Source organism: Halococcus sp. AFM35, assembly GCF_051195015.1.
Classification (GTDB): Archaea; Halobacteriota; Halobacteria; order Halobacteriales; family Halococcaceae; genus Halococcus.
In genome coordinates this window covers 1-54464 of the sequence record NZ_JBNTJU010000004.1, presented here as the reverse complement: position 1 = coordinate 54464, position 54464 = coordinate 1, and the positions used below count along the sequence as shown (strand labels likewise).

The 54464-nt window shown below is 65.5% G+C and carries 56 protein-coding genes and 2 tRNA genes; 30 read left to right on the top strand and 28 right to left on the bottom strand.

What is annotated here, in order from left to right:
• Nucleotides 1-287 precede the first annotated feature (287 nt).
• Genes ACQUQO_RS04465 through ACQUQO_RS04450 form a run of 4 tightly spaced genes read right to left on the bottom strand, consistent with a single transcriptional unit; the run spans nucleotide 288 to nucleotide 2045 of the window.
• Entirely contained in the window at nucleotides 288-1109 is an 822-nt protein-coding gene (locus tag ACQUQO_RS04465; protein WP_435076754.1) for a carbon-nitrogen family hydrolase, read from the bottom strand.
• Complete coding sequence (locus ACQUQO_RS04460) at nucleotides 1110-1538, bottom strand: CoxG family protein (RefSeq protein ID WP_435076753.1); 429 nt, start codon at nucleotides 1536-1538, stop codon at nucleotides 1110-1112. It abuts the gene before it with no gap.
• A 48-nt stretch (nucleotides 1539-1586) separates the two neighbouring features.
• Nucleotides 1587-1811, bottom strand: a complete 225-nt coding sequence (locus ACQUQO_RS04455; protein ID WP_435076752.1) for a DUF7123 family protein — start codon at nucleotides 1809-1811, stop codon at nucleotides 1587-1589.
• A 45-nt stretch (nucleotides 1812-1856) separates the two neighbouring features.
• On the bottom strand, nucleotides 1857-2045 hold the full coding sequence (locus ACQUQO_RS04450; protein ID WP_435076751.1) for a DUF7525 family protein: 189 nt from the start codon (nucleotides 2043-2045) through the stop codon (nucleotides 1857-1859).
• A gap of 179 nt (nucleotides 2046-2224) precedes the next feature.
• Here ACQUQO_RS04450 and ACQUQO_RS04445 point away from each other — a divergent pair, with 179 nt between their 5' ends.
• From ACQUQO_RS04445 to ACQUQO_RS04390, 12 genes are all read left to right on the top strand, one after another.
• Complete coding sequence (locus tag ACQUQO_RS04445; RefSeq protein WP_435076750.1) at nucleotides 2225-3193, top strand: LEA type 2 family protein; 969 nt, start codon at nucleotides 2225-2227, stop codon at nucleotides 3191-3193.
• Nucleotides 3194-3264: 71 nt separating this feature from the next.
• A complete protein-coding gene (gene thyX, locus ACQUQO_RS04440) occupies nucleotides 3265-4008 on the top strand; it encodes an FAD-dependent thymidylate synthase (protein ID WP_435076749.1) in 744 nt (247 codons plus the stop codon).
• A 57-nt stretch (nucleotides 4009-4065) separates the two neighbouring features.
• Entirely contained in the window at nucleotides 4066-5199 is a 1134-nt protein-coding gene (locus ACQUQO_RS04435) for a helix-turn-helix transcriptional regulator (protein WP_435076748.1), read from the top strand.
• A 53-nt stretch (nucleotides 5200-5252) separates the two neighbouring features.
• A tRNA-Glu gene (locus ACQUQO_RS04430) sits at nucleotides 5253-5327 on the top strand.
• A 79-nt stretch (nucleotides 5328-5406) separates the two neighbouring features.
• A complete protein-coding gene (gene msrB / locus ACQUQO_RS04425) occupies nucleotides 5407-5826 on the top strand; it encodes a peptide-methionine (R)-S-oxide reductase MsrB (protein WP_435076747.1) in 420 nt (139 codons plus the stop codon).
• A 74-nt stretch (nucleotides 5827-5900) separates the two neighbouring features.
• On the top strand, nucleotides 5901-6989 hold the full coding sequence (locus tag ACQUQO_RS04420; protein ID WP_435076746.1) for a PstS family phosphate ABC transporter substrate-binding protein: 1089 nt from the start codon (nucleotides 5901-5903) through the stop codon (nucleotides 6987-6989).
• Complete coding sequence (gene pstC / locus ACQUQO_RS04415) at nucleotides 6986-8038, top strand: phosphate ABC transporter permease subunit PstC (RefSeq protein WP_435076745.1); 1053 nt, start codon at nucleotides 6986-6988, stop codon at nucleotides 8036-8038. Before ACQUQO_RS04420 ends, pstC begins: the two co-directional genes overlap by 4 nt.
• Nucleotides 8035-9672 carry a phosphate ABC transporter permease PstA gene (gene pstA / locus ACQUQO_RS04410; RefSeq protein WP_435076744.1) on the top strand — a complete coding sequence of 546 codons (1638 nt, stop codon included), beginning with the start codon at nucleotides 8035-8037 and terminating at the stop codon, nucleotides 9670-9672. The genes pstC and pstA overlap by 4 nt, the downstream gene beginning before the upstream one ends.
• Nucleotides 9669-10550: a phosphate ABC transporter ATP-binding protein PstB gene (gene pstB, locus ACQUQO_RS04405; protein WP_435076743.1), complete on the top strand. Its 882-nt coding sequence runs from the start codon at nucleotides 9669-9671 to the stop codon at nucleotides 10548-10550. Before pstA ends, pstB begins: the two co-directional genes overlap by 4 nt.
• Nucleotides 10551-10607: 57 nt before the next feature.
• On the top strand, nucleotides 10608-12578 hold the full coding sequence (locus ACQUQO_RS04400) for a molybdopterin oxidoreductase family protein (protein ID WP_435076742.1): 1971 nt from the start codon (nucleotides 10608-10610) through the stop codon (nucleotides 12576-12578).
• Nucleotides 12579-12647: 69 nt separating this feature from the next.
• Nucleotides 12648-13937 carry an L-lactate MFS transporter gene (locus ACQUQO_RS04395; RefSeq protein ID WP_435076741.1) on the top strand — a complete coding sequence of 430 codons (1290 nt, stop codon included), beginning with the start codon at nucleotides 12648-12650 and terminating at the stop codon, nucleotides 13935-13937.
• Nucleotides 13938-13988: 51 nt separating this feature from the next.
• Entirely contained in the window at nucleotides 13989-14624 is a 636-nt protein-coding gene (locus tag ACQUQO_RS04390; RefSeq protein ID WP_435076887.1) for a molybdenum cofactor guanylyltransferase, read from the top strand.
• 21 nt (nucleotides 14625-14645) lie between these two features.
• On the opposite strand, the gene moaA is transcribed toward ACQUQO_RS04390, so the two are convergent.
• The 4 genes from moaA to ACQUQO_RS04370 all read right to left on the bottom strand — a co-directional run bounded on the left by moaA (nucleotide 14646) and on the right by ACQUQO_RS04370 (nucleotide 19450).
• Nucleotides 14646-15605, bottom strand: coding sequence for a GTP 3',8-cyclase MoaA (moaA, locus tag ACQUQO_RS04385; RefSeq protein ID WP_435076740.1), 960 nt, complete (start codon nucleotides 15603-15605; stop codon nucleotides 14646-14648).
• A gap of 115 nt (nucleotides 15606-15720) precedes the next feature.
• Nucleotides 15721-16758: a glycosyl hydrolase gene (locus ACQUQO_RS04380; protein ID WP_435076739.1), complete on the bottom strand. Its 1038-nt coding sequence runs from the start codon at nucleotides 16756-16758 to the stop codon at nucleotides 15721-15723.
• 41 nt (nucleotides 16759-16799) lie between these two features.
• The gene (locus ACQUQO_RS04375) at nucleotides 16800-18014 is read right to left on the bottom strand and encodes an NAD(P)/FAD-dependent oxidoreductase (RefSeq protein WP_435076738.1); all 1215 of its coding nucleotides are present in this window, start codon (nucleotides 18012-18014) and stop codon (nucleotides 16800-16802) included.
• A gap of 116 nt (nucleotides 18015-18130) precedes the next feature.
• A complete protein-coding gene (locus tag ACQUQO_RS04370) occupies nucleotides 18131-19450 on the bottom strand; it encodes a dicarboxylate/amino acid:cation symporter (RefSeq protein WP_435076886.1) in 1320 nt (439 codons plus the stop codon).
• A 119-nt stretch (nucleotides 19451-19569) separates the two neighbouring features.
• Between ACQUQO_RS04370 and ACQUQO_RS04365 the strand changes: the two genes are divergently transcribed.
• From ACQUQO_RS04365 to ACQUQO_RS04355, 3 genes are read left to right on the top strand one after another with little or no spacing between them, the layout of a single operon-like run.
• Complete coding sequence (locus ACQUQO_RS04365) at nucleotides 19570-19956, top strand: PaaI family thioesterase (protein WP_435076737.1); 387 nt, start codon at nucleotides 19570-19572, stop codon at nucleotides 19954-19956.
• Nucleotides 19957-20010: 54 nt separating this feature from the next.
• Nucleotides 20011-20394, top strand: a complete 384-nt coding sequence (locus ACQUQO_RS04360; RefSeq protein ID WP_435076736.1) for a PaaI family thioesterase — start codon at nucleotides 20011-20013, stop codon at nucleotides 20392-20394.
• 51 nt (nucleotides 20395-20445) lie between these two features.
• The gene (locus tag ACQUQO_RS04355) at nucleotides 20446-20910 is read left to right on the top strand and encodes a nucleoside deaminase (protein ID WP_435076735.1); all 465 of its coding nucleotides are present in this window, start codon (nucleotides 20446-20448) and stop codon (nucleotides 20908-20910) included.
• An 18-nt stretch (nucleotides 20911-20928) separates the two neighbouring features.
• On the opposite strand, the gene ACQUQO_RS04350 is transcribed toward ACQUQO_RS04355, so the two are convergent.
• Complete coding sequence (locus ACQUQO_RS04350; RefSeq protein WP_435076734.1) at nucleotides 20929-21525, bottom strand: hypothetical protein; 597 nt, start codon at nucleotides 21523-21525, stop codon at nucleotides 20929-20931.
• A gap of 119 nt (nucleotides 21526-21644) precedes the next feature.
• Here ACQUQO_RS04350 and ACQUQO_RS04345 point away from each other — a divergent pair, with 119 nt between their 5' ends.
• Nucleotides 21645-23477, top strand: coding sequence for a glycoside hydrolase family 15 protein (locus tag ACQUQO_RS04345; protein WP_435076733.1), 1833 nt, complete (start codon nucleotides 21645-21647; stop codon nucleotides 23475-23477).
• On the opposite strand, the gene ACQUQO_RS04340 is transcribed toward ACQUQO_RS04345, so the two are convergent.
• The 3 genes from ACQUQO_RS04340 to ACQUQO_RS04330 all read right to left on the bottom strand — a co-directional run bounded on the left by ACQUQO_RS04340 (nucleotide 23474) and on the right by ACQUQO_RS04330 (nucleotide 26460).
• Nucleotides 23474-24241, bottom strand: a complete 768-nt coding sequence (locus tag ACQUQO_RS04340; protein ID WP_435076732.1) for a hypothetical protein — start codon at nucleotides 24239-24241, stop codon at nucleotides 23474-23476. The two genes, ACQUQO_RS04345 and ACQUQO_RS04340, sit on opposite strands and share 4 nt — an antisense overlap.
• Before the next feature lie 104 nt (nucleotides 24242-24345).
• Nucleotides 24346-25707 (bottom strand): NAD-dependent succinate-semialdehyde dehydrogenase, encoded by a 1362-nt coding sequence (locus ACQUQO_RS04335; RefSeq protein ID WP_435076731.1) that lies wholly within the window; start codon nucleotides 25705-25707, stop codon nucleotides 24346-24348.
• Nucleotides 25708-25809: 102 nt separating this feature from the next.
• Nucleotides 25810-26460 carry a hypothetical protein gene (locus ACQUQO_RS04330; protein ID WP_435076730.1) on the bottom strand — a complete coding sequence of 217 codons (651 nt, stop codon included), beginning with the start codon at nucleotides 26458-26460 and terminating at the stop codon, nucleotides 25810-25812.
• A 128-nt stretch (nucleotides 26461-26588) separates the two neighbouring features.
• Between ACQUQO_RS04330 and ACQUQO_RS04325 the strand changes: the two genes are divergently transcribed.
• Nucleotides 26589-27929, top strand: a complete 1341-nt coding sequence (locus ACQUQO_RS04325; RefSeq protein WP_435076729.1) for an aminotransferase class III-fold pyridoxal phosphate-dependent enzyme — start codon at nucleotides 26589-26591, stop codon at nucleotides 27927-27929.
• 8 nt (nucleotides 27930-27937) lie between these two features.
• Here the strand turns inward: ACQUQO_RS04325 and ilvA are convergent, their stop codons facing one another.
• Both ilvA and ACQUQO_RS04315 read right to left on the bottom strand, forming a co-directional pair.
• The gene (ilvA, locus tag ACQUQO_RS04320; RefSeq protein ID WP_435076728.1) at nucleotides 27938-29191 is read right to left on the bottom strand and encodes a threonine ammonia-lyase; all 1254 of its coding nucleotides are present in this window, start codon (nucleotides 29189-29191) and stop codon (nucleotides 27938-27940) included.
• A complete protein-coding gene (locus tag ACQUQO_RS04315) occupies nucleotides 29178-30458 on the bottom strand; it encodes an amidohydrolase (RefSeq protein WP_435076727.1) in 1281 nt (426 codons plus the stop codon). Before ACQUQO_RS04315 ends, ilvA begins: the two co-directional genes overlap by 14 nt.
• Nucleotides 30459-30552: 94 nt before the next feature.
• Here ACQUQO_RS04315 and ACQUQO_RS04310 point away from each other — a divergent pair, with 94 nt between their 5' ends.
• Together ACQUQO_RS04310 and ACQUQO_RS04305 are read left to right on the top strand one after the other, a co-directional pair.
• Complete coding sequence (locus ACQUQO_RS04310; RefSeq protein ID WP_435076726.1) at nucleotides 30553-31515, top strand: D-2-hydroxyacid dehydrogenase; 963 nt, start codon at nucleotides 30553-30555, stop codon at nucleotides 31513-31515.
• Between the two features lie 146 nt (nucleotides 31516-31661).
• On the top strand, nucleotides 31662-32645 hold the full coding sequence (locus tag ACQUQO_RS04305; RefSeq protein ID WP_435076725.1) for an asparaginase: 984 nt from the start codon (nucleotides 31662-31664) through the stop codon (nucleotides 32643-32645).
• A gap of 80 nt (nucleotides 32646-32725) precedes the next feature.
• Here the strand turns inward: ACQUQO_RS04305 and ACQUQO_RS04300 are convergent, their stop codons facing one another.
• Nucleotides 32726-33295, bottom strand: coding sequence for an NUDIX hydrolase (locus tag ACQUQO_RS04300; RefSeq protein WP_435076724.1), 570 nt, complete (start codon nucleotides 33293-33295; stop codon nucleotides 32726-32728).
• Between the two features lie 59 nt (nucleotides 33296-33354).
• Nucleotides 33355-33768: an Lrp/AsnC family transcriptional regulator gene (locus ACQUQO_RS04295; RefSeq protein WP_435076723.1), complete on the bottom strand. Its 414-nt coding sequence runs from the start codon at nucleotides 33766-33768 to the stop codon at nucleotides 33355-33357.
• Between the two features lie 97 nt (nucleotides 33769-33865).
• Between ACQUQO_RS04295 and carA the strand changes: the two genes are divergently transcribed.
• Nucleotides 33866-34927, top strand: a complete 1062-nt coding sequence (carA, locus tag ACQUQO_RS04290; protein WP_435076722.1) for a glutamine-hydrolyzing carbamoyl-phosphate synthase small subunit — start codon at nucleotides 33866-33868, stop codon at nucleotides 34925-34927.
• Nucleotides 34928-35122: 195 nt separating this feature from the next.
• On the opposite strand, the gene carB is transcribed toward carA, so the two are convergent.
• The 6 genes from carB to ACQUQO_RS04260 all read right to left on the bottom strand — a co-directional run bounded on the left by carB (nucleotide 35123) and on the right by ACQUQO_RS04260 (nucleotide 42136).
• Nucleotides 35123-38317 carry a carbamoyl-phosphate synthase large subunit gene (gene carB / locus ACQUQO_RS04285; RefSeq protein WP_435076721.1) on the bottom strand — a complete coding sequence of 1065 codons (3195 nt, stop codon included), beginning with the start codon at nucleotides 38315-38317 and terminating at the stop codon, nucleotides 35123-35125.
• 291 nt (nucleotides 38318-38608) lie between these two features.
• The gene (locus ACQUQO_RS04280) at nucleotides 38609-38836 is read right to left on the bottom strand and encodes a hypothetical protein (RefSeq protein ID WP_435076720.1); all 228 of its coding nucleotides are present in this window, start codon (nucleotides 38834-38836) and stop codon (nucleotides 38609-38611) included.
• Nucleotides 38837-38937: 101 nt separating this feature from the next.
• On the bottom strand, nucleotides 38938-39468 hold the full coding sequence (locus ACQUQO_RS04275; protein WP_435076719.1) for a DUF5815 family protein: 531 nt from the start codon (nucleotides 39466-39468) through the stop codon (nucleotides 38938-38940).
• 57 nt (nucleotides 39469-39525) lie between these two features.
• Nucleotides 39526-40392 (bottom strand): hypothetical protein, encoded by an 867-nt coding sequence (locus ACQUQO_RS04270; protein WP_435076718.1) that lies wholly within the window; start codon nucleotides 40390-40392, stop codon nucleotides 39526-39528.
• Nucleotides 40393-40438: 46 nt separating this feature from the next.
• Nucleotides 40439-40852, bottom strand: a complete 414-nt coding sequence (locus ACQUQO_RS04265; RefSeq protein ID WP_435076717.1) for a DUF7124 domain-containing protein — start codon at nucleotides 40850-40852, stop codon at nucleotides 40439-40441.
• 42 nt (nucleotides 40853-40894) lie between these two features.
• Complete coding sequence (locus ACQUQO_RS04260) at nucleotides 40895-42136, bottom strand: NAD(P)/FAD-dependent oxidoreductase (protein ID WP_435076716.1); 1242 nt, start codon at nucleotides 42134-42136, stop codon at nucleotides 40895-40897.
• Between the two features lie 87 nt (nucleotides 42137-42223).
• Between ACQUQO_RS04260 and ACQUQO_RS04255 the strand changes: the two genes are divergently transcribed.
• The gene (locus ACQUQO_RS04255; RefSeq protein WP_435076715.1) at nucleotides 42224-42811 is read left to right on the top strand and encodes a DUF6149 family protein; all 588 of its coding nucleotides are present in this window, start codon (nucleotides 42224-42226) and stop codon (nucleotides 42809-42811) included.
• Here the strand turns inward: ACQUQO_RS04255 and ACQUQO_RS04250 are convergent.
• Nucleotides 42808-43191: a hypothetical protein gene (locus ACQUQO_RS04250; RefSeq protein WP_435076714.1), complete on the bottom strand. Its 384-nt coding sequence runs from the start codon at nucleotides 43189-43191 to the stop codon at nucleotides 42808-42810. The two genes, ACQUQO_RS04255 and ACQUQO_RS04250, sit on opposite strands and share 4 nt — an antisense overlap.
• Before the next feature lie 107 nt (nucleotides 43192-43298).
• Between ACQUQO_RS04250 and ACQUQO_RS04245 the strand changes: the two genes are divergently transcribed.
• The 4 genes from ACQUQO_RS04245 (at nucleotide 43299) to ACQUQO_RS04230 (ending at nucleotide 46540) form a co-directional block, all read left to right on the top strand.
• Entirely contained in the window at nucleotides 43299-43937 is a 639-nt protein-coding gene (locus tag ACQUQO_RS04245) for an adenylate kinase (protein ID WP_435076713.1), read from the top strand.
• A gap of 74 nt (nucleotides 43938-44011) precedes the next feature.
• Nucleotides 44012-44941: a DUF106 domain-containing protein gene (locus tag ACQUQO_RS04240; RefSeq protein WP_435076712.1), complete on the top strand. Its 930-nt coding sequence runs from the start codon at nucleotides 44012-44014 to the stop codon at nucleotides 44939-44941.
• 151 nt (nucleotides 44942-45092) lie between these two features.
• Nucleotides 45093-45668 (top strand): (d)CMP kinase, encoded by a 576-nt coding sequence (cmk, locus tag ACQUQO_RS04235; protein ID WP_435076711.1) that lies wholly within the window; start codon nucleotides 45093-45095, stop codon nucleotides 45666-45668.
• Nucleotides 45668-46540: an RNA-guided pseudouridylation complex pseudouridine synthase subunit Cbf5 gene (locus ACQUQO_RS04230; RefSeq protein ID WP_435076710.1), complete on the top strand. Its 873-nt coding sequence runs from the start codon at nucleotides 45668-45670 to the stop codon at nucleotides 46538-46540. The genes cmk and ACQUQO_RS04230 overlap by 1 nt, the downstream gene beginning before the upstream one ends.
• Here the strand turns inward: ACQUQO_RS04230 and ACQUQO_RS04225 are convergent.
• Complete coding sequence (locus tag ACQUQO_RS04225) at nucleotides 46537-47454, bottom strand: mechanosensitive ion channel family protein (protein WP_435076709.1); 918 nt, start codon at nucleotides 47452-47454, stop codon at nucleotides 46537-46539. The genes ACQUQO_RS04230 and ACQUQO_RS04225 overlap by 4 nt on opposite strands.
• A gap of 113 nt (nucleotides 47455-47567) precedes the next feature.
• Between ACQUQO_RS04225 and ACQUQO_RS04220 the strand changes: the two genes are divergently transcribed.
• A tRNA-Pro gene (locus ACQUQO_RS04220) sits at nucleotides 47568-47640 on the top strand.
• 295 nt (nucleotides 47641-47935) lie between these two features.
• Here ACQUQO_RS04220 and ACQUQO_RS04215 read toward each other — a convergent pair.
• The 3 genes from ACQUQO_RS04215 to ilvD all read right to left on the bottom strand — a co-directional run bounded on the left by ACQUQO_RS04215 (nucleotide 47936) and on the right by ilvD (nucleotide 50427).
• On the bottom strand, nucleotides 47936-48274 hold the full coding sequence (locus tag ACQUQO_RS04215) for a DUF5615 family PIN-like protein (protein WP_435076708.1): 339 nt from the start codon (nucleotides 48272-48274) through the stop codon (nucleotides 47936-47938).
• The gene (locus ACQUQO_RS04210; protein WP_435076707.1) at nucleotides 48271-48546 is read right to left on the bottom strand and encodes a DUF433 domain-containing protein; all 276 of its coding nucleotides are present in this window, start codon (nucleotides 48544-48546) and stop codon (nucleotides 48271-48273) included. The genes ACQUQO_RS04215 and ACQUQO_RS04210 overlap by 4 nt, the downstream gene beginning before the upstream one ends.
• A 147-nt stretch (nucleotides 48547-48693) precedes the next feature.
• Nucleotides 48694-50427 (bottom strand): dihydroxy-acid dehydratase, encoded by a 1734-nt coding sequence (gene ilvD / locus ACQUQO_RS04205; protein ID WP_435076706.1) that lies wholly within the window; start codon nucleotides 50425-50427, stop codon nucleotides 48694-48696.
• Between the two features lie 94 nt (nucleotides 50428-50521).
• On the opposite strand from ilvD, the gene ACQUQO_RS04200 reads away from it, so the two are divergent.
• Genes ACQUQO_RS04200 through ACQUQO_RS04185 form a run of 4 tightly spaced genes read left to right on the top strand, consistent with a single transcriptional unit; the run spans nucleotide 50522 to nucleotide 53447 of the window.
• Nucleotides 50522-51556: a glycosyltransferase gene (locus tag ACQUQO_RS04200; RefSeq protein WP_435076705.1), complete on the top strand. Its 1035-nt coding sequence runs from the start codon at nucleotides 50522-50524 to the stop codon at nucleotides 51554-51556.
• Between the two features lie 34 nt (nucleotides 51557-51590).
• Entirely contained in the window at nucleotides 51591-52568 is a 978-nt protein-coding gene (locus tag ACQUQO_RS04195; RefSeq protein WP_435076704.1) for a beta-ribofuranosylaminobenzene 5'-phosphate synthase family protein, read from the top strand.
• A gap of 36 nt (nucleotides 52569-52604) precedes the next feature.
• Complete coding sequence (locus ACQUQO_RS04190) at nucleotides 52605-52925, top strand: transcription factor S (RefSeq protein ID WP_435076703.1); 321 nt, start codon at nucleotides 52605-52607, stop codon at nucleotides 52923-52925.
• A gap of 51 nt (nucleotides 52926-52976) precedes the next feature.
• Nucleotides 52977-53447, top strand: a complete 471-nt coding sequence (locus ACQUQO_RS04185) for a hypothetical protein (protein ID WP_435076702.1) — start codon at nucleotides 52977-52979, stop codon at nucleotides 53445-53447.
• 159 nt (nucleotides 53448-53606) lie between these two features.
• Here ACQUQO_RS04185 and ACQUQO_RS04180 read toward each other — a convergent pair.
• On the bottom strand, nucleotides 53607-54464 hold an 858-nt coding region (locus ACQUQO_RS04180), incomplete at its 5' end, for an ISH3 family transposase (protein WP_435076701.1).

The following is a 54464-nucleotide window of genomic DNA, read 5'->3' as shown; positions in this document are numbered from 1 at the left end:
GCGCTGGCGTTCATCATCGATACGTATCACACCCCGGCAGCCGGATAAAGGAGTTGTCCTTTTTCGTTTGCCCACAGAGATAACGGTTCATTGCTCGTCCCGGAGTCACGGCTGGCGGTGCGATGACGAGGAGCGAAAGAGGTGTGGGACCGCCGAGGACGAATCCGGGTTCGAGTGGGGGTGTGGGTGCGCGGCGCGACGGGTGCTGTGTTGCCGGTTGCGACGAGAAAAGCGTCACGTCCCGGCAGTTCGAACGACGCACGCACCCCACATAACTCCCCCGCTTTCTATCGCCGGTCGCCGAGCGCCGGGAACTCCTCGCGCACGCTCGCCACGCGCTCGGGGTCGATGTCGGCGGTGACGACGGCCGGTTCGTCGGCAGCGCGTTCGTCGGAACCCGCTTCGGCCAGCACCTCGCCCCACGGGTCGTATATCGCCGAGCGCCCACAGAGTTCGGTCTCGACGAACGTCCCGGAACCGTTACACGTCGCCACGAACAGCTGGTTCTCGACGGCGCGCGCCCGCGGGAGGAGTTGCCAGTGGTCGACGCGCGGATACGGCCACGCGCTCGGCACGAGGACGAGAGTCGCGCCCGCATCCGCAAGCTCGCGGTAGAGTTCGGGAAAGCGCAGGTCGTAGCAGGTCGTCATCCCGAGGGTGAACCCGTCGAATTCCGCCAGTCCGAGCGACTTACCCGGAACGAGCAACTCGGCTTCGCGCGATTCGTAGCCGAAGAGGTGGTGTTTGCGATAGACCGCCCGGCGCTCGCCGTCGCGGTCGAAAAACACCGACGTGTTCGCCAGTCCCCGCTCGGCGGGCACATCGAACCCGTCTCCCGCGCTCGCCGCGAGGTCCTCGACGATGGAGCCGGCGAGCACGCCGACACCGTACTCGCGCGCCGCGTCGGCGACCCGCGAGAGCGTCGGCCCGGCAAGCGACTGTGCACCCTGCTCGTAGTCGTCGAACGCGAAGTAGCCGACGTTGAATATTTCGGGCAGACAGACGAGGTCCGCGCCCCCGCTTGCGGCCTCGGCGATGGCCGCGAGTGCCCGCTCGACGTTCTCGGCGCTCGCGGCCTCGATTCCGTGTTGACAGCACGCGAGGCGCATCTACGCCTCGATTTCGGCGTCCTCGTTGATGGCGCGTTCGAGGTTGTCGAGTTCGCCGTCGAGGTTGCGTTTGAAAAACCGCTCGACGCCGGGCATCTTCCCCTCGACGGTGAAGCGGTTGTGCAGACGGGTTCCTCCGTCCACGGCTTCGAGGTCGTGTTCGCCGACGACCCGGAGCACGCGCGAGCGGCCGACGAACTCCACGTGGGATGGGGGGTCGCGTTCGGTGTCCTCGGTCTCGACGGCGATGGTCTGGTTCACGAACGGAATCGGCAGCGAGACGTGCCACGTGGCGTGGGTCTCGTCGTGAACCTCGAACGATTCGACGACGCTGATGGGCTGGGCGCGCTTGCCCGGATCGGCGATGAACTCCCAGACTTCTTCGGGCGAGGCGTCGAGTTCGAAGGTGCGTTCGACCCGGACAGTCATGGCTTCGATAGGAGGTCAGTCGGTAAAAATCCGCCGAAGCCTCACCGTTCAGCCGGGCGTGACGCGCCACGTGGTCGATTTCGCGCGGCTCCATTTCTCGATGTCGATGTCTTCTGACTCCTCGTCCAGCCGCGGCAGCCGGACGCCGACCTGTTTGGCGCTCAGCCCGAGCTGGTCGGCGATGTTCTTCGAGCGGAAGTAGCGCTCCCCACGCGCAACGCTGTCGTGGAGGTACGCGAGAATCCGCCGGTCCTCGTCGGTGAAGTCGCTCATTGTGGATACTACGGTCGTGAGGCTCTTAACGCTTTGTGGCAAGGGTTAGCCCGAGAGGTGTATCGCGGCGACGGCAATCGCACCCGCAAGCGAGGCGACGGCGAAGCCCCACGCCGCGGTGAGTTGGGTTTCGAGCAGCCCACCGACGAGCGCGGCGAACGCGCCGATGAGCCCGAGTATCACGAACAACACGGCGAAGCCGACGCCGCGGTCGGTCCCGACTGCTGTGGACATGGCGGCGCTATCACCGGCGGGGACTTATACTGTCGGTTGGAAGCCCGTCCTCCGCGCGGAGCAATCGAGTGGCAGCGAAACGACCGGTGAACGAACAGTAACCACCCAACCGACAGTATCGTTCCATCATGGCGGGCAACCGACAGCCTGTTTCCCGTGACCATGGAAACGACCATCCGATGAACCGCACGCGCGCCGCCGTGCTCGTCCTCGTCACCCTCGCCGCGGTCGGTGGCGTGGCCGCCCTCACTGTCGAGCGCCCGACGGTCGAGCGTACCGAAAGCCGGATTTCCGGCGTGAACGACTCGACGACGCTCGTCACGACCGAGCTACTCGTCGAGAACCCGAACCCGGTCGGGGTCAGACTCGGGAACGCGACGGTCAACCACTCGGTGCGGATGAACGGCATCGTGATGGGGAACGGGAGCCGGGAGGGGCTTCGCATCACGGAAGACGGGACGAGGGTGAACTTCACGACCGCCATCGACAATCGGAAGATTCCGGCGTGGTGGGCGAGCCACGTCGAGCGCGGCGAGCGAACGCGACTCGCCACGAGCGCGAGCGTCGACGTGCCGGTGTTCGGCACCGAGCGGGTGAGCGAGAACCGGACGGTGACGACCGACATCACCGGCGCGTTGAACACGAGCGAGCCACGGCCGATAAACGCGAGTCTTCCACTACTCGACGACCCCGTACTCGTCGTCGACCGCACGACCGCGACGTGGGGGAACGCGACGCCCGAGACGACGCCGCTCGACATCGCTCTCAGGGTGAGAAATCCGACCGAGATTCCGATTCCGGTCAGCCGCATCGACTACACCGTCACGATGAACGGGATTCCCGTCGCCAACGGAACCACGGGCCGGGGCGACGTGATTCCGCCCGGCGACGAGCAGACGGTTCGGACGAGAGTGGCCATCCGCAACCGCAAGCTCGACGAGTGGTGGGTCAGCCACATCGAGCGCAACCAGCACACCGACCTGCGGGTGTCGCTCACCGCCGTCCTCGACCTCCCCGGCGACACCACTGTGCGAGTTCCGCTCGACGGTCTCGGCTACAGCACCGACATCGATACCGACGTGTTCGGCACGAAGAACGGCTCGGCCGCCAGAGCAGGGACGGCTCGAAGCCTCTCCATCGGAGCATAGCCGAGACTGGGCATGTGAAGCGGTTGGCCGCTGACCGACAGGATATTACATCGGGCTGTGTCGCTTTCGGTATGGACGTCCGCCTGCTCGAAGCGACCGAGGACCCCGAGAGAGTGGTCTGTACCGCCGCACGCTGCGACTATTCGTCCGGCTTCGTCGGCGACCAGTCGTTCGCGGAGATGATGGACACCGTCGAGGGCGACACCATCGAGGAGAAGAAGGAGACGCTCATCGGTCACCTGCTCGACCACGGCCACTTCGGTCCGTTCGAGCATCCCCAAGCCACCTTCGCCGTCGAGGGCATCAGCCGCTCGTGCATGGCCCAACTCACCCGCCATCGCCACGTCTCCTTCGACGTGCAGTCGATGCGCTACGTGGCCTTCGACGACGTCGACCCCGCCGACGTTCGCGAGGGCGCGATGGTCGTCACGCCGCCGTCGGCGACCGACCCCGACTGGGTGGGCCGCAACCAAAGCGGTGGCGCGGTCGACGGAGAGACCATCGAGCGCCGCGAGCAAATCTTCCGAGAGTCGGTCACCGAATCGGTCGAGTCGTATCAGGAACTGCTCGAAACGGGAATGGCCCCGGAAGACGCCCGATTCGTCCTGCCCATCGGGACGGAAGTGAACATGGTGTTCTCGATGAACGTCCGCATGCTGATGCACATCGCGGACATGCGCGCCGCCGCCGACAGCCAGTGGGAGATTCGAGAGCTGACCGAGGCGGTGCTCGACCACGCCGCCGAGTGGTGTCCGCTCACCTTCGCCCACTACGACGAGCACATGAAGGGCCGAAAGAACCGATTGGCACCCTGATTCACGCGAAGGGCGGGTCACAGCGTTTTTATATGATGGTCCGGTCATCTACGATGGATGACGCGGGTGTGGCTGCTCGGTCTCGTCGCCGCGGTAGCGCTGGGAGCGTTGTTCCTCCCCGCCGTAGCGGTCGGCGACGCACAGTCGACTACCCCGCCGAACGGTTCGAGCACCACGGGCTTCGACGAGGCGCGCTTCGTGGTCACGGTCTACGAGAACGGTTCCGCCCGCTGGACCCAACGGTACAACCAACCGCTCGCAAACGAGAGTGAGATCAGCCGCTTCCGTGCCTACGCAGACCGCTTCGAGAGCGAGGAGACGCCCGTCTATACCGATTTCAAGGAGCGAGCGATGTCACTCACGGCGGAAGGCTCGAACGCGACCGGGCGCACGATGAACGCACGGGCGTTCAGTCGGGACGCACGGGTCAGCTCACAGCCGGATGCAACGGGCGTCGTCGAGATGTCGTTCATGTGGACGAACTTCACGACCGCCGAAAGCGGCTATCTCGTCGGCGATAGCTTCGACAGCGGGCTGTATCTCTCCCGGGGGACTTCTATCGAGTTTCGGGCCGGACCGGGCCTCGAAATCGACTGGGACGAGGTCGCGCCCACGGCCGATGCATCGACCAACGGCTCGGCGAACACGACCGACTCGCTCACCTACTTCGGCCCGGCGCAGTTCGCGGGCGGCCATCCACGGGTCGCCTTCACCGAGGAGTCGGCGCTCTCGGCCGGCGGTGACTCGCTGTCGAACGTGCCGCTCGCGTGGGTCGTTGCGGCGCTCGCCGTCGTCGCCGTCCTCGGTGCGGTGGCCGTCGGGCGCTCGGACGCGTCGCTACCCTTTGGCGATACCGCCGACGGTGACGAACCGGCGGACGCGACCGCCACCGATGCCGAAAGCGAACGCACAGCCGACGAGCCGGACACACCGCAGGAGCCGGCCGTGAGTCCCGCGGACCTCAGAAGCGACGCCGACCGTATCGAGGAGCTGCTCGAAGCCAACGGCGGACGGATGCAGCAGGCCGACATCGTCGACGCAACCGACTGGTCGAAATCGAAGGTGAGCACGCTCCTTTCCGAGATGGCCGAGGAGGGTCGCGTGAGCAAGCTCCGCGTCGGCCGCGAGAACATCGTGAGCCTCGCGGGCCACGAACCCGACGTCGCCGGCTCGCCGTTCGAGGACGGCTGAACGCAAAGCGCAACCGTTAAACGCAATTGCTCGCTACGGAGGGATGTCGACGCGCTCTGGTGGTGTAGTCCGGCCAATCATATCACCCTCTCACGGTGATGACCAGGGTTCGAATCCCTGCCGGAGCATTCTGTGAATGCGACTCACCCAGCGGCCGCTCCATCGCATGCCACAACAGCCAAAAGCGTGCGCCACCTTTGAACTGGTATGTCGAACGAACCGGCGACGACCGGCGAGAGCCTGCCCGAGACCGAGGAGGAATGGCGCGACGTGCTGACCGACGAGGAGTACGAAATCCTGCGCGAGCAGGGTACCGAACCCAAGTTCAGCGGCGAGTTGCTCGACGAGGACGACGACGGCACGTTTGTCTGTGCCGGCTGCGGAACGGAACTGTTCTCCTCGGACACGAAGTTCGACTCCAAGACGGGGTGGCCGAGCTTTTCGGACGTCGCCGACGGGGCGAACGTCGAACTCCGGCGGGACACCAGCCACGGGATGGAGCGCACCGAAGTCGTCTGTGCGACCTGCGGCGGCCATCTCGGCCACGTCTTCGACGACGGGCCAGAACCGACGGGCAAGCGCTACTGCATCAACTCGGCGGCGCTCGGCTTCGACGAGGACTCGTAACGCCCGTGCGAACCCGTACCGCTATATAGATTTCATAGTAGGGTATTTATCCTCCCTGCGGCTACCGTCGGACGATGCAGGAAACGCCTGTGAGTCGGCGCGCAGTGCTGGCGGGCGGAGCCGGGCTGTGCGCGGGGCTTGCCGGCTGTATCAGCACGAGCGCGACGCCACCGAACAGCGCCAGCGAGAACGACTCCGGTGGAGGGAGTACGGGTGACGTGCCAACCCTCCAGGCGGGCGGCTCTTCGACGGTGTATCCAATCGTCAACCGGGCCGCTTCCTTCTGGGGGACGAATGCTACCCCGCCTGACGGGAAATTCTGGAAGCCGAGCAAGTACGGTATCCAGACGGACAAACGCCTCGCCGATTACTGGGCCGGGCTGTACGGCTTCGACGCAACCGAGAGCGATTCGCCGCCGATTGCGGTGAGCGTGAGTCTCAGCCACTCGGGAACCGGTCTCGAAAAGCTGCGCAATGGGCGTCTCGACATCGGCAATTCGAGCGCACCGGTGAAGGCGGAGTTCCCCGACCTCGCACAGCAAAAACTTGCGAAGTACGTCGACCACGTCGTCGGGGTCGATGCCCAGCCAATCGTCGTCAGTGAGGCAATCAAGGAGGCCGGCGTCACTGGAATTACGGCGAAGACGCTGAAAGCCATCTACAAGGGCAAAATCACGAACTGGAGGGGTGTTCCGGGCTACACCGGCCCGTCGAAGCAGATTCAGGTCGTCGGGCGCGCCGAGGGGTCGGGCACCGACACCGCCTTCCGGAACAACCTCTTCGGGAACCCGAACGCGGCGATTCCGGGCGTCGACATCCGCAAGGGCGAAAACCAGCAGGTCAAGCAGATCGTCAAAAACACCGACAACGCCATCGCGTACATGGCGCTGGCGTTCGTCGACGACTCGGTGCCGGCCATCTCGCTCACCTTCGACGGGACGAAATACGTCCCCGGGAAGAACCTCGCCGAGAGCGGTTACCCGCTCGCACGGGACCTCCACTGCTACACCTACGGGGGCACCTCGAAGAAGGAGGCCGCACTGTTGCGGATGCTCGTCAGCGAGTACGGCCAGCAGACGTTCGTGAAGGCGGTCGGCTATTCGGCACTGCCACCGAAACGCCGGAAAGAACAGCGGCAAAAACTCCCCGACACCCAGCAATGAGCGTCGAACGCGGGCTGGACAGGTTTGGAGGGGTTTCGACCCCGACGCCGGTCGGCGCGCTGCTCGGCGTCACGCTGCTGGCCGTCGCGGTGACGTTCTTCCTCGCGCCCGGACTGGTGGTCTACCCGCTCGCGGCGTTCGCGCTCGTCGTCGTCTATGGAGTTCTCAGGGAACAGGCGGCGACAGCACGCGCGCTCGCGCTCGCGGCGACGGTCGTGACGGTGCTCGTGCTCGGTCTCATCACCATCTATCTGGTCGTCCAATCGATACCGGCCTTCCGCATTATGGGTCTCGACATTTTGACGAAGACCAGTGGAGCGCTCTGGAATCCGAGCGCGGCCATCTACTCGCTCGTACCGATGATGTGGGGCACGCTCGTGACGACGCTCATCGCCACCGCCGTCGCCGCCCCGCTCGGCATTGCCGGCGCGGTGTTCATCGCCGAGATGGCCCCTGACTGGGCGCGCAACCTGCTCAAACCAGCCGTCGAGGCGCTCGCGGGCATCCCCTCCATCGTCTACGGCTTCATCGGATTTCAAGTCCTCAACCAGTTCATGGCCGACGAGTTCGCGCTCCCGACCTACGGCAGTCTGTTCGTCGTCGGCGTCGTCATCGGCGCGATGGCGCTCCCCACAGTCGTGTCGGTCGCCGAGGATGCCATTTCGAGCGTGCCCGGCCCGATGAAGGACGGCTCGCTCGCGCTCGGGACGACCGACTGGCAGACGACGACCGCCGTGACGCTCCCGGCGGCGTTTTCGGGCGTGTCGGCGGCCGTTCTGTTGGGTATCGGTCGCGCCGTGGGTGAAACGATGGCTGCGACGGTGATTCTCGGCCACGTGCAGGCGCTGCCCGACCCGCTCTATGACGTGTTCGGTAACACCGAGACGCTCACCAGCCTCATTGCGAGCCAGTACGGCATCGCCAGCGGCTCGCAGATGAGCGCGCTGTTCGCCGCCGGCGTCGTTCTCTTCATTACTGTACTCGGTCTGAGCATCGGCTCGCAGTACATCGAGCGGCGGATGGAGCGCACGCTCGGGGGTGAGGGATGAGCACGGACACGCGCGTGGCGAGCGCGCTCGACCGAGGCAGTACCGGCCCGCTACGGTACGCTGGCGGGGCAGTCGTCGTCACCGGTGCCATCGTGCTCGTCGCGAGCCTGCTCGCGTTCGCACAGGTCGTCCCCGCCACCGTCATGGGCGTGTCGCTGTTCGACGTGCTCGCGGTCGCGCTCGTCGCGGCGGCGGGCTGTCTGATCGCGGTCGTCGTCACCGCCAGGTTCGGCATGCTCGATGTCGCGCCGGACCACACCGCCGGCACGTCGCTTGCGGCCGTTTTCGCACTCATCGGCGTGGTGACTGGGGGTCTCGTGACCGCACAGACGCTTGGGTTCGGCACTCTCTGGCCGGTCGGCGCGCTCGTCGGCGGGGCGCTCGGGGTCGTGCTAGCGGTCGTCCCCCGTGAGGACAGCGCGCTCGCGGCGACCGGCGGCGGGTTCGCGCTCGTGGTGGGCGGACTCGTCCTGACCGACGTCATCGGACCCGGCTGGCGATGGCAGCCGGAGGGCCTGTCGGCGGCGTTCACCGCAGCGACGACCCTGCCGATACTGCTGGGCGTCGCCGGGCTGTTGCTCGCGTGGGTCGGCGCGCAGGCGGCCGCCGGGTTCGGCACGCAGGGGAGGGCGCGCGGCGCGTCGCTGCTCGTGAGCGCGAACGCGGCAGGGATGATCGCGCTGCTGGTCGTTCTCGTCTCCTTCATCGCCGTGCGGGGCTGGGGACCGATGACAGAGGGCATTCGCTTCGGGCTGTTCTGGGAACCGGTGACGTGGTTCCAGCCGCCCGGTTGGGACGAATATGTCGTCATCAGCTCCCCCCTCGTCTGGTTTCACTGGCCGTTCGTAATGGAGGGCTTTGCGATAACCAACACCATCAACGGCGTCGCGCCGGCCATCGTCGGCACCGTCTGGCTGGTCGTCGGCTCGGTGACGGTCGCCGTCCCGCTCGGCGTCGGCACCGCCGTCTTTCTGACCGAATACGCCGAACAGGGCAGATTGACGGCGCTCGTGGAGGTCGCCACCAATGGTCTCTGGAGCACGCCGAGCATCGTCTACGGGCTGTTCGGGCTTGCCTTCCTCGTGCCGCGCATCTCCAACGGAAGCAGCCTGCTGTCGGGCATGCTGGTGCTCAGTTTCATGCTGCTTCCCCTCGTGATCATCACGAGCCGCGAGGCGCTGCTCAACGTGCCCGACGAGTACCGCGATGCGAGCGCGGCGCTCGGCGTGAGCCGCTGGCAGACCATCAAGAGTGTCGTCCTGCCGGCGGCGATGCCCGGCGTCGTGACCGGTGCCATCCTCGGCGTGGGCCGCATCGCCGGCGAGACCGCGCCGATTCTCCTCGTCCTGACCGGCGAGCCGTTCCCCGAGACCGGACCCGATGTGCTCGACTTCGGGGCCGGATTCACCTCGTCGTTCCCGTTCGTCGAGCTATCGGTGTTCAGCACCGAAGCATTGCTCCAGCCGGCGACCGCGCTGCCCTACCAGCTGTACGCGACCATCACCGCCGGCGTCGGCAACGTGAGCAACGGGTTCGCGTGGGCCACGGCGCTCGTTCTCCTGCTGGTGGTCTTCGCCTTCTATGCGGTCGGCATCGTCTCGCGGCGCTACTTCGATACCAAACTCCAATCATGAGCACGATACAACGGGACCGAGACCGGACCATCGGCGAGAGCGACGAACGCATCGAACCGGAATGGACCGACTACGACTTCGACAACGGGACGAAGTTCGCCGTCGATGACCTCGACGTCTTCTACGGCGACGAGCAGGCACTCGAAGGCATCAGCCTCGACATCCCCGAAGAGAGCGTCACGGCGCTCATCGGTCCTTCGGGCTGTGGAAAGTCGACGTTTCTCCGGTGTCTGAATCGAATGAACGACCGCATCAAGGCCGCGAACGTCGAGGGAAGCGTCGCGCTCGATGGCCAGGAGATCTACGGGGACGGCACGGACCTCGTCGAGCTCAGAAAGCGCGTCGGGATGGTGTTCCAGCAGCCCAACCCGTTCCCCAAATCCATCCGGAAGAACGTCTCCTACGGTCCCAGAAAGCACGGCGACGTCGAAACCGGGCTGCTCGCGCGGCTGTTCGGCCGCGAGGACGGCGAGGGCGAGGACGCACTCGTCGAGCGCTCGCTCCGGCGGGCCGCCCTCTGGGAGGAGGTCGACGACCGCCTCGACGACAACGCGCTCGGACTGTCAGGGGGACAGCAGCAACGCCTCTGTATCGCGCGCTGTCTCGCAGTCGATCCCGAGGTCATCCTCATGGACGAACCAGCAAGCGCGCTCGACCCCATTGCGACCGCGAAGATCGAAGACCTCATCGAGGACCTCGCCGAGGACTATACTGTGGTGGTGGTCACCCACAACATGCAGCAGGCGGCCCGGATTTCGGACCAGACCGCCGTCTTCCTCACCGGCGGCGAACTCGTCGAGTACGGCGACACCAACGAAATCTTCGAGAACCCCGAGAGTCAGCGTGTCGAGGACTACATCACCGGGAAGTTCGGATAACCACCCGGCAGCTGAACCCTTTTGGGTCCGTCGCTCCAAGCGAGTGTAGTCACTGGAATGAGCGAGCCACGCGAGGACACGAAAAGCGTCTGTCCGCTCTGTGCGGTCGGCTGTAGCGTCCGTTATGACGATACCAGCGGGCGGGCGCGCGGCTGGCCAGGTGCACCCGTCAACGCCGATGGCGAACTCTGTCCGAAGGGCATCGCGGCCTTCGACGTGTTCGACGACGAGAAGCGACTCACCCAGCCGCTGGTGCGACGCGACGGCGACCTCGAAGCCGTGTCGTGGACGGACGCCTACGACCGCATCGAACGCGAGTTCTGGCGAATCGTCGAAGAGCGCGGCCCGGACGCGCTGGCATTTCTCGGCGCACCCCACTGTACGAACGAGGAGAACTATCTCTTTCAAAAACTCGCGCGGAGCCTCGGGACGAACAACGTCGACAACCGCGCGCGACTCTGTCACGATTCGACCGTGTCGGCGATGGAAGGCCGTCTCGGCTCCGGCGGAATGACGAACTCGCTCGCCGACCTCGCCGAGACCGGGGCGTTTCTGATAATCGGGTCGAACCCGGCCGACCAGCAGCCGGTCGCGTTCAACTCCTATATGAGGCCCGCGGTCAACGACGACGCGCACCTCATCCACATCGACCCGCGCGCGAACGCGACGACCCGCCTCGCCGACACCCACATCGCACCGCGACCGGGCACCGACGAACTCGTGGTCGCGCTGTTCGTCAAAACGATTCTCGACGAGGGGCTGGTCGACGAGGGGTTCGTCGCCGACCGAACGGAGGGATTCGAAGCGTTCGCCGCATCGGTGAGAGAGGTGGAGTTCGCGGACCTCGCCGCGCGCGCCGACGTCGATGCCGAAGCCGTGCGAGCGGCCGCGCGCGCGTTCGGCGGAGCCGAGCGGGCGGCCGTCGTCACGGGTACCGGTATCGAGGGCGACGGTCCCGACGACACCGCCACCGCGGATGCACTCCTGAACCTGCTGCTGCTCACCGGGAATTTGGGGAAGCGCGGCGCGGGGATGAACCTCTTTCGCGGTCTCAACAACGAACAGGGTGCCTGCGACGCCGGCGCGCTCCCCCACCGACTGCCGGGCGGCCGTCCCGTCACCGAGAGGGCGGCGCGCGAGCAGGTGGCCGATGTCTGGGGCATCGAACCGCCCTCGGAACCGGGACCGACGGAACTCGACCTCGTTCGTGCCTTCGGTAGGGAAATTCGGGGTGCGTTCGTCCTCGGCGAGAACCCCGCGGTGACGAAACTCGACAGGCAGACCGTCGCGCGCGGTCTCGATACGCTCGATTTCCTGCTCGTGCAGGACGTCACCTCCACCGAGACGACCGCCCACGCCGATGTCGTGCTGCCGGCGGGCATCTGGTCGGAAAAGTCAGGCACCGTGACGAACCTCGACAGACAGGTCCAGCGAATGCGCGCGCTCGAATCGCCGCCGGGTGCGGCGCGGGGCGATTTCGAGATTCTGTGTGCGCTCGGCGAGCGCCTCGCCGGTGATGGATTCGAGTACGATAGTCCCGAGGAGGTGTTCGCGGAACTCACCGCCGTGAACCCGCAGTACGCGGGCATGAACTACGAGGCCATCGGCACGGAGAGCCAGCGCTGGCCGTTTCCCGACGGCGCGAACGAGGGAACCGACGTCCTTCATCGAGGGGAGTTCATGACCGGCGAGCGCCGTGCGCCGTTCGTGCCGATTCCCACCGCCGAGCCTGCCGACGAGGGGACTGGAGAGCTGGTGTTGCTTACCGGCTCGCGCAGTGGCGACGTCGCCACGACGACGATGGGGAGCGAGGTGGGAACGGCCGACGACACCCTCGCCATCCACCCCACGGACGCCGACGCCCGAGGCGTGGCAGACGGCGAGCGCGTCGTCGTCGAGAGCGCGGACGGGCACATCGAGGTCATCGCCCAGCGGAGCCGCAGCGTTCGGCAGGGTACCGTCTTCGTCCACGCGGGCGTCGCCGACCCGCTGCTCGGTGCCGGGCGGACACGTATCCGAATCGCATAATCGCAGTAGCAAGACGACGATTTTGCCGTCAGCCAAACCCAATACTTGCCACGGTTCGACCGTGAGTGTGTGTCTACCAAAGGCGCGAACAAGAACCGGTGGCTGATCGCGGCGTCGGCCGTCGCGATCCACCTCTCCATCGGGAGCATCTACGCGTACAGCATCTACCAGATACCGCTGAACGAGGCACAGGGGTGGAGTACGGGAAGCGTGACGACCGCCTTTTCCATCGCCATCTTCGTCCTCGGCATCACGGCCGCCTTCCTCGGGAGCTACGTCGAGAAGTACGGGCCACGGAAATCCGGACTGGCCGCAGCAGTTCTATACGGTCTCGGGATGGTCGGCTCCGGCGTAAGTGTACTCCTCGGAAGCCTGCCGCTCTTTCTCGCTACCTTCGGGGTGGTCGGCGGGATGGGTCTCGGTCTCGGCTATATCTCCCCCATCGGGACGCTCGTCGAGTGGTTCCCGGACCGCCGCGGAATGGCCACCGGGCTTGCGGTGATGGGCTTCGGTGCGGGCGCGCTGCTCACCGGTCCACTTGGAAACTTCCTGATTCAGGGCTACGGCGTCGCAACGACGTTTTTCGCCCTCGGCATCCTGTATTTCGTTTTGATGTCGGCGGGCGCGAGCTATCTCGCCAAACCGCCGGACGGCTGGCTGCCGGCGGGGATGGAAGACACGCCGGAAAATCAGGAGGAGGCCAGAAGCGCGCTGTCGGGACTCCCCAACCTCACCGCGAAGGAGGCGCGCACGTCGGCGCGCTTCTGGATGGTGTGGCTCATCATCTTCATCAACGTCTCGGCTGGCATCATGCTGCTCGCCTTTGCCTCGCCGATGCTCCAGCAGATCACCGGCGCGAGCGCGACGACCGCCGCGTTCATCACCGGCTACATCGGTATCTTCAACGGTGGCGGCCGCATCGCGTGGGCCACCCTGTCGGACTACATCGGCCGGACGACGACCTACGCGGCGTTTTTCCTCATCCAGATCGCCGCCTTCTTCGTGATGCCACAGGTCACCGGCGTCTGGCTCCTCGCAGGAATCATCTTCCTCGTCATCACGTGCTACGGCGGCGGATTCTCCTGCCTGCCGGCGTACCTCAGCGACCTCTTCGGCACGCAGGAGGTCAGTGCCATCCACGGCTACGCGCTCACGGCGTGGGGCTTCGCCGGCGTGGCCGGCCCGCAGCTCGCCTCGACGATTCTCGAATCGACCGGCAACTACACGAGCGCGCTGTACATCATGAACGGTGCGCTCGTCGTCGGACTCATCACCGTTGGCGTCCTCCGCTGGCGAATCGGCAAGCTGCAGGATGGAAGCCGTACCCCCGGAACCGCCGCCGAGGCAACGACCGACTGACCAACTACTGGTGCGTCGAAACACCGAAGCGGCTGCGGTCGAAGACGCCATATCACCCCCGACAGCCAGACCACACGGCGCGGTTGCGTCATCGTCGCCGGCGGTCGCTCGACGCGCTTCGGCGAACAGGACAAGGTCCTTGCCGACCTCGCGGGCGTGCCGATGGTTCGCCGGGTCGCCGAGCGACTATCGGGACTCGACGAACTCGTCGTTAGCTGTCGGGCCGACCAGACGGCCGCCATCGAGCGGGCGCTTGCGGGGATGGATGGCAGGTGTGTCGAAGACCCCGAACCCGATGGCGGGCCGATGGTCGGCGTTCACACCGGTCTTCAGGCACTCGATACCGACTACGCCGCCGTCGTGGCCGCCGATATGCCCTTCGTCGATGCCGCGTTCGTCTCGCAACTGTTTGAGCGTGCAGCAGGCCACGACGCGGCCGTGCCGCGTCATAAGGGCTGGCTGCAACCCACGCAGGCGGTCTATCGCACCGACGCGATGGCTGACGCCTGCGCGTCGGCGCTTTCGCGTGGCGACCGCGAGCTCCGTGCGGCGCTTGCGGCGCTCGACTGTGCCGTCGTGACGGCGGATGAAATACGGGAATATGCCGATCCACGGACGTTCACGAACCTGAACACCCGGGAAGAGTTCGCCGCCGCCGAGCGCGCGCTCGATGCCGAGGAGCGATAACCTCGACATCCGCGTCGCCGGCTATGCGCCGACGTACTCCTCGTTGACTTTCCAGCCGCCGTCGCCGTCGCGAATCATGTACTCGCCGTAGTACGGGACTCGGTTGGCGACGACCTCGCGGAACGCCTCGCGGATTTCTTCCCGACTCATTGCGCCCATCGGCCGGAGGTCGTCGTTGCGATTCAGACAGCCCTTGAGATAGCCCTCGTGGGTCACTCTGATGCGATGGCAGTTCGCACAGAACGTCTCGTTTTCGACAGGGTCGACGATTTCGACCATCCCCCCATCAATCCAGTAGCGCCGTCGGTCGTGCATCTCTCGATGTTCGACGCGGTCGGCTCGGTCGGAAAGCCACTCGTGGACGCGCTCGATGTCGATGGCCCACTCGGGATGGCCGGCGATTTCGGGCATGTACTCGATGAGCTGGAGCTGAAGGCCCGAGTTCGCACCCACATGGTCGACCATCTCGGGGATGAACTCGGCTGTGCCCTCGAAAACCACCATGTTGAGTTTTACCGGGTCGAGACCCGCAGCCAGCGCGGCCTCCACACCCTCCAAGACCTTGTCGTACGCGCCGGCGTTCGTGATTTCGGCGAACGCCTCCCGGTCGAGGGCGTCCTGTGAGACGTTGACCCTATCGAGACCCACTCCCCGGAGGTCCTCGGCGCGGCCCGGCAGAAAAGTACCATTGGTGGTGAGCGAAGTTTCCATCCCGTCGGGCGTGCGCCGGATGATCTCCTCTAAATCCTCGCGGAGCATCGGCTCGCCGCCGGTGAACTTCACCTTCTCGACGCCGAACTCGGAGACGACCTCCAGAAACCGCACCACTTCGTCAGTGCCCATCTCGTCGTCGGCCGGCTCCATCGGCCCGCGCGTGTCGCCAAGCCCCTCGTTGTGGCAGTACACACAGTCGAAATTACAGCGGTCGGTCAGCGAGACACGCACCCCCGAGACCTCGCGGCCGAACCCGTCGACGAGCATGGACTCACTTCCCCGTGCGAACGGTTAAACCTGCGCGCCGCACGCCGCGCGACGTAACCGAATTCGATTACATCAGCCCGCGAGCGAAACGTGACGAGCGGTCACGGATGGGACGCTACTCGTCGAGGGCTGTGAGCGACCGAACCGCCGCGGGCACGTGGCCGAGCGTCGTCCAGCCGTCGCTCTCGCGGGCGAGCAGCCGTCCGTCGTCGGTGCCGGCGAACACTCGGCCATCGTGGGCCGCCCATGCGAGGACGAACTCCTCGGGCGCGCCCGGATACGGCACGGTCTCGAAGGATTCGCCGCCATCCATCGATTCGAACAGCGCCGCATCAGCGCCGCGTGACCCTTGCCACGTTCCCGGCGGGCCGCGTGCCGCGGCGGTGTATAACTGTCCATCCGCCGCGAACGCCTCCCGAAAATACCGATGGTCGAGGTCACCATCGAGTCGCGTCCACGACCGGCCGGCGTCGCGGGTTCGATAGAGTCCGCCACCGCAGGACGCCACGTACTCGTCGGCACCCAGCACCAGCACGTGATGGACGTCGTCGTGAACACCGTCACTTCGCTTCGTCTGCTCACGGCTTCGCCGTTCGCATGGTTCGCGGGACCTCCGGTCCCGTGCTACTCGTGACGAGCCCGCACTCGCTTCGCTCGCGCGGACGCCCGCCCGCCGCTCGACCCACGTCTCGCCCTCGTCATCGCTGACGTGGACGCCGCCGACCTCGATGCCGGCGACCACTCGGTCCGGGGCGTCGGGATGGGTTCCGAGACTGCGGACGTGGGCCTCGTCGCGGTGGCGCGGCGTGTGCCACTCCGGGCGCGAGGGAAGGTCCTGGAATCCATCCAGTTCGCGCCACGTCTCCCCGTCATCGGTCGAGACGTACAGGTGGGCGGGATGGGTTCCCGCATAGAGACGTTCGCCGTCGGGACTCGTGACGACCGAAAACACCTCCTCGTGCGGCACGTCGAGGTTCGTCCACGACAGTCCATCCGCCGAGCGGTACAGCCCACTTCTCGTTGCGGCGAAGGCCACGCCGTCGAGCGTCCGAACGCGGAGCGTGTCCCCCGCATCGAGCACCTGTTCGGTGGTTGCGAGCGCTCCGTCGGGCGAGCGGAAGACACCATCGCGCGTACCGATGAGCAGCGCCATGACGGGAATAGATGCTCCGCGATAGTAAACCGAGCGGCCGGCTACATGTCACTCCACGACCGCGCCGCACGCTGTACCGAGGTGATGGACTCTATCCAGCGCGCCGAAATCCCCTTCTTGACGATGCGCGCGCCGGGACCGCCGAAGGTGTTGATTGGGATGCCGATGACGTCGTGGGCGACGGCCGCGTCGCCAATCGATACCACTGTTCCCTTGTTCATGTACGCCCAGTGCTCGCGCTCGTCGCCAGCGATGGCACGGGCGACGTTCTCGCCGATGTGTTCGCCCTCCTCCCATGCGGCTTCGGCGGTCGGCGGCGGCACGTCCGCGAGGTCGTCGTCGACGATGGTCTCCCAGACGGCCTCCTCGGTGAGCGGTTCCTCTTCTTTGTCCTGATGGACCAGCGCCGAGTCACCCAGTGCGAACACGCGCTCGTCGCTGGTCTCGAAGGTCGCGTCGGTGTACGCGCGGTTGTGGTCCTTATCAATATCTGCACTTTCGAGGGCGTCCTGACCGGTGACGCCGCCGGCCCAGACCAGCACGTCGTAGCCCATCGAGTCGCGCTCGTCGAAGCTGATTTCGTCGTCTTCGACGCCGGTCATCGCCGCGTTGGTGTCGATTTCGACACCGTGGGCTTCGAGCTGGTTGCGAATCGCGCCCTGGAACTCGTGGTCGTGGCCGGGGAAGACGTCCGCCGAGCGCTCGACGAGGTGGACGTCCATCTGCGCGCCGTGCTCGTCGGCCCACGCGGCCACCTCGCCGGCGGCCTGAATCCCCGTGAGACCGCCGCCACCGATGACCACCTGTGCCGGGTCGCTTCGGGAACCCTCGCGGGTAGCCTCCGTGAGGTGTTCGTTGATGGCGAGCGCGTCGCCGAGGCTCTTGAGCGTCAGTGCATGTGTTTCGAGACCGTCGATGCCGTAGAAGGCGGTCTGACTCCCGAGACCGACGACCGCGTAGTCGTAGTCGACGTTCTCGCGGTCTGCGAGTTCCACCGTACGAGAGTCGGTGTCGAGACCGGTCACAGTCGCCTGCACGAACTCGGTGTCCGCCGATTTGATGTCCTCGACCGGAATCGTGACCGACTCGCGCGCGTCGGGCGTGCGGATGCACCGATGTGTCTCATGGAGCAGGAGGTGATAGTCCTCTGCGGAAATCCAGACGAGTTCGGCGTCGTCGCCGAGTTCGTCTTCGAGACTGCGGACCGCCGCACAGCCGCCGTAGCCCGCGCCGAGGACGACGATGCGGTCGGTCATCGCTCCGCGAGGACCCACGAGTCGTTCGCTGCGCTGCTCGTCGCCTGTGGTGTGTCGCTAGCCATGTCCGAATCGTTTCCCGCGGTGCAGTAAACAGTACGGCTTGAATCGGCAGGTCAGTCGTCGACCGCGGGCGCTCCCGACGGGGCGGTCTCGCCGCTCGCCCAGACGCCGCCATCGAGGTCGATGGCGTCGTTCCATTTCGCCGCGAGCGTCGAGACCGCGAGGTCGCCAGTGACGTTGTTGAGGGTCGCCACCCGCCCGAGAACCGGGTCGACGGCCGCGACGAAGCCGACGATAGTGAGGGGAAGACCGGCCTGCTGGAGCACCACGGTGAGCATGATGAGTCCCGCACCGGGGACGCCAGCGGTGCCGATGCTGATCAGGACGGTGACGAGCAAAATCGTGACCTGCTCGCCGAGACCGAGCGACTGGCCGACGACGTTCGCGGCAAATACGACGGTGACGGCCTGTCGAATCGCCGCGCCGTCCATGTTGGCCGTCGAACCCAACGGGAGCGAGAACCCGTAGATGCTCTCGTCGATTCTCAAATTTTCCTCGGCGTCGCTCATCGTCACCGGTAATGTCGCGCTCGACGAGCGGATGGTGAACGCCGTCACCATCGCGTTCCGGGCACCCTGCAGGAACGAGCCGGGGGATTCGCCGACCAATCCACCGACGATGACGACGAGATAGGTGAACGCGATATGGATGGCGACCGCGAGCGTGACGACCGCGACGAGCGAGCCGAGCGCGACGATTGCGCCGACATCCCTGCCGGCGAGTTCGGCCGCGACGAGCGCGAAGACGCCGAGCACGCCGAATTCCATGACGCCCCACACGATGGTGAACATCGCCTCCATGCCGGCCTCGGCCAGTGCGAAGAAGGACTCCACGCCCTCGCGCACCGTCTCGTCGTCGGTGCGGTCGCGGACGAGCGCGAGCGCGATGGCGAAGACGATGACGAAGAAGATGATGGCGAGCAGGTCGCCGTTGGCCAGCGCGCTCACCGGGTTCTTCGGGACGATGCCGAGGACGACCTCGCGCAATCCTGGCGGCTGGGCGGACTCGCTGCTGCCGCCGGTAAGCGTCGTGCCCGTACCGGGGTCGAGCAGGTTCGCCACCGCCAGCCCGATGATTCCGGCGATGGTCGTCGTTATCGCATAGAGTCCGACGACGATGCCGCCGACCCGGCCCATCCGTGCCGGCGAGAGCCGACGGACGCCCGACAGCAGGCTGAAGGCGACGATTGGGACGACGATCATCCCCAAAAGGCGCAGGAAGAGGTCGCCAATCGGTGCGAGCGCCGCCGCTGGCGGGCCGACCGTGAAGGCGACGGCGACACCGAGGACGAACGCGGCGGCGAGGCGATAGACGATTGGTACGGACCGATAGCGCTGCCACAGGCGGACGACCGAACTCCCAGTTCCTGACATCGACAGGTCTTGTGCATCGAGAAGGCTATGGCTGTCGGGTGCTGGCGCGATGAGCGCATCATCGCCAACGCCGGCAGCCATACCGACGGTCTATTGTCGCCATCGAGTGAGTCATGGGCATGGACGACGCTCGCGAGGCGATAGCGAACGACCCCTACTGCGCCCGCCTCGGCATCGACCTCGAAACGCTCGATGCGGGGCGCGCAGTCACCTCGCTCGAACTCGACGAGTCGCTGTGCAACTTCCACGGGACGCCACACGGCGGGGCGGTCTACTCGCTGGCGGATGCGGCCTTCGCCGCCGCCTCGAATGCACAGGGGAAGACCGCGCTCGCACTCGAAACCAACATCTCATACCTTGCGCCGGCCGCGGTCGGCGAGACGATAACCGCCGTCGCCGAGGAGACCCACGCCGCCGGGCGCACCGCCGAATACGACGTGCGCGTCAGCGACGAGAGCGATGACCCGATTGCGACGTTCCGCGGGCGCGTCTACCGTCCGGACTGATGCGGTCATGGGGCGCGCCGGTGTGTTTTAGTGGACGGTGAGAGTGGGTCGGCTATGGACATCGAGAGCTTCTTCGAGGAGATGCCGTTCGCCGACCTGCTCGGCGTCGAGGTGACCGAAGCCAGCGATGGGCATGCCGAAGGGCACATCGAGATGCGCGAGGAGCTGTCGTGGAACGCCGACCGGATGATGGCTCACGGTGGCGTGACCTTCACGCTTGCCGATACGGTCGGCGGCGCGGCGCTCGTCTCGCTAACCGACCAGCCCGTGCCGACGGTCGACATGCGCATCGACTACCTCGAAGCCGGCACCGGCGACCTCCACGCCACCGCCGACATCGTGCGCGAGGGTGGGAGCATCGGCGTCGTCGATGTCGAGGTGTTCACCGGCGACGGGACGCCAATCGCCGACGTGCGCGGCGTCTATAAGACCGAGTAGGGACTCGCTCGAAATCCCGTGAATTATTGCCGTGCTCGGTGAGGAGTAGACATGCCAACGGAAGACGACCGCGAGGCGTACATGGGGCGAGCGTTCGAACTCGCCCGTGAGGCCGGCGAGCGCGGCGACGGCCCGTATGGGTCGGTGCTCGTCCTCGACGGCGAAGTCGTTATGGAGGAACGCAACCGAGAGGTGACCGACGACGACATCGCCGCTCATCCCGAACTGACCCTCGCCCGGCGCGGGGCGCGCGAACTCACATCCGAGGAGTGCGGAGAGGCCACCATGTACACGAGCACCGAACCCTGTCCGATGTGTGCTGGCGGCATCGCCATCGCCAGTCTCGGCGGCGTCGTCTACAGCGTCGGCGCGGCCCGCGCTGCCGAGGCGTTCGGCGATTCGTCCCTGATACCCTGTGGCGAGGTCTTCGAGCGCTTCGGTCACGACGCCGAAGTCGTCCGCGACGTCCGCGCGGACGACGGACTGACCATTCACCGGGAGTACCGGGCGGTCTGAGTCCGTCGCGACTGCCGGTCAGGAATCGATGCTCGAATCGCGGAGGTTGTCGGCGTTTTCGGGAAGGCGGACGCGCGCGTTCGGGTGCTGGTCGGCGTCCTCGACGAGTTCGCCCCGTTCGCGCAGGTCTTCGAGTCTCGACTTCACCGTCTCGGGGTCGGTTCGTCCGACGATGCCGGCGGCGTCGAGCAGTACCTGTTCGGGAACGCCGCGGCCGACACCCCCGAGGTCCGCCCCGCTCTCACCCTCGGGGTCGATGGCAGCGAGAAATCGAACGAACTCCCGGAGGTCGGTCTCGCCGCCGAGCGCGTCGTGCCAGTCGCGCGGATAGGCGCTGATGCGGTCGTCGTCGAGGCGATAGAACGCATCGGCCGTATACGCGCTGTCGCCGTCGACGAGCCGGTCGTCGACCGTTTCGAGGAAGCCGTCCATGTCGTGTGTGTGGCCGAAATCCGTCCCCTCCATCGCCTCGACGTACGTTTCGAGGGTCTCCCACGCGATGCCGGGGCGGTCGTGGGGATGGTACTGCTCGATGAGCGTGAGGAACTCGTCGACGAGCAGCGACCCGCCGCGGTCGTCGGCCTCGGCGACGATTCGCTCGTTGATATCGGCCATGGTGCGGGTTCGAGACACACGCTGTTAGGGCTATCGTTAGCCTGCGGGCGACAGACCGATATATCGCCTCGCACAACACCCCTCGGAATGATTGTGAACGAGACGACGGACGCGAAGCGATGAGCGGGTACAAGCCGCTTGCCGACTACGGCATCATCGGCAACCTCGAAACGTGTGCGCTCGTCGGCCGGGACGGGGCGATAGACTGGTGTTGCCTGCCGCGACTCAACTCCTCAAGCGTCTTCGCCGCCCTCCTCGACACCGACGACGGCGGCCGCTTCGCCATCCATCCCACGGGCGAGTACGAGGCCGAACAGGAGTACATGGAGCGGACGAACGTGCTCCAGACGACCTTCCACACCGAGTCGGGCACCGCGCGCGTGACGGACTTCATGCCGCTGTCGCCGAACAACGACGGCAACCAGCCGAAGGTGCGCGCGCTCTACCGGGAGGTGACCTGCACCGAGGGCACCGTCGACCTCGCCATCGAGTTCGCCCCCCGCTTCGACTACGCCCGTGCGGACTCGCGCGTCGAGTCCATCGAGGGCGGCGTCGTGGCGACCGGCGACGCCAGACGCATCTCCCTGTCGAGTCCCACATCCCTCGACTGCGGCGACGGCGCGGCCGACGGGACCCTTTCGGTCGACGAATACGACAGCGAGTGGTTCGTCCTCGAATACGGGACGCGCGCGCCGACCGACCCCGACTCGTGTGAGTACCTGCTCGATGACACCGTCGAGTTCTGGCGCGACTGGGCACACTCCTGTCCCGACGACGGCGACTGCCCGTTTGCCGACTACGGCCACGACATGGTGGTCCGGTCGGACCTCGCGCTCAAGCTGCTCACCTATCAGGGCACGGGAGGGATTACCGCCGCGCCGACCACCTCGCTCCCGGAGGTGGTCGGCGGGGTGCGCAACTGGGACTACCGGTACAACTGGATACGCGACGGGGCCTTTACCGTGCGGGCGTTCGGCAACCTCGGCGATACCGAGGAGGCGGTGAGCTACCTCGACCGGTTCCTCGAACTCAGCCACTCGGTCGAGCCGTCCGACCTCCAGCCCATCTACGGTCTCCAGCACGGCTCGACCTACGAGGAGCAGGAACTCGACCATCTCGAAGGCTATCGGAACTCCTCGCCCGTGCGCATCGGCAACGGGGCGGCCGACCAGCTTCAACTCGGCATCTACGGCGAGCTCGTCCTCGCTATCCACCAGCTCTCGTGGACCGATAGGGAAATCGCCGACGAGGACTGGGCGGCCGTCCGCGACATCGTCGAGTACGTCCGCGAGGTCTGGGACCGGCCCGATGCGGGCATCTGGGAGATGCGCAGCGGTCCCAAACAGTTCGTCCACTCGAAGGCGATGTGCTGGGTCGCCCTCGACCGCGGCATCGAGATGGCCGAGGAGAACGGCCACGACGCCCCCATCGGGGAGTGGCGCGACGAGCGCGAGCGCATCAAGGAGGCCGTCATCGAACGCGGCTTCGACGAGGAGAAAAACAGTTTCACGCAGGCGTTCGACGACGACCAGCTCGACGCGAGCCTCCTCCTGCTTCCGCTGTCGGGCCTTCTGCCGTTCGACGACCCGCGCATCGAGGGCACCATCGACGCCGTTATCGACCGACTGGCCACCGACGAGGGGTTCGTCTATCGCTACGAACACGACGACCTGCCGGGCGACGAAGGGACGTTCGTCCTCTGTTCGTTCTGGCTCGTGAACTGCCTCGCGCGCATGGGCCGCACCGAGCGCGCCCGCGAACTCTTCGAGAACCTCAGAGAGCAGTTCAGCCCGCTCGGTCTCGTCTCGGAACAGCTCGACGCCGAGACGGGGACACTGCTGGGGAACTTCCCGCAGGCGTTCAGCCACATCGGCTTCATCAACAGCGCGCTGTTCCTCCACGAAGCAGAAGAGGGGACCGAGGTCCAGCCGTTCGGCCCCGAATCCGCCTAATCCCGTTCGGCGGAATCGGAAACGGCCGGTTCGTCCCAGCGCTCGTCGGGGGCGACCGGCGCGAGCGCGTGGTCCAGTTCGGCGTCGCTGTAGGTTCGCTCGGCGAGGTCGAGGCTCCGGCGTCGCCATCGCTCGCCGACGGCCGATTCACCCGTCGGCCCGACGCGCGCGCCGTGGACGGTGAAGTAGCGCCCGTCCCGGCCCATCCGCTTCCCGTCGTAGGTGTGCTGGTCAAATATTACGTCGTGTCTCCCGCCGGGTTCGAGGTCGCCGACCGGGAAATCATACTCCGGCTCGCGGCCCTCCTCGCGGGCGGCGGCGCGCTCCTCGGCGACGCGCTCGAAGTAGCCGTCCGCGTAGGTGGCCTCTCGCGTCGAGGTGGCCCGTGCCGCCGCGAGCGCCGCGTGAATCCCACAGAGACGGCCCTCCCAGCTATCGCCCTCCCAGCGCTCGGTCGCCAGTCGCTCGTAGCGCTCGATGAGGAGCGCGATGTCCGCACCCGCACGCAGGTCCTCGACGACGTAGAGCGCGAGGCGGTCCCAGAGGTTCCACGCGTAGCCCGACCGCGTGAGTTCCCACGCCGCCCACGCCGCACACTCCTCGTCCGAGCGTCGCACCGCCTTCTGGAGCAGGCTGGAGACGTCATACCGGTTGTAGCCGCCCTTGGTCGCGTTCTCGTCGAGTTCCTCACCGAAGTCGTCAGTCATCGGTTCGTCTTCCTCGACTTCGCCGCCACCGAGAGTCACCTGTCTGTCCTCGCTCATGGAGAGAGAACTCCGTGCGGATACATGTGACTAGCCATCTTCAGATGAGAGACGGCTGTCGTGTGGGTCGACCGGTGGACAACGAACGTTCCGCTCGTCGGTTGCTATTCGACCCAGACGGTCTTGCGGTTGACGAACTCCTTGATGCCGGCCTCGGAGAGTTCGCGCCCGTAGCCCGAATTCTTCACACCACCGAAGGGGACTCTGGGGTCGGATTTCGTGAGCTGGTTGATGTACGTGCAGCCGGCATCGATGCGACGGGCGACGCGCTGGCCGCGCTCGCGGTCCTCGGTCCAGATGCTCGCGCCGAGACCGAACTCGGTGTCGTTCGCCTTTGCGATGGCTGCGTCCTCGTCCCCGACTGCGTACACCGATGCGACCGGCCCGAACAGCTCCTCGCCGTCGGCCGGACAGCCCTCGGGCACGTCGGTGAGGACGGTCGGCGGGTAGAAGGGACCGTCCCTGTCGAGCGGTTCGCCGCCGGTGGCGACGGTCGCGCCGGCCTCGACGCTCTTTTCGACCTGTTCGTGGAGTTCCTCCATCAGATGGGTTTGGGCCTGCGGGCCGATGTCGGTCTGTTCCTCAGTGGGGTCGCCGACGGTGAGCGCCTCGCACTCCTCGACGAACCGGTCGAGGAATTCGTCGTATACAGCTTCGTGGACGATGAACCGTTTGGCGGCGATGCAGGACTGGCCCCCGTTCTGGTTGCGTGCCCACGCGCCGGTCTCGGCCGCCGCGTCGATATCCGCATCGTCGAGGACGACGAACGGGTCGCTGCCGCCGAGTTCTAATACTGTTTTCTTCAGGTTCTCACCGGCGGTGGAGGCGACGGCACGGCCGGCCGGCCCGCTTCCAGTGAGCGTCGCCGCGCGCACGCGCTCGTCGGCGAGCACGTCGTCGATCTTCTCCGACCCCACGAGCAACGTCTGAAAGGCTCCTTCAGGGAACCCGGCCTCCTCGAAGACCTCCTCGATGGCGAGCGCACTCCCCGGAACGTTCGAGGCGTGCTTCAGGAGCCCCACATTTCCCGCGGCGAGATAGGGTATCGCAAACCGCATCGCCTGCCAGAACGGGAAGTTCCACGGCATCACCGCGAGCACGGGTCCCATCGGGTCGTAGATAGTTTTGACGGTAGTGCCAGGCGGACTGGGGTGGGTCTCGGCTTCGAGGTACTCGCTCGTGTGCTGGGCGTAGTGGTCACAGAGCCACTGGCACTTCTGGACCTCGCCGAGCGCCTGCGAGATGGGTTTGCCCATCTCCTCGGTCATCAGTTCGGCGTACTCGCGTTCGTTTTCCCGGAGCACGTCGCCGGCAGCCTCGATGAGCTGCTCACGCTCGCGGATGGGCACCTCGCGCCACTCCACGAAGGTGTCCTCGGCACGGGCGAGCGCGCTGTCGACATCGCTCGCGCTGTCTTCCTCGTACGAGTCGACGACTTCGCCGGTCGCCGGGTTGACCGTCTCCATGCCGTAACCACTATTCGTGTACGTCATTAACGTTATGGTCGGTTTCACGCCCGATTCGACGTGAGCAGCGTCCCGAACCGGCGCGGTTCGCGTCGAGAGGCGTCAGTCGCCGAGTTCCTCGACGCGCTGGTCGTACTGGTCGGTGGCCTCGTTCACTTCCTCGATGAATTCGAGCATCTGCTCTTTCATCCCATCCCGCAGTTCGCTCGCGGAGAACTCCTCGGAGTCGGTGAGCAGGCGCATGAACGCACGAAGCTCCTCGTCGGTGATGTCGTCGACCGCACCTGCATCGAGCTTGTCGATGACCGCGTCGACGTCGATGTGGCCCACCGGCTCGACGCTGAACTCGACGTTGACCATTCGATACTCGGACCCCGAAAGTGCCTGTTCGGCGCGGCTGACGCCCTGGCTGAGCATGTCCTTGAACGGGACGTGATAGCCCATCGTCCCCAGATGCAGGAAGCCAAGCAAATCAGTGATGCCTTGCGTGTAGGCTTCGCGTGCCTCGTCGTCGGGGTCGAAGACGGTCTCGCGGTCGCGCTCTTCTAAGTGCTCGAACAGGATGGTGAAATCGAGCAGTGCGTTGCGCAGGCGGCGACGGATGCGGTTTCGTTTCTGCTTTTTCGAGTGCTCCGTGTAGTCGGTCTTCCGTCCGAGGAGGAACTCCCGGTCGCTCGGCGTGAGGATGCCGCGCCCGCGGTCGGCCGAGTAGGCACGCCCCTCGGGTGCGTCGGTCTCGTCGCCGTCGTCCATACACAAATAGTGTGTATTCGCGCCATTAAGCGTTCCGAACGGTGAAAAATCGTGACTGCCCGGCCACCCTCACGAGTCACCCACACGACCGCAACGATTTTAGACTATGACGTACACGTATTTTGTATATGGAACGGGACAGCGCGGAACCGGACGCGACGGCGATTCCGGGAGCGGCGGCGCGTCGGTGGGTCGAACACAGCCGTAGCCACGCCGCACCCAGCGAGCACTCACACGATTTCGTCTGGGACATCACTCGGGAGGCCGACGGCCCGTTCGTCACCGACGTCGATGGAAACGTATTGTTGGATTTCACCTGTCACATCGGTGCCGCACCGCTCGGCTACAACAACGAGAAAATCCTCGACAAACTGGAGGAGTTCGACCTCGTCGACCCGCTGAAGATCGCCGGGCAGGACATGTACTTCGGAGCGGGCAAAGACCCCGCAGACGCCCGGTTTCCATCATCGAGCCATCTGATCGAGGCGCTCGCCGAGCGCTCGACACAGTACGGACTGGATACAGTCTTCCTCTCGAATTCGGGTGCCGAAGCCGTCGAGAACGCGATGAAGATCGCCCACGACAACCGCCCCGCGGCGAAATATGGATTCTCCTTCGCCGGCAGTTTCCACGGGCGAACGCTCGGCACGCTGTCTGCGACCAACGCGAAGCCCGTCTATACCCGCCACTATCCCGAGATAGCCGGCATCGAGACGATTCCGTTCTGTGAGAACCGGAACTGCACGGCCGAGACCTGTGACTGTGGCTTTTTCACGGGCGATGGCTCGGTGTTCCGGAACGCGCTCGCCCCGGAGGGTGGCCACGTCGACCCCGCGGAGGTCGCGTTCGTGGTTCTCGAACCGATTCAGGGCGTCGGCGGCTACCGCTTCCCGAGCGACGAGTTCATGAAAGAAATCGGTGACGTCTGCGAAGAGTACGACGTCCCGCTCATCGTGGACGAAATCCAGTCGGGCGTCGGGCGCACGGGCGAGATGTGGGCTTCGGACCACTACCCAATCGAACCGGACATCATCGCGGCGGCGAAGGCGCTGCGGGTCGGCGCGACGGTCGCGCGACGCGGGATGTTCCCCGAGGAGAAGAATCGCCTCGGCTCGACGTTCGGCGGCGGCGACGTCCTCGCCTCGATGCAGGGACTGTTCACCCTCGAAGCCATCGACGAACACGACCTCATGGACAACGCCGTCGCGCGCGGCCGGCAGGTCAAGGCGGCGCTGCGCGAACACCCCACCGAGAAAATCGTCGACGTGCGCGGGAAGGGGTTGATGCTCGCCGTCGAGTTCGACACCGGCCCGCGCCGGGATGCGGTCGTGGCGGAAGCGCTCGACCGTGGCATGCTGACGCTTGGCTGTGGCGAGAAGACGCTTCGACTACTGCCGCCACTCGACGTCACCGAGCGCGAAACCGACCTCGGAACGTCCATACTCGGAGCGGCCATCGACGCCGCCTGAGTTCGCCGCTATTCACGCAGCGAGCACTCACGCACCGCAACGCCGTCGGTTCCGTCCAGCGATTCGACGACCGTTTCGAGGTGGTCCCGACCGCTGCCCGCAACGGCGAGTTCGACGGGCGTGCGATTAGGTCGGTCCCCACGGTCACGGCGGACACGCGAGAGTTCGTCGAGTTCGGCTCTACACTCTCCGATTGTATCGACGACCGCGCCGACACCAGCCGGCCAGTCGCGGAGTTCGAGGCGCACGGTCGCGTACCGACCGCGCTCCATCAGCCCCGAGCGAACGAGTTCGGCGTGCTCTCGCAAACCGACGTTCCCGCCGGAGACGACCGCGGCGACGGTTTCGCCCTCGACGTCGAGGTCGCCGGCGAGCAGCGCCGCGACCGGGGCCACGCCCGCAGCCTCAGCGACGATTTTCGCACGCTCGGCAGTCAATGCCACCGCGGCGCTCAGTTCGTCGTCCGACACCGATACCACGTCGTCGACGCGCTCGCGGACGACGGCGAAGGTCTTTTGGAGCAGTCGTGCGTCGGCGATGCCCTCGGCGACGGTATCGACAGTCGAAAGTCGGTGAATTTCCCCCCGTTCGAGCGATGGCTTGGCGTGGGCCGCACCCTCTGGCTGGACGCCGATGACGCGGATGTCCGGGTCGTGAGCTTTGAGTACGGTTGCGATACCCGATATCAGGCCACCGCCGCCAACGGAGACGAGGGCCGTATCGAGGTCCGGAAATTGTTCGATGAGTTCGCATCCGACAGTTCCCTGTCCGGCGATGATGGCTGCGTCGTCGAACGGATGGACGAACTCCCTGTCCTCCTCGTCGGCGATGTCGAGCGCGCGCTCGTAGGAGGCTTCGTACTGTTCGCCCGCGACGACCACCTCGGCTCCATAGCCCCGCGTCGCATCGATCTTCGCGGCGGGCGTTATCTCCGGAACGACGATGGTGGTGTCGATATCGAGCAGTTGTCCGGCGAGCGCCACCCCCTGAGCGTGATTGCCCGCGCTCGACGCGACGACACCGCGCGATTGTTCGGTTGGCGAGAGCTGCGATAGTCGGTTGTACGCGCCACGAATCTTGAACGAGCCGGTGCGCTGCATCGCCTCCAGTTTGAGACCCACCGATTCGGCACCGCTCATCTCCGCAAACGTCCGCGAGGTGTCGAGCGGTGTGCAATGGACGACATCGGCGATGCGCTCGCGGGCCATCTCGATGTCGGCGAGGGTCACGACGTCGGCCGCGGCGAGGTCAGACTCGCCCATCGGCGACGGCGAGGATCGAGTCGGTCAGGACGTCGATGCCCGTTTCGAGGCTCCGCTCGTCGATGTCGAAGGTCGGCGTGTGGTGGCTCGTCGGGTGGTCGGTGCCGACGATGAGATACGTCGCCAGCCCGCCCTCGTTCTGGACGCGCTCCATCAGGAAGGTCGCGTCCTCGCTCGCACCGAACTCCGCCGACCTGACCGGCGAGTCCACACTCCCCATGCCATCGGCGACCTCGTAGACGACGTCGGCGAGCTCCGGGTCGCTGTCGGCTCTGGGCGATTCGCTGACGATTCTGAAATCCACGTCGCAGTCGTGGGTCTCGGCTGCCGCATAGAGGGTGCGCTCGAACTCGGTCTTCATGTACTCGCGCAGCGGCGTCGTCTCGCCGCGCACCTCGCCCCAGATCTTCGCCCGCTCGGCGATGACGTTGCTCGCGCTGCCGGCGTCCGCCCGCCCGACGTTGACCCGCGTCATCCCGCCGCTGTGGCGTGGAATACCGTAGATGTTCTGTATCGCCGTGGCCATCGCCTGTATCGCGTTGTCGCCCTGCTGGGGTTCCTTGCCAGCGTGAGCGGACGTACCGATGAACTCGGCGGTCAGATGGCACATCGCCAGCGGCTTCTCGATACCCGCGACGACCTCGCCGGAAGGGTGGTCGAGACCGAGATGCACGGCGAAGAGGTAGTCCAGTCCATCGACGAAGCGACTCTCGGCCATCGGGTTGCCGCCGCCCGATTCCTCCTCTGCTGGTTGGAAAAATACAGTAAAGGTTCCCGAGAAGTCGCTCGCCGTGATGGCTTCGAGCACGCCGAGACCGATGGTCATGTGGCCGTCGTGACCGCAGGAGTGCATCGTCTCGCCCGTCTCCGAGCGAAACCCCTCGGCCTGTGGGTGGTGGTCGCCTTCGGCCGACTCCTCGATGAACAGCCCGTCGATATCGACGCGAAGGCCAATCGAGGGACCCGGCCCCCGTTCGAGCACGGCAACCACGCCGGTGTTGCCGCCCTCCATCCGTGCGAGCAGGTCCTCGTCGACGCCAGCCTCGCGGGCGCGGTCGTACCATGGAGCGAGTTCCGAGTCGCTGGGGACGGCCATGCGGTCGTCGGGGTCGTAGGCCGCGGGACCGATTGCGAGTTCGTCGACATCGATGGCCCGTAACTCCTCGACGAGTGCGGCCGTCGTGCGGAACTCCCGCCACGCCGGTTCGGGAAATCGGTGCAGGCGGCGGCGGACCTCGGTGAGTCGGCTGGAAACTGATGCTGCCATAGCGGGCAATGTCGCCCCAGCATCATAATAGTATACGGTTACTGTTGAAACCATCACGCAAAAGCGATAAGTCGGTATCGGTCGAGGGAGACCCATGCCCGCCGATACCAACCTGCTCGTGCTCCGCGAGGGAACGGAAGGACTCTCGATGGCAGCGTACGCCGAGGAACTCCGCAAGCGACTTCCCGACGCGAACGTCGAACTCGCTCGAACCCCCGCGGAGGAACGCCAGTCGATTCGGGACGCCCGCGTCGTCACCGGCATCGACCTCGACGAGGGACTGCTCGATAGAGCGGAAACCCTCGATTTGTTCGCGTGCACGTTCGCCGGCACCGACCACGTGCCGGTCGATGCGCTCGCCGAACGCGGCGTCGCCGTCACGAACGCCGGCGGTATTCATGCCCCGGGTATCGCCGAGCAGGCCATCGGCAACATGCTCGTCTTTGCTCGGCGGCTCCACGAGGGCTGGCGACGGAAGCAAAACAGCGAGTGGCGACACTTCCAGTCCCACGAGTTCACCGACAGCACTGTGACCATCGTTGGCCTTGGAGCCATCGGCGAGGCGCTCGCCCAACGATTGCAGGGCTTCGAGGTCCACACTATCGGCGTTCGCTACACGCCCACAAAGGGTGGCCCGACCGACGAGGTGTGTGGGTTCGGCGACGAAGAGTTGCACGACGCGCTCGCACGGACCGACTACCTCGCCATCGCCTGTCCGCTGACCGAGACGACGCGCGGACTCGTCGATAGCGAGGCGCTCGCAACACTGCCGCCATCGGCGGTTCTCGTCAACGCCGCTCGCGGCGGTATCGTCGACACGGACGCACTCGTGACGGCCCTCCAGTCGGAGACCATTCGTGGCGCGGCCCTCGACGTGACTGAACCCGAACCCCTTCCTCAAGAGCATCCCCTCTGGACGCTCGAAAACTGCCTAATCACGCCCCACACCGGGGGACACACGCCCCGCCACTGGGAGCGTCTCGCCGACATCGTCGCTCGTAATGTCGAGCAACTCGATTCGGGCGAGGAGTTGGAAAACGCCGTTCGCGTGCCTTAAATACATCTCGACCTATGTTGGTGACCCTGTTGTATCTCATGAGAGATGGTGCGTTTCAGTTCTACGCTAAGTAGATTGCACATATCTGAAGCCACACCGTCGAATGACTAGCTTAAATATCGGTAGAGCACTACCACATCCCGAAAATGGCCGCAGCAATTACCGTACTGCACACCGGTGGGACAATCGCGAGTACACGGACAGCGAACGGAGCGACGCCGAACAAGAGCGGTGAAGACCTCATCGCAGCCGTGCCGGAACTCGAATCGTACGCTGACATCAAGACGGCTGAAGTCGTACAGACGCCGAGCTTCGACATGGATATCGAGTCGCTCACAGCGATAATCGAGCGAACGCGCACAGCCGCCGATGACGGCGTCGATGGCGTCGTCATCACCCATGGGACGGACACCATGGAAGAATCCGCCTATTACCTGGACCTCGTCCTCGACCTCGATGCACCGGTCGTCTTCACGGGAGCACAGCGCCGTTCGGACGAAGTCGGCTCCGATGGACCGAGCAATCTCCTCACCGCAGTGCGGGCGGCGAGCCACGAACGGTTCCGGGGTAGAGGCGGCGTCTATATCGCCTTCGACGAGGAACTGCACGCCGCACGCGACGTCACGAAGGCACACACGAGCGCCCTCTCGACGTTCGTCTCCCCGGACAAGTGTCCAGTCGCCCGCTTCACCCGTGAGAGCGTACGCGTCCACCGCGATCCGGGAAGTCGGTCGGCGTCAATCGAGACCACCACGTCGGCCGACGTCGCAATGGTGAAGACGGGAATCGGTGTCGGTGCACAACAGGTGAACGCCGCTCTCGAAAGGGGTGTTGATGGCATCGTCGTCGAGGGGACCGGTCTTGGCAATACGACGAGTGCACTCGGCGATACCATCCGTGACGCTCTCGAAGCGGACGTTCCGGTCGTCATCACCTCGCGCTGTCAGGGCGGGGCGGTTGCACCCGTGTATGGAACGCCCGGCGGTGGAGGGACGCTCCGCTCACAGGGCATCATCGACGGCGGTGACCTCCCTGCCCACAAGGTACGTCTGAAACTCATGCTCCTCATCGAAGAATATGGGAGGGCCGACCTCACCACCCTCCGCGAGGCGTTCGAGGCGAGTTCATGAGCGACAGCACGACGGTCGACCTCGGGCGATGACGGAAAATCACTCCAATATTTTCAAATTACATGAAGTAAAAAATGCTCTCAAAAGTCGCGGCGCATGGCGATTTCGAACCACGGGCAGAAGTCGAGCTGGCGGTACCAGCGCGGGTGCTCGTGGAGGTGCTCGTAGGGTACCCAGAGCAGGCCGGCGACCTCGGCCTCGTCGGGGTCGAGCGTCGTGTCCGAGAGGGTTGCCTTCAGGACTGTGCAGACCTCCCACTCGATGCCCTCGTCGTAGTAGTAGCGTTTGTATTCGAAGCGGTCGGTGGCCCGGAGGTCGTCGTACTGGTCTGGCGTGACGCCGAGTTCTTCGTCGAGTCGTTTGCGCGTGGCGTCGAGTTGCTCCTCGCCCTCGCGGGGATGGGAGGCCACAGTTCCATCCCAGCCGGTGTCCCAGAGCCGTTTGTCGGGGCTGCGCTGGGCGAGCAGCAGGTTCCCCATCTCGTCGAACAGCATCGCGGTGAACGCGCGGTGGCGGACGCCGTCGCCGGTGTGGGCGTCGAGGCGGTTGACGAGACCCTCGCGCTCGTCGTCTCCATCGACCGCGACGACCTGTTGGTCGGCGTTCGGGTGCGTGTCGTCGGCGCTGTCGGCAGCTTTCGGTGTGCTCATGCTGGGGTCTCGCGGAGCGTGCTCAAAGCGCCTTCGACTGCCGGCCGTGCGGCTTGGTCTCAACCGCGGCGCTCGTCGAGAATCAACCTGGTCTTCGTCGAGACGACCTCGTCGAGTTCGCGGGCCTGTGTGATGAGACCGTTGACCGCGCCCGTATCCGCCGCGTCGACGACGAGCACGACGTCCTCCTCGCCGCTGACCTGCCAGACGAAATCGACTTCGGGCCACTCGGCCATCCGCTCGGAAACCGCCGAAGTGTCGACGTCGACGGCCACGCTCACCTCTATCATCGCCTTGATGTTTCCCGTGCGTGTCGTCACGGTGAAGCGCTCGATAGTGCCCTCCTCGACGAGGCGCTCGACGCGATTGCGAACTGTGCCCTCCGACGTCCCGACCTCCGCAGCGATTTCGGTGTAGGGCGTTCGGGCGTCCCGACGGAGCACGTCGAGGATCCGGCGGTCGAGGTCGTCCATCCCTTCCCTATCCCCTACCAGCACTTCACGATTACGAATATCGTAACGTTGTTTCGAACACAACGGTTATTAGGGGGGCGTCTGTACGCATATCGTAATGACGGAGGCCTACGTCGCCATCGAGGGTGGAGCGGTGTTGACCGGACGCTCGCGCGCGCCGGGCACCGCTCGGGGCGAACTGGTGTTCACGACCGCCTACACGGGCTACGAGGAGAGTCTCACCGACCCCTCCTACGCCCAGCAGGTCCTGACGTTTTCGTACCCGCTCATCGGGAACTATGGGGTCCGGGACGAGCGATTCGAATCTAGCCATGTGCAGCCGACCGCGGTACTCGCCCGCGAGCTCACCGACGACGTGGCGGAGTGGCTCACCGAGGCGGGCGTGCCGGCGCTCGACCGCCTCGACACGCGCGACGTCGTGACCGAACTCAGGGAGGAAGGAGCGATGAAGTGTGGTATCGCCGCCGGACCCGATGCCACCCCTGAAGACGCGCGCGAGGAACTCGAACAGTGTGCAGGGATGAGCGAGCACGAGGACATCGGTGCCGAGGTCAGCGTCAGCGAGCCAGTTCGCCACGAGGGCGGCGACTGTGAGATAGCGCTCGTCGACTGCGGCGCGAAAGGCTCTATCACGTCTTCGCTGCTCGAACGCGGCGCGTCGGTCACCGTCCTGCCCTACGACGTGACGCCAGAGGACGTGCGCGAGGTGAATCCCGACTTGCTCTTCCTCTCGAACGGGCCGGGCGACCCCGCGAACTTCGAGGCCGCACGGGAACTGGTCGATGCGTTCGTCGGCGACCTCCCAATCGCGGGCATCTGTCTCGGCCAGCAGGTCGTCGCGCGTGCACTCGGCGGCAGTACCGAGAAGATGGCCTTCGGCCATCGGGGGGTGAACCAGCCCGTCCGCGACCTCGACAGCGACAGAGTCGTGATGACGACTCAGAACCACGGCTACGCCGTCACCGAACCCGGCGAACTGGATGTAACACAGATCAACGTCAACGACGACACGCCCGAGGGCCTCGAAAGCGACGAGTTGGGTGTTCTCACCCGCCAGTATCATCCCGAAGCGAACCCCGGCCCGCACGATTCGCTCGACTTCTTCGACGAGGTACTCGAACTCGCGGAGACGAAGCGCGTCGCGCCGACCGCCGACTGACCTCTCACTCTGATTTTCGTGCCGGCGACGAGGACCACACCACTCGCGTCGTCGGCACTCTCGGCCGATTCGACGGCCGAAACTGCTTCGATATCGTCGGACCGGGAGAGCCAGCGGGTGTGTGTTTTCGCTCGACAGCCAGTCCCGCATCGTTCGCCTGTTCGACCATCCCCGGCGGATGGGTAGTGCCCCGTCTCAATTACCCCACTCGCGTTCGGTCGTCGGCCGCTCGCTGACTGCCGCGACCGCCGAATCCTCATCGCGCGCCGCGAGTGCGGCAAGCGCCGCCTCGGCGCTGGCCGTCGTCGAGAAGTACGTAATGTCTTCTTCGACACAGACTTCGAGCGCCGCGCGGTCGCGCGAAATCACGAGGTCCACTTCCCCATTGCGGATGGCTTCGGGGAGGTCGTCGAACGCCGCTATCTCGAAGCGCTCGGCGAACCCATCGTGGAGTTCGCGCCCGGTCTCGGTGTCGGGGCCGGGGAACTCCGCGTCCGCGAGGTCGACGACCGCCGTCCCCGAATCGGGAATCGGCTTGCTCGTCGCGGTCTGGGTCTTGTCGTAGGCCTTGCCGAAGCTTCTGGCCGTGCCCATCACCTCGCCGGTGCTCTTCATCTCTGGACCGAGCCGCGGGTCGCTGCCCGGCAGGCGGTCGAACGGCAACACCACTTCCTTGACGCTCGTCTGCTCGGGAATCCGTTCCGTGGCGTCGAGGTCTCCAAGCGACGTGCTGGCCATCACCTGCGCGGCGAGCTTTGCGATGGGTACTCCAGTCGCCTTCGAGACGAACGGGACAGTACGAGAGGAGCGGGGGTTCGCCTCCAGGACGAACACCTCGCCGTCCCGCACCGCGAGCTGGACGTTGAGCAGTCCGACCGTGTCGAGCGCGCCCGCGATGTCCTCGACGACCTCGCGCACCCGCGCCAGCACGTCGGCATCGAGCGATTCGGGGGGTATCATACAGGCCGAATCACCCGAGTGAACGCCCGCGGATTCGACGTGTTCCATGATGCCGCCGATGAATACATCGGAGCCATCCGCAACGGCATCGACATCGAGTTCGACGGCTCCTTCGAGGAACTCGTCGATGAGGATCGGCTGGTCGGGACTGACATGAATAGCCTCCGCGACGTACTCGCGGAGTTCGCTATCGTCGTGGACGACGTCCATCGCGCGCCCGCCGAGGACGTAGCTCGGGCGCACCAGTACGGGATACCCGATGTCGTGGGCGAGTTCGAGCGCTTCGGATTCGCTTTCGGCCGCCCCGCCCGCTGGCTGTGAAATCGCCAACTCATCCATGAGATGGTTGAACCGGTCCCGGTTCTCCGCGAGGTCCATCGCTTCGACGCTCGTTCCGAGCACCTCGCAGTCGAGGTCACGTCTGTCGAGTTCGGCTTGGAGTCCGCGACCGATATCGACAGAGGTCTGGCCGCCGAACTGGACCATCACGCCGTCGGCACCGGTCGATGCGATGACGTCGGCGACCTCCTCGGGAGTGATGGGTTCGAAAAAGAGACCATCCGAGGTGTCGTAGTCCGTCGAGACGGTTTCGGGGTTGTTGTTGACGACGTGGGCCTCGATGCCCTGCTCGCGGAGCGCGCGGACGGCGTGAACAGTACAGTAGTCGAATTCGACGCCTTGGCCGATGCGGATGGGACCGCCACCGACGATGACGACGCTCTCGACGTCACGGTTCACCTGCACCTCGTCAGTCGAAAGCGCCGTGTCGCCGCCCACCCCTGGCTCGCGCGCGGAGTAGTAGTACGGTGTCGAGGCGGCGAACTCGCCGGCACAGGTGTCGACCTGTTTGAAGTCGCGTTCGGGCGCGTCCGTTGTCACCTCGTCGATAGTGGCGTCGTCGACCTCGACCGCCCCGCTCCCGTCGGCGCGCGTCATCGCGTCGTCGCCCGCGGCCATCGCCGCGACCTCCTGGTCGGTGAAGCCGACCGCGGCGGCCGCCTCGAACTCGCCGTCGGCGGCCGCTCCCGCCGCCTCGGCGATGCGCTCGTAGCGCTCGACGTACCACGACTTTATTCCGGTGAGGTCGGCCACTTCATCGACGGAGTAGTCACGGTCGAACGCCTCGAACATCGCGTATGGCCTATCGGGCGTCGGCCGTTCGAGGTATTCCGTTTCGAGCGTCGCGTCGTCCATCCCCACCCAGTCGATATCCGGCTCGTACTCCGTCGAACGCAGCGCCTTCAGCAGCGATTCCTCGAAGGTGCGCCCGATGGCCATCGCTTCCCCTGTGCTCTTCATCGCCGTGCCGAGTTCGAATTCGACGTCGCGGAACTTCTCGTTGGGCCATCTCGGGACCTTCGTGACCACGTAGTCGATGGCCGGCTCGAAGGCGGCGGTGGTTTCTCCCGTTATCTCGTTCTCGATTTCGTGGAGGCGCTTGCCGAGCGCGACCTTCGCCGTGATGCGCGCGATGGGATAGCCAGTCGCCTTGGAGGCCAGCGCCGACGAGCGCGAGACGCGGGGGTTCACCTCGACGACGCGGTACTCGCCACCGGGCGTGCCGTCGTCGCGCCACGCGAACTGGATGTTACAGCCACCCTGAATCCCGAGTTCGCGGATCACGTCGAGGGCGGCGGTGCGCATCTCCTGATGACCGTCGTCGGGGATGACCTGCGAGGGCGTGACGACCGTGGATTCACCGGTGTGGATGCCCATCGGGTCGAGGTTCTCCATGTTACAGATGATGATACAGGAGTCGTCGGCGTCGCGCATCACCTCGTATTCGAGTTCGACCCAGCCCGCGATGGACTCGGTAATCAGGACCTCGCCGTTCCGGGAGAGTCTGAGACCTTTGCGAACGCTTTCTTTGAGTTCGCCCATCTCCTCGACGACGCCGGAGCCACTCCCGCCGAGGGTGTAGGTCGTGCGCATTATTACTGGGAGACCGCCGACCGCCTCGACGGCCTCCTCGACTTCCTCGACCGATTCGATGGTGACCGAGCGCGCGACGGGCTGGCCGATCTCCTCCATGCGCTCCTTGAACAGGTCGCGGTCCTCGGTCGCGTAGATGGTATCCAAGGGTGTGCCCATGATTTCGACGCCGTACTCCTCCAAGACACCCTCTTCGGCGAGTTCGGCGGTCACGTTCAGCCCCGTCTGGCCACCGAGGCCCGCGATGACGCCGTCGGGACGTTCCTTCTCGATGATTTCGGCGATGGCAGTCGTCGTGATGGGTTCGATATACACTTTGTCGGCCATCTCCGGGTCGGTCATGATCGTGGCAGGATTCGAGTTGACGAGGACGACTCGGGCCCCCTCTTCGGCGAGCGCGCGACAGGCCTGCGCGCCCGAGTAATCGAACTCCGCCGCCTGTCCGATCTGGATTGGACCGCTACCGATCAACAGTATCGTTCTGTCCTCGTCGCTCATTACCAACGCCAGTTCGCACATCGTAATAAGCCCGGCGATAGCCTGCGAGATGCGTAGCTGAGTTTCGATTTTCGAAGCAATTTCTGCCACGTCACCGCACAACCGGTTCGGTGCTGTTGGCGCGCGGGAACGCGCAAAGCGCGTGACTCGCGCGAGGGATGAGCAGAGCGAGTGAAACGAGCGGAGCGAATCGGCTGGGGAGGTATGTGGCACGGTGCTGTGCGGTTGAGGGTAGTAATCGAACCGTGAGCGAGCCGAGCGAACGCATCCGACGAAAAATGGCCTGAACTGCTACGGCGAATCGCGGAGCCGATAGCGGTAGGGCTGGCTCTCGATGACCTCGACAGCACCAGTCTCGGCTCGCCGGCCCAGTACCGTGGCCACGCGGTGGGGGCTATCGAGCGCCGCATCACGCGCGTCGAGCAGGTCGTGAATCTCGCGGGCGGTCAGCGGCTCCTCGACTCCCGCCTCCGCGAGCACCGCCCGAATCCGTTCGAACTCTCCACGGCGGAGCTGCATACTCGTGCTATGTGACCCAGACACATAACAGGCCGTCAGACGGATGTCTGACGCGGATTTCCGCGAGTCGATGAAGGCGAGCGGAGGGGGCGAGCACGCCGTCAGACGGGTCTGTCACTCTCGTGTTCGAACTCGCGCTCGTGGCGGTAGCGCTCAACGAACTCCTCGACATCGAAGGCGTGCATCTGCTGTTCGAACTCGCTCTCGGTCTCGCCGTCGTCGGCGTGGCTCACCGCGTGTTCCATCAGCTCGACGATGAGTTCGACGACGATTTCGTGGAGGCGGCGCGCGTCGAAGTCCGCAATCCATAGCAGTGCGTAGCCGACGCTGCTGTCCTCCGAAACGTCCTCGGAAACGATTTTCTCAGGGAACTCCTCCAGCACGACGCCCATCAGGTGCATCGTGTCGAACTCCTCGCCACTACTGGGTTCGACGGTCTCGCGGAGAGTCCCGACGAGCGACTCGGGGACGAACCGACTCGGCGGATGGACATCCATCACGACGGCGTGGCGCTCGCCACAGTCACACTCGAACTCGCGGACGCCCATGTCGAGGTCCCCCACGGCGACGGATTCGCCACACGGCAGCGACACCTCGCCCCCGCGAGCGCCGGGGACACGTGGCTTGGACATACGAGTGATTGCTGCGGCGTGCGGTTAAACTTCGTGGGTGGCCGGTTGCGTCACGGACTACATCGTTGCCGGCTCGCGCTCTTCGGCGTCGCCGTCGCGTTCGGCGCGCAGTTGGTCGTAGGCACGGGCGGCGACGGCGATGCCGAAGACGGTGGTGAGAGCGCCCAGCACGACACTCACGACCGTGATTGCGAGTGTTGCCACCGGGAGTGACCCCGTCGTGGCCACGAGACCGATAACGGTTCCGGGGATGGAGACGATGAGGCTGATGAGCCAGATGGCCACGGCGAGCGCGAACAGGCCGATACGGTGGCCGCTCGTCAGCCGCCAGCTATCGGTCAGCGCGTCGACGAAGTTCTTGTTCTCGACGGCGATTTCCTGTCGAACGAAGAAAAACGAGGTGGCGAGAAACGCCGCGACGATGGGACCGCCGATGAATAGCCCAATGAGTCCGATGATGCCGCCGACGAGCACGATGAAGCCGACGACGATGCCGCCGACGAAGCCGTTCAGCGTCGCCCAAATAATGTTCTCGCGCACGAACGCGCCGGGAATCGAGTCGGTGTGCTCGCTCACGAGCGTCCGGACGGCGACGATACGCAGCACCTCACCGACGAACGGCGTGAGCGCGGCCAGTGGCGCGGCGATTATCAGCGGAATCGGGAGCGCGAGCGGCTGCGTCCCCGCGAAATCGTCCATTCCCGTTGGAGTTGTTCCCGCTCCGCCAGCCCCACCGGGACCGCCGGGCGGCGGTGTCTGCGTCGAGAGGTCGCCGAGCCGTTCGAGCAGTTGGAGGCTCGCCGTCTGGACGAGCACCGAACTCACGAGTCCGAACACGGCGAACGCGACGAACAACAGCAGTCCATTGCGTTTGAACGTCCGCGAGAACCCGCGTCTGAGCGCGACGTCGATATCGAGCGTCATGTTTCGACCCCGCCCGACCGGATATTAAATGGTTCCCTTCGGCGGGTTACGGCCAGTCATCGCGCGAGTCGGGGTCCGCAGCCGCTTCCTCGTCGCTCCCGTCGCCGAACGTCCAGCCGGCGGCCTCGGCCGCGTCCTCGACGGCGAGATATTCCCAGTCGAGGTCCTCGGCCAGTTCCCTGTCCTCGTCGTCCGTACCGACGAAGACGTGGCGTTCGGTGTCGAACTGTTTTTTGACGTTTTCGAGGCTCTCGCGCCGCCCTCTGGGACCCGAAAAGAAGTCTTGCCGGATGCGATTTTTCCGGGTGAAGTTCGTCACGACGTAGGTCGGTTTTTCGGAGATGACACCCACGTACTCGGTCCAGCGGCGCGCACCCGAGAACACGTCGGTCGGGTCGGCAAGCGCTTCGAGTGCACTGAGTTCGAACGCCAGCGTCATGTCGCCGCTCCCGCCTTCCATACCCCGACTCCGAAAGCGGCGAGGAAAACGGTGTCGATGCGACTACTGCTCGGCGGTCGGCGCGAGGTCGTCGAGGTCGACCTCTTCTTCCATCAACACCTCTTTCTGGTCGGCGACGACGCGCTCCTCGCGGATGAGCTTCTTGTATTTCGACTGGGGAGCGAGGTCGCCGATGAGCACGCCGCCGACGATTTTCCCGTCCTTGAACGCGACCCTGCGCCACTCAGTATCAGAAAACTTCGCCTCGGCGTGGTCGTCGCCGATGGTCGGATGGCCGAACGAAAGGAACGGGAAGTCGAAGTGTGTTATCGAGTAGGAGGAAACCCAACGGAATTCGGCCGCCTCATCGTCGGCGACCATGTTCGTGCCGGCAATCGACCCCTGCTCCTTGGCGCTGCCCCACGAGCCGTTCTGTGCGTAGTCGTCGAGAATCGTGTCGTAGTACCGCGTGAGGTCGCCCGCGGCGTAGACGTCCTTGACGGAAGTCTGCATGTGTTCGTCGACGACGACTCCTTCGTCGAGTTCGATGTCGGTGTTCTGGAGGATTTCGAGGTTGAAGTCCAGCCCGATGGCGACGCCGGCGAACCCACAGTCGTAGCTATCGCCGCCGGGCGTCACGGCGGCGCTGACGTGGCCGGAATCGTCGACTTCGAACTCGTCGACACCGCTGTTGAAGACGGGCGTGACGTTGTTGTCCTCCAGTGCGCCGTGGATGATGTCCGCGCCGTCGTCCGAGAGCGCGTACCGCCACCAGTTCTCACCGCGCATCAGGTAGTGGGCGTCGACGTCCTGTGCGCCACAGATGGCCGCGAAGTCGATACCGAGCAGGCCGGCACCGACGACGACCCCCGTGTCGGCCGCCGCGGCGCGCTCGGCGATACCGCGGGCGTCCTGAAACGTCCAGAAATGGTGGACGCCCTCGGCGTCGGAGTTCGGTACCGGAAGCTGGACCGGTGTGCCACCGGTGGCGAGCAGGAGTTTGTCGTATTCGAACTGGTCGCCGTCGTGGGTGTCGAGCGTGTGGGCGTCGGTGTCGATGTCCGTGACGAGCGTGTTCAGCCGGAGGTCGATGTCGCGCTCGTCGTACCAGTCGGGCTGGTGGATGGACATCGGCGCTTCGGGGAGTTTTCCCTTGGCGAACTCCTTGATGAGGATGCGATTGTAGAGTGCTTCGCCCTCGTCGGTTATCACCGTCACATCGGCGTCGGGCGCGTCCTCGCGGATGGTCTCGGCCGCGGAACTGCCGGCGATACCGTCGCCGATGATTACGTACGAAGCGGTCATACCGAGCCTTCGACGCCCGGGGTAATGTGAATTGCCATCTCGCCGACCGGGCGGTGCGTTGATGTGGCTCGCGTCCCAATCATCCATATGAAACTCAAGCAGTCGGTCCGCCATTTCGCGGCCAAACAGGCGCTCACGATGCCGGTCGTCGGCGATCTCGCGGCCGGGAAACTCGTCGACCTTCATACGAGTGTGTTCACCGGCAAGGCCGACCCCGACCGCGCCGACGAACGCGAAGACCATCTCGATGGCTTCTTCGACGCCTCGATGGACAGTTACGTGGCGGCCCTCGAAGCGGGCTACACCGAGGCCGCCGCGCGCGAGATCACCCACGTGCAGGCGAACTTCGATTTCTACAATCACGGGTGGACCGAGATGATGGAAATCCCGCCCACAGAACTCGACACCCACTACGAGCGCTACCAAGACTTCTTCGAGACCTTTGAGGTCACCATCGACGACCCGCTCGGCACGTTCACACCCGCCGGCGGAATTCCCGAGGCACCCTCGACGCCCGAGAGACTTGACGACACCGCCCACCGCTACGCCAAGGGCGGCTTCGCCGACGACGTCTACGTCGAGGGACCGGACGGCGAACTCCTCGTCGGCGGCACCGACGAACCCGACGACGTGGCCGTGACCGACGCGCCCGGCGTCAGCGACGACGACGTTTAGACCGCCGCGACCCACGCCCGGTAGTCGGCGGGGTGCTCGTAGACTTCGGCGAATATCCTGTCAAGAAATCCGGCGACGCGCTCGGGGTCGGCCCGCGCCGCGATACGGACGTTCGTTCCCTCGGCATCCTCGGGGCGTTCGAGGTCGTCGATACGAAATTCGGGATAGTCGTCGAGTAGCGTCTTCACCCGACCGAGTTCCGCGTCGGTACAGTCGAGGTTGACGAGACCGTCGGCGAACTGCACCCACGGCTGCTGGTCCTCGTTGGGTACAGCCGCCTCGATGGTGAGAAACGGGCTTCGGCGCTCCTCGTGGGCGCGGATGGCGTCGGCGAACAGCCCCCGGCGTGTCTCCTCCGTGGCGGCATCGAAGCGGGTCATGAGCCGGGTTCGACGCTCGTGGTGAAAAGCGGGACGCTGCGCACCGGTCGTGAGGCAAACGACGACGATATCTACAACCCTTTTAGGCCGCGCTTCGATGGGCCGGTATGAGCGAGAACCAACCAAACGTCCTGCTGCTCGGACCGCCGGGCGCGGGCAAGGGAACCCAGAGCGCGAACGTCGCCGACGAATACGACGTCCCCCACGTGACGACGGGCGACGCGCTCCGGGCGAACAAGGACATGGAGACCGAATACGGCACGCCCCGCGAGTTCATGGAGGCGGGCGAACTCGTGCCCGACCCCGTGGTGAACGAGATCGTCGCCGAGGCGCTTTCGGGAAGCGAGGGCTACGTGCTCGATGGCTATCCCAGAAACACCGACCAAGCCGACTATCTCGCCGACATCACCACGCTCGATGTGGTCTGTCTGCTGTCGGTGAGCGAATCCGAACTCGTCGAGCGCCTGACCGGAAGACGGGTCTGTGATGACTGCGGTGCGAACTACCACGTCGAGTTCAATCCACCCGAGGAGGAGGGTGTCTGCGACGAGTGCGGCGGCGAGTTGATACAGCGCGACGACGACACCGAGGAGACGGTGAAGGAGCGGATTCGTGTCTATCACGAGAGCACCGAGCCGGTGGTCGAATACTATCGGGATGCGGGCGTGCTCGAAACAATCGACGGCGAGGGTACGCCCGAGGAGGTCTGGACGGAGCTACGCGAGACCATCGACGCGGCGGTCTGAGATTCGGCGAGACCGATATCGAACCGGCCAGCGAAGTAAAAGGTTGATTAGCACGCGCCCCCTACCGGAGGGAAATGGGACGAACAGGCGAGAAAGCGCGCTCGCTGGTCGCCGAGGACCCCGCCTTCGCCGAGGCGCTCACCGTGGTGCTCGACCGGGCCGGCCACGCCGAGAACGAACCGACCCCCGACGGCGGCACGCACACCATCCGGTGGAGCGACGTCAGCGACGACCTCACGAGCGGACAGTGGGGCCGGCTCATCGAGACCGGCATCCTCTACGACGCCGACGGCGACGGGTTTGCCGTGTCCGACCCCGACGAAATCCGCGAGGCGCTCGGCGATGACTCCGTCGAGACCACGGCCGACGAGGAGGATTCGAGTTGGTCGACCTACGACAAACTCGCCGGACTCGGGGCGATTGCCTTTTTCCCGGCGTACTGGTTCCCCGAAATCCGCAACATCGTCGGCAGCGCGGCCGATGTCTTCATCGGCCCGTTCGACGCCGTGTTGCCCTTCTATGCGGTTGTCATCGTCCTCTCGGTGCTGACGGGGCTGTACTCCACACTCCTGCAGTCGAACCTGATGAACACCGAGAAGATGGGCGCGATACAGGAGCAGATGAACGACATCCAGGAGCGCCGCAAGGAGGCCAAAGAGCGCGGTGACGACGCCGCCCTCGACCGGATTCAGGACGAGCAGATGGACGCGATGGGCGACCAGTTGGGCATGTTCAAAGAGCAGTTCCGCCCGATGGTCTGGATCATGCTGCTCACCATCCCGGTGTTCGTCTGGATGTACTGGAAGATCGGCATCCGCGGCGGGGCGGGCCACATCCCCGCGGCCGAGTCGTCCATCGTCCTGCCGCTGTTGGGGCAGATGCAGTGGACCGACCAGATCGGCGGGTTCGTCTGGGTCTGGCTGCTCTGGTACTTCCTCATCTCGATTGCGTTCCGCCAGATAATCCAGAAGTCGCTCAACCTCTCGATAAGTCCAACTGGTTGAAAGGATTGTCGCAAACGATTTCGGCGCAGTCGCTAACCGGCAATGGCCCTGTTTTGCGAACTGCTCTATTTCGTCATTATAGGACTGAATCACGACAGTCCCTTTGAGCGGAGTCACAACCCCTTTGTACCGCGCCGGACCGAAACACGTCATGTTTGTCACCGTGTCCGGGCCGGCCGGCGTCGGCAAGAGTACGACGGCGGCGGCGCTCGCCGACCGACTCTCCTTCGAACACATCAGTGGCGGCGACATCTTTCGCACCGTCGCCGACGAGCGTGGGCTGACGGCGCTCGAACTCAACCAGCTGGCCGAGGAAGACGACGCCATCGACCGGGACCTCGACCGCCGCCAGCGGACGATTGCAAACGAGCGCGAGGACGTAGTGCTCGAATCACGATTGGCGGGATGGATGGCCGGCGAGTACGCCGACCTCAAGATATGGCTCGATGCCCCGCTGTCGGTGCGCGCCGAGCGCATCGCCGACCGCGAGGACAAATCGGTCGATGTCGCCCGCGAGGAGACCGAAGCACGCGCCGCGAGCGAAGCGCGACGGTATCGGGAGTATTACGGCATCGACATCGCCGACCGCTCGATCTACGACCTCTCGTTGAGCACCGCCCGCTGGGGACCCGACGCCATCGTGGACGTACTCTGTGAGGCGTGTACGGCCTACGACCCGGCGGCCGACGAAGGGCAAGTGAGCGTCGACGTCGACGTCGAGCGCTGATGCGCGGCGCGCCGGGCGCACGATCCATCGACGAACGGCTCTCCTTCGGCGTCGTCAACCTCGACAAGCCGCCGGGACCGTCGGCTCATCAGGTGACGGCATGGGTGCGCGACCTCGTGGGAACGGAACGGGCGGCCCACGCGGGCACGCTCGACCCGAAGGTCACGGGCTGTCTGCCGATTCTGCTCGGCGATGCGACCCGGCTCGCACAGGTCTTCCTCGAAGGCATAAAGGAGTACGTCGCCGTGCTCGAACTCCACGGACGGGCACCCGAGAACCTCGACAGCGTGCTCGACGAGTTCGAGGGCGATATCTATCAGAAGCCACCGAAAAAGAGCGCCGTCGCCCGCCGGTTGCGGGTCCGGCGGGTGTCGGAGCTGACGGCGCTCGAAGTCGAAGGCCGGCGCGTACTCCTGCGGATTCGCTGTGAGAGCGGCACCTACGTCCGGAAGCTCTGCCACGACCTCGGGCGGGCGCTCGGCATCGGCGCGCACATGGGTGACCTCCGGAGAGTCGGGACGACGCCGTTCGACGATACGACCCTCGTGAGCATGCACGACCTCACGGACGCGCTCGCGTTCGCCGACGGCGGCGATCCGGGGATGCTTCTCGATACCGTCCAGCCGGCCGAACGCGCCCTCACCCACCTTCCCAGAGTCGAGATCGCCAACAGCGCCGCCCGCGAGGTGGCCGAGGGTGCGCCGGTCTATGCGCCCGGCGTGCTCTCGGTCGAGGACCTCCCGGAAGACCCCGACGAACCGCTGGTGGCATGCTATACGCCCGATGGGGCCGCCATCTGTCTCGGACGACTGGTAGGTGAGACCGAAATGGAATCGGGAACCGTCGTGGACCTCGAACGGGTGGTGGTCTAGTCGTCGGCGCGGGCCTGCTCGGCTTCGGCGAGGTTGTCGATGTCGATGCCGCCGGTGAGTTCGGTATAGGGGTAGGGCATGTCGATTCCCTCCCTGTCGAAGCGCTCCTTGACGGCCTGCACCCACGCCGAGAGTGTGTGGACGTACTTTCCCCGGCTGGGGTCGTCGATATACGCGCGCGCCGTGAGACCCACATAGGAATCGGCGAGTTCGGTGAGAATCACGTCGGGTTCGGGGTCGCCCTTTAGCCCGTCGATGGTCGCGGCTTCCTCGACGATGACGTCCTTTGCCTGCTCGATATCGTCCTCGTAGCCGATGCCGAAGGTGAAGGGAATCCGAAGCTGGTCGTCGGCGACGGGGTTCGTGACGGCGTTGTCGGAAAGTTCGGAGTTCGGTACGGTGATGAGTTCGTTGTCGAAGGTCTTGAGCTTCGTCACGCGCAGCCGGATGTCCTGGACGACGCCGGATTTGTCACGGCTGCCAGAGGGCCACGCTATCCAGTCACCGACCGCGAACGGCTTGTCCCGAAGGATGAACACGCCAGCGACGAAGTTTCCGATGAGGTCCTGTGCGGCGAAGCCAATTGCGAGCGAGAGCGCCCCCAGAAGGGTGGCGAACGCCGCCAACACGGTGCCAAAGCCCGCAACCGTCGCCGCGAGCGCGAGCGCGGCGAACAGCGCAATCGCCCCCGCGACCCGCTTGCCGAGACCGATGACCGTCTCCTCGAACCCGCGGGCGTCGAGCGCGCCGGCGGTGAGTCGCACGAGCACCGCCCGCGCGACGAGATAGATGAGCACGAACGCAACGAGGAACAGTATGGCCGTGGTGGCGGCGCTCACGACCGCCTCACCGTACTGACTCACGAACTCCTGTGGACTCGTCGGAATACCTTGTTGGAGCGGTATCGAACGCATCGTCCGGGTTCACACACGAACTCACCATCAAACCATCGTCTGACAGCGACGCGAGCAACTGGCTCACGCGGAAGCGAAGGGCTTAATCCACGAGCCGGCATCCCTCGATGTGCGGGACCGTGGGGTAGCTTGGTATCCTCGGCGCATGGGGTGCGTCGGACTCGTGTTCGAATCACGACGGTCCCATGGACCTTTTTGCACCTCGCTCGCGCGCTTTGCGCGCTCGCTCGGGCAAAAATCTCCACCAAAAAGCGCGTCGAACTCCCTTCGGTCGTCCTCGCGCCCGCTCGCTCACTCCGCGCTCACGGCTACGCCGTTCGCGCAACTCGCGGCGCGAAGCGCCGCGCGTTCCCTCGCGGTCGAATCACTCATTCACCGCACCGCCACCGCAACCCGCACTGCACCGCCGAAGCCCTCGCTCCCGACGGTCGCTCGCCCTTCATCCGCCGAGGTCCGCACCGCCACAGCGCCGCGCCGGCGCTCACAGCCAGCTTTCGAGCCACACCAATTGGTCCCGTAGCTCGTCGTCGGTGAACGAGCGCTCGATTCGGTCGATGGCGACGGCGACCGCGCTCGGCGATGGGTTCGGCGTCGTGTAGACGACGATTCCGGCGTGGTCGATTCGGTCGTGGAGTTCGACGAAATCGCAGTCGTTCGTCAGAGCGGCGAGACCGTCGCGCCCGCAGTCGCGGAGTAGCTCCGTATCGACCGAATCCTGTCCATAGCGTTCTTGTGCGGTGACGACGGTGTATCCGTTCGACCGGAGCGTCGCCGTGACGGCACTCGGGACGTGCTCGTCGGCGAACAGCTGAACCGTCACCGCTCGGCGGTCGGCGGCGACACCGACTCCGATTCGAGACTCGCTTCGAGTTCGTGGTGGCGCTCCCGAACCTCGCGCATCTCGTCCGGCCGTTCGTAGTAGTACGTGAGGGCGGCGTGGACCTCGGCGAGCGTGATGTCGAGTTGGTCGGCGACATACGCCGCCGATTTACCGTCGTGGTACATATCAAATATCTGTATGACGCTAATGCGTCGTCCATCGAGGCGTGGCTCGCCTCCCAACGTTCCCTTCGTCGAGACGATGGTGGCCATCGAATCCGCTTGGAACGGTGCGTCAATGACTCTTGTGGGGGATGGTCTCGACAGGGTGTTCACTTTAGGCGGCTGACTTTCCGCGACCGCACCGCCACCACAGCACCGCAGCCGCCATGGCGACCGCCGCAACTGCGGCGCACCGCCTCACTCCCGTTTCACACCGGGGTTCGTCACCGCACCGTTGGCCGCCGAGCCGAAGGCTTCGCCGTACTTCGCCAGCACGCCAGCGGTGTAATCCGGCTCGGGGCGGTCGCGCTCGGCCAGCCGCGATTCGATCTCCTCGTCGCTCAAATCGATGTCGAGGCGGCGCTCCGAAACGTCGATAGACACGGTATCGCCGTCTTCGAGCGCGGCAATCGGGCCGTCGGCGGCGGCCTCGGGCGCGATGTGACCGATAGAGAAGCCACGAGTTGCCCCCGAGAATCGGCCGTCGGTCAACAGCGCCACGTCGTCGGCGTGGCCCTGCCCGGCGACCGCCGAGGTGACACCGAGCATCTCGCGCATCCCGGGCCCGCCGCGCGGTCCCTCGTTGCGGATGCAGAGCACGTCGCCCGTCTCGACGTGGCCCTCTTGGACGTACTCCATCGCGCTCTCCTCGCCCTCGAAGACTCTGACTGTGCCCTCCTGACGGAGGTCGTCCTCGCCGGTGACCTTCAAGACCGCACCCTCGGGCGCGAGGTTCCCCTTCAAAATCCGAATCGCCCCTTCCTCGTGGAAGGGGTCCGTGACGGGTCGCAGGAAGTCCACGTCGATGTCCTCGTCGGCCGGCAGGTCGAGTTCGTCCAGTTCCTCGGCTATCGTGCGTCCGGTGACGGTCATCGCATCCCCATCGATATAGCCACCCTCGACGAGCCGCCGGATGACGACCGGCACGCCGCCCACGTCGTGGAGGTCCTCCATCACGCGCGTGCCGCCGGGCTGGAGATTGGCGATCTTCGGCGTGCGCTTGGATATCTCGTCGAAAGCGTCGATGTCGAGGTCGATGCCGGCCTCGGCGGCCATCGCCAGCAGGTGGAGCACTCCATTGGTCGAGCCGCCGAGGGCGACCTGGAGGGCGATGGCGTTCTCGAAACTCGCGCGCGTGAGGATGTCCGAGGGTTTGCGGTCGGTCTCCACTGCGTCGAGGACGACTTCGCCGGCCTCGCGGGCGACCGCCTCGCGCTCGTCGCTCTCGGCGAGCGGGCTGGCGCTGCCGAGCGGCGCGAGACCGATGGCCTCCGATATCGCGGCCATCGTGTTCGCGGTGAACATCCCGCCACAGGAGCCGGCACCGGGACAGGCGTTGCGTTCGAGGTCGTCCAACTCCTCGCGGCTCATCTCGCCCTGTGCGTAGGTCCCGACACCCTCGAAGACGTCCTGCACAGTCACATCTCGGCCCTCGTGCTCGCCGGGGAGGATGGAGCCACCGTAGCAGAACACGGTCGGCAGGTCCGTGCGGATGGCGGCCATCATCATGCCGGGGAGGTTCTTATCACAGCCCGCGACGGTGACGAGGGCGTCCATGCGCTCGCCGAAGGAGACCAACTCGACCGAATCGGCGATGACCTCCCGACTAATCAAGGAGGCCTTCATCCCTTCGGTGCCCATCGAGATGGCGTCGCTGATGGTGATGGTGCCGAACTCGATTGGCATCCCTCCGGCATCCTCGATGCCGTCGGTGGCGGCCTCGGCCACGTCGTCGAGGTGGACGTTACAGGGCGTGATGTCGGCGGCGGGGTTCGCCACGCCGACCATCGGTGAGTCGAGGTCGGTGTCGTCGAAGCCCATCGCGCGGAACATCGCGCGGTGTGGGGCACGCTCCGGGCCGTCGGTGACTTCGCGGCTGCGCAACTCCTCGGCGTTTTCGGTATCGTCGGGCCGTTGGCGCTGCTGGCTCATGAATCGAACTCGGTTGCCACGGACATAAGTACCCCCGATGACGCCAATCGTCGAGTCGAACCAGTTTTGAGGAGTGCGCTGACAGAAGGGGACGATGACTCCGACTGTGGCCGTCGCCCACTACCCCGAGGGGGCGGGTCACGCGACCCGCATGCTGGCGGTGGCGAGAGCACTCGAAGCCCGCGGGGCCACGGTCACGCTCGCCGGTGGCGGTCCGGGTGCACGATTCATCGAACGCAACGGGTACGACCAGTTCGAACCCTCACCCGTCGACTTCATCGGCGACTATCAGGGCGGTTCGCTGCTGCGCGTGCTCGCCCACAGTCTTCCAAACAGCGCGCGCCGGGTGTACGATTACGTGCGCTGGCTCCGCCGCAAACACCCGGATGCGCTCGTGACTGACGACATGTTCGCCGCGATGGCCGCCGAGTTCGTCGATATACCCCTCTTCGTCTGTACGCACAACGCCGCCTCCTACTACGATGCGGTCATCGAACAGGGGTTCACGTGGCTGCTCAACCGCCACCAACTGCATTCGGCCGAGACGTTTCTCTATCCATCTATCTGGCCGCCCGACCCCGGCGACCCCGCCGGCGTGACCGCGATTCCGCCGATTGCTCTCGACGTGCCGCCGACGGAAGCGGCCGACGAGCAGGCACGCGTGCTGGCCGACGGCGCGAGCGTCTCCGAAACCGACGTTCTCGACGAAACGCCGCCCGCGCCGGAGGAGACCGACGTGTTGGTGGTGCCGAGCGCGTACTCGACGGGGTTCGACGTCCTCGCCGAGCGGCTGCGGGCGGCGGGCCACGACGCGACGCTCGTCGGCGGCGAGGACTGGGACTGTGTGCCGGCGCTGCTGCCGCATCTCCGCGCCGCCGAGCGCGTGGTTTGCTCTGGCTATTCGACCATCATGGAGGCAGCCGTCGCGGGAACGCCCTGCATCGTCTATCCGTTCACTGACGAACAACACGGCGTCTCGCGGGTCATCGAGCGCACAGGATTGGCGGGCTTTCAGGTCGAACACTCGCCCTCCCATGTGGTGCGCGCGGTCGGCCAGCCGCTCGAATGTCCGGTCTATGAGAACGGCGCGGGCCGGGCGGCGGCGACCGTGCTTGCGGGCATCGAGTAGAAAACGACTTTCGCGTGCGGCCGTTGCGAACGGTATGGCGCGGGCTCAGGTCACCGCTTGCGGGCGCATCCATTTCGGATTTCAAAACCTCTCGCTCGCGCGCGAACGGCTCTATGGCGGTCTCGGGGTTTCCCTCCACGAGCCTCGGGTCCGCATCGAGGCCTCACCGGCCGACGAACTCCGCTGTGATGACCCGAATGCGAGCGAGTACGCGGCGCACGCGCTCGACCTGCTCGACCTTCCGGGCATCGACCTCACGGTTCACGAACGACTGCCCGCACACGTGGGACTCGGCAGCGGGACGCGCCTCGCGCTTGCAACCCTCGCGGCGGTCGCGCGCGCCCACGACCGCGAACCGCGAGTCATGGAGCGCGCGCCACAGCTCGGTCGCGGCGGGCGCTCGGGCGTCGGCTGCGCAACCTTCGAGAGTGGGGGATTCGTCGTCGACGCCGGCCATCCGGCCGAGCGATTCACGACACAGCCGCCGGCCGCGGGCGAGTGGGAGGTCCCGAAGCCGGTCGCCCGTCACGCGCTCGCCGATTCGTGGCAATTCGTGGTCGCCATCCCGAACATCGGGCCGGGCCGGAGCGATGACCACGAGGACCGAAGCATCGAGCGGGTGGTCGAGCACGCCGACCCGGCGGTCGCCGACGACATCGCTCGAATCGTCGCCCAGCGGCTGCTCCCCGCAGTCGCCGAGGACGACTGGCACGAATTTGGGGATGCCATCGCCGCCGTGAGCCGTCTCAATGGCGCGTGGTATGCCGACGAACAGGGCGGAGTTTATCGCCCGCCGCTCGGCGAACTCATCGACGTGCTCGAACGCTCGCCGGCGGTCGCGGGCGCAGGCCAGTCCTCATGGGGGCCAGCGGTCTACGGCCTCACCGACGACGAGCGCGCCGACACGGCACGGACGGCGGCCCGCGAGGCGCTGTCCGCCGTGGGTGTCGATGGCGACGTGATGGTCTGTGCGCCGGACAACGAGGGCGCGCGCATCGAGACGCTGGAGTAAGCGGACGCTTTTGCGCGTCGAGTACCTATACCAGCCATGCAGTTCTGCGACGACTGCGGCTCGATGATGCACGCCGATGGGAAGGAGATGGTCTGTTCGGGCTGTGGGGCGCGCGTGCCGAAGGACGAGGAGATGGCGGCGTCGTTCGTGAGTACCGAATCACAGACCCACGACGACGTCATCGAGACCAGCGAGGACGCCGCCGACGAGGGCAAACCCACCGCCGAAGTCGAGTGCGAGGAGTGCGGGACCGAGCGCGCGTGGTACACCATCAAACAGACCGGTTCGGCCGACGAGCCGCCGACGCGGTTCTTCAAGTGCACCGAGTGCGGCCATCGCTGGCGCGGCTACAGTTGATTTTCGTCGGGCGACCCAAAGGCTTTGCCCGTTCTGTGCCCGATAGCACTCGTGACCCACGAACGGCGCGTCGAGGTCCATCCGGGCTGTGAGGCGGTCTGTGAGTTCGACCCCGACCTCACCTTCGAGTGCGTCGATTCGTGTACGTGGTGCTGCCAACACGGCGTCCTGCTCTACGACCACGACCTGCTCGAACTCGCCGCCCACGCGAACCTCAACGACGCGACCACGACGTTCCGTGGCGAGAGCTTCGTCCGGCGTGAGGACAAAGATAGAGATGCCCACACCGACGACGGCGCTGCGTGCTATTTTCTCTCCGAGGATGGCCTGTGCGAACTCCACGCCGAGGAGAACTGGAAGCCCGCGCGCTGTTCGATCTTCCCGCTCGAAGTCCATCTCGACGGCGGGGAAATTCACGTCACGGTGCGCGATTCGGCCGAAGAGCACTGCGAGGGTCTCGACGTGAGCGACCGGCGCGTCATCGACAACCTAGATTCAGTACCTCACAATGCTCTCGGTTGACTGCTCTTGAGACGTGAATTCGAGGGAGATGCTGATGTCGAGCAGTTGCTGGAGGCGGTAGGTCGGGACTGAGAACACCGAACCTGTCGCAGTCGGCGGCGGAACGCCGCCGACGCGACGGCGTTGCCACTCACTGAGCGGGCGGTCCCGGTCGATGGATTACCGCTCGAAGCGGTCGTCCGGCGGCTTGTTTGCGGGGACGGCGCGACGCACGGCGAGCGCCGTCTCCGCTGCTCGTCGTACCATTCCGAGGAACTCGTCGAATCGCCACCGCCAGAGGCGTCGCGCGCCTCGGCGCGGCGACGCCACGTACTCCCAGTGGAGGTACCGCCACGCATTCTGGAGCAAGAAGCTGATCAACACGTACAGAAACCGCACCGCTGGATTCTGTGTCGTCGTATTTGCAATGCTTCGTTCGGACAAACGGTAGGATGATTCGATACCGAATCGGTGGCTGTAGTGCTTTCGAGCCTGACGTGGCGTTTCGATGAACGGCGCGTCGACGGCGTAGCCGTGACGCGCCACACCCTCTTCACCGTACTTTCCTTGCTGGTACGTACAGTCGATATAGACCGGGAAATCGACGGTCCACGTGTGACCGTCGATTTCGCCTTGGAGGTCGTGGTCGATCACGCGACTCCAACCCTGACTCAGTTCTGCTTGGATCGCTTCGCCCCACTTCACGACCGGCATGACGTACGCGTAATTGTGGGCGGCGAGCAGCGTCAAACAGTACGTATCGTAGAACTCGCGGTCGAGGTAGACGGCCTTGACTTCGATGTCAAGGCCTTCGAGCACGCCGAGCAGTTCCGCGAGAATCGAGCTGGCGGTGTCGCCGTCGGTCAGACGGCGCACCGCCAGCGTATAGCGTTTGTTGCGTACGCGGGCGTAGAGCGTGGCGTACCCGTGGAACGTCGTTGTCCCGGCTTTGGCGAGCGATTCGTAGAGTTCCTCCGTGGAGTCGTACTCCTCGCCGTAGTACGGACGGAGGTGGAGGTCGGCGACGACCTCCACCGG

What these genes read in the sequence shown, in the direction of transcription:
- ACQUQO_RS04465 (WP_435076754.1), bottom strand. Translation starts at nt 1,109, where the DNA reads ATGCGCCTCGCGTGCTGTCAACACGGAATCGAGGCCGCGAGCGCCGAG.
- ACQUQO_RS04460 (WP_435076753.1), bottom strand. Translation starts at nt 1,538, where the DNA reads ATGACTGTCCGGGTCGAACGCACCTTCGAACTCGACGCCTCGCCCGAA.
- ACQUQO_RS04455 (WP_435076752.1), bottom strand. Translation starts at nt 1,811, where the DNA reads ATGAGCGACTTCACCGACGAGGACCGGCGGATTCTCGCGTACCTCCAC.
- ACQUQO_RS04450 (WP_435076751.1), bottom strand. Translation starts at nt 2,045, where the DNA reads ATGTCCACAGCAGTCGGGACCGACCGCGGCGTCGGCTTCGCCGTGTTG.
- ACQUQO_RS04445 (WP_435076750.1), top strand. Translation starts at nt 2,225, where the DNA reads ATGAACCGCACGCGCGCCGCCGTGCTCGTCCTCGTCACCCTCGCCGCG.
- thyX (WP_435076749.1), top strand. Translation starts at nt 3,265, where the DNA reads ATGGACGTCCGCCTGCTCGAAGCGACCGAGGACCCCGAGAGAGTGGTC.
- ACQUQO_RS04435 (WP_435076748.1), top strand. Translation starts at nt 4,066, where the DNA reads ATGACGCGGGTGTGGCTGCTCGGTCTCGTCGCCGCGGTAGCGCTGGGA.
- msrB (WP_435076747.1), top strand. Translation starts at nt 5,407, where the DNA reads ATGTCGAACGAACCGGCGACGACCGGCGAGAGCCTGCCCGAGACCGAG.
- ACQUQO_RS04420 (WP_435076746.1), top strand. Translation starts at nt 5,901, where the DNA reads ATGCAGGAAACGCCTGTGAGTCGGCGCGCAGTGCTGGCGGGCGGAGCC.
- pstC (WP_435076745.1), top strand. Translation starts at nt 6,986, where the DNA reads ATGAGCGTCGAACGCGGGCTGGACAGGTTTGGAGGGGTTTCGACCCCG.
- pstA (WP_435076744.1), top strand. Translation starts at nt 8,035, where the DNA reads ATGAGCACGGACACGCGCGTGGCGAGCGCGCTCGACCGAGGCAGTACC.
- pstB (WP_435076743.1), top strand. Translation starts at nt 9,669, where the DNA reads ATGAGCACGATACAACGGGACCGAGACCGGACCATCGGCGAGAGCGAC.
- ACQUQO_RS04400 (WP_435076742.1), top strand. Translation starts at nt 10,608, where the DNA reads ATGAGCGAGCCACGCGAGGACACGAAAAGCGTCTGTCCGCTCTGTGCG.
- moaA (WP_435076740.1), bottom strand. Translation starts at nt 15,605, where the DNA reads ATGCTCGTCGACGGGTTCGGCCGCGAGGTCTCGGGGGTGCGTGTCTCG.
- ACQUQO_RS04380 (WP_435076739.1), bottom strand. Translation starts at nt 16,758, where the DNA reads ATGGCGCTGCTCATCGGTACGCGCGATGGTGTCTTCCGCTCGCCCGAC.
- ACQUQO_RS04375 (WP_435076738.1), bottom strand. Translation starts at nt 18,014, where the DNA reads ATGACCGACCGCATCGTCGTCCTCGGCGCGGGCTACGGCGGCTGTGCG.
- ACQUQO_RS04370 (WP_435076886.1), bottom strand. Translation starts at nt 19,450, where the DNA reads ATGTCAGGAACTGGGAGTTCGGTCGTCCGCCTGTGGCAGCGCTATCGG.
- ACQUQO_RS04365 (WP_435076737.1), top strand. Translation starts at nt 19,570, where the DNA reads ATGGACGACGCTCGCGAGGCGATAGCGAACGACCCCTACTGCGCCCGC.
- ACQUQO_RS04360 (WP_435076736.1), top strand. Translation starts at nt 20,011, where the DNA reads ATGGACATCGAGAGCTTCTTCGAGGAGATGCCGTTCGCCGACCTGCTC.
- ACQUQO_RS04355 (WP_435076735.1), top strand. Translation starts at nt 20,446, where the DNA reads ATGCCAACGGAAGACGACCGCGAGGCGTACATGGGGCGAGCGTTCGAA.
- ACQUQO_RS04350 (WP_435076734.1), bottom strand. Translation starts at nt 21,525, where the DNA reads ATGGCCGATATCAACGAGCGAATCGTCGCCGAGGCCGACGACCGCGGC.
- ACQUQO_RS04345 (WP_435076733.1), top strand. Translation starts at nt 21,645, where the DNA reads ATGAGCGGGTACAAGCCGCTTGCCGACTACGGCATCATCGGCAACCTC.
- ACQUQO_RS04340 (WP_435076732.1), bottom strand. Translation starts at nt 24,241, where the DNA reads ATGAGCGAGGACAGACAGGTGACTCTCGGTGGCGGCGAAGTCGAGGAA.
- ACQUQO_RS04335 (WP_435076731.1), bottom strand. Translation starts at nt 25,707, where the DNA reads ATGGAGACGGTCAACCCGGCGACCGGCGAAGTCGTCGACTCGTACGAG.
- ACQUQO_RS04330 (WP_435076730.1), bottom strand. Translation starts at nt 26,460, where the DNA reads ATGGACGACGGCGACGAGACCGACGCACCCGAGGGGCGTGCCTACTCG.
- ACQUQO_RS04325 (WP_435076729.1), top strand. Translation starts at nt 26,589, where the DNA reads ATGGAACGGGACAGCGCGGAACCGGACGCGACGGCGATTCCGGGAGCG.
- ilvA (WP_435076728.1), bottom strand. Translation starts at nt 29,191, where the DNA reads ATGGGCGAGTCTGACCTCGCCGCGGCCGACGTCGTGACCCTCGCCGAC.
- ACQUQO_RS04315 (WP_435076727.1), bottom strand. Translation starts at nt 30,458, where the DNA reads ATGGCAGCATCAGTTTCCAGCCGACTCACCGAGGTCCGCCGCCGCCTG.
- ACQUQO_RS04310 (WP_435076726.1), top strand. Translation starts at nt 30,553, where the DNA reads ATGCCCGCCGATACCAACCTGCTCGTGCTCCGCGAGGGAACGGAAGGA.
- ACQUQO_RS04305 (WP_435076725.1), top strand. Translation starts at nt 31,662, where the DNA reads ATGGCCGCAGCAATTACCGTACTGCACACCGGTGGGACAATCGCGAGT.
- ACQUQO_RS04300 (WP_435076724.1), bottom strand. Translation starts at nt 33,295, where the DNA reads ATGAGCACACCGAAAGCTGCCGACAGCGCCGACGACACGCACCCGAAC.
- ACQUQO_RS04295 (WP_435076723.1), bottom strand. Translation starts at nt 33,768, where the DNA reads ATGGACGACCTCGACCGCCGGATCCTCGACGTGCTCCGTCGGGACGCC.
- carA (WP_435076722.1), top strand. Translation starts at nt 33,866, where the DNA reads ATGACGGAGGCCTACGTCGCCATCGAGGGTGGAGCGGTGTTGACCGGA.
- carB (WP_435076721.1), bottom strand. Translation starts at nt 38,317, where the DNA reads ATGAGCGACGAGGACAGAACGATACTGTTGATCGGTAGCGGTCCAATC.
- ACQUQO_RS04280 (WP_435076720.1), bottom strand. Translation starts at nt 38,836, where the DNA reads ATGCAGCTCCGCCGTGGAGAGTTCGAACGGATTCGGGCGGTGCTCGCG.
- ACQUQO_RS04275 (WP_435076719.1), bottom strand. Translation starts at nt 39,468, where the DNA reads ATGTCCAAGCCACGTGTCCCCGGCGCTCGCGGGGGCGAGGTGTCGCTG.
- ACQUQO_RS04270 (WP_435076718.1), bottom strand. Translation starts at nt 40,392, where the DNA reads ATGACGCTCGATATCGACGTCGCGCTCAGACGCGGGTTCTCGCGGACG.
- ACQUQO_RS04265 (WP_435076717.1), bottom strand. Translation starts at nt 40,852, where the DNA reads ATGGAAGGCGGGAGCGGCGACATGACGCTGGCGTTCGAACTCAGTGCA.
- ACQUQO_RS04260 (WP_435076716.1), bottom strand. Translation starts at nt 42,136, where the DNA reads ATGACCGCTTCGTACGTAATCATCGGCGACGGTATCGCCGGCAGTTCC.
- ACQUQO_RS04255 (WP_435076715.1), top strand. Translation starts at nt 42,224, where the DNA reads ATGAAACTCAAGCAGTCGGTCCGCCATTTCGCGGCCAAACAGGCGCTC.
- ACQUQO_RS04250 (WP_435076714.1), bottom strand. Translation starts at nt 43,191, where the DNA reads ATGACCCGCTTCGATGCCGCCACGGAGGAGACACGCCGGGGGCTGTTC.
- ACQUQO_RS04245 (WP_435076713.1), top strand. Translation starts at nt 43,299, where the DNA reads ATGAGCGAGAACCAACCAAACGTCCTGCTGCTCGGACCGCCGGGCGCG.
- ACQUQO_RS04240 (WP_435076712.1), top strand. Translation starts at nt 44,012, where the DNA reads ATGGGACGAACAGGCGAGAAAGCGCGCTCGCTGGTCGCCGAGGACCCC.
- cmk (WP_435076711.1), top strand. Translation starts at nt 45,093, where the DNA reads ATGTTTGTCACCGTGTCCGGGCCGGCCGGCGTCGGCAAGAGTACGACG.
- ACQUQO_RS04230 (WP_435076710.1), top strand. Translation starts at nt 45,668, where the DNA reads ATGCGCGGCGCGCCGGGCGCACGATCCATCGACGAACGGCTCTCCTTC.
- ACQUQO_RS04225 (WP_435076709.1), bottom strand. Translation starts at nt 47,454, where the DNA reads ATGCGTTCGATACCGCTCCAACAAGGTATTCCGACGAGTCCACAGGAG.
- ACQUQO_RS04210 (WP_435076707.1), bottom strand. Translation starts at nt 48,546, where the DNA reads ATGGCCACCATCGTCTCGACGAAGGGAACGTTGGGAGGCGAGCCACGC.
- ilvD (WP_435076706.1), bottom strand. Translation starts at nt 50,427, where the DNA reads ATGAGCCAGCAGCGCCAACGGCCCGACGATACCGAAAACGCCGAGGAG.
- ACQUQO_RS04200 (WP_435076705.1), top strand. Translation starts at nt 50,522, where the DNA reads ATGACTCCGACTGTGGCCGTCGCCCACTACCCCGAGGGGGCGGGTCAC.
- ACQUQO_RS04195 (WP_435076704.1), top strand. Translation starts at nt 51,591, where the DNA reads ATGGCGCGGGCTCAGGTCACCGCTTGCGGGCGCATCCATTTCGGATTT.
- ACQUQO_RS04190 (WP_435076703.1), top strand. Translation starts at nt 52,605, where the DNA reads ATGCAGTTCTGCGACGACTGCGGCTCGATGATGCACGCCGATGGGAAG.